General features: G+C 36.5%; 43 protein-coding genes (1 of these 43 cut by a window edge). 13 read left to right on the top strand and 30 right to left on the bottom strand.

Going from position 1 to position 43,281, the window contains the following annotated elements; genetic code table 11:
• The 5 genes from RWM19_RS05715 to RWM19_RS05695 all read right to left on the bottom strand — a co-directional run.
• A partial coding sequence (locus RWM19_RS05715; RefSeq protein WP_313984732.1) for an ABC transporter ATP-binding protein occupies nt 1–1,437 on the bottom strand: 1,437 nt, incomplete at its 3' end.
• A gap of 90 nt (nt 1,438–1,527) precedes the next feature.
• Nucleotides 1,528–2,508: a GHKL domain-containing protein gene (locus RWM19_RS05710; RefSeq protein ID WP_313984729.1), complete on the bottom strand. Its 981-nt coding sequence runs from the start codon at nt 2,506–2,508 to the stop codon at nt 1,528–1,530.
• On the bottom strand, nt 2,505–3,230 hold the full coding sequence (locus RWM19_RS05705) for a LytTR family DNA-binding domain-containing protein (protein WP_313984726.1): 726 nt from the start codon (nt 3,228–3,230) through the stop codon (nt 2,505–2,507). The genes RWM19_RS05710 and RWM19_RS05705 overlap by 4 nt, the downstream gene beginning before the upstream one ends.
• Nucleotides 3,231–3,303: 73 nt before the next feature.
• Entirely contained in the window at nt 3,304–3,933 is a 630-nt protein-coding gene (locus tag RWM19_RS05700; RefSeq protein WP_313984723.1) for a GNAT family N-acetyltransferase, read from the bottom strand.
• A 21-nt stretch (nt 3,934–3,954) separates the two neighbouring features.
• Nucleotides 3,955–4,662 carry a hypothetical protein gene (locus RWM19_RS05695; protein ID WP_313984720.1) on the bottom strand — a complete coding sequence of 236 codons (708 nt, stop codon included), beginning with the start codon at nt 4,660–4,662 and terminating at the stop codon, nt 3,955–3,957.
• Nucleotides 4,663–4,740: 78 nt separating this feature from the next.
• On the opposite strand from RWM19_RS05695, the gene RWM19_RS05690 reads away from it, so the two are divergent.
• Nucleotides 4,741–5,019, top strand: a complete 279-nt coding sequence (locus tag RWM19_RS05690; protein ID WP_313984717.1) for an acylphosphatase — start codon at nt 4,741–4,743, stop codon at nt 5,017–5,019.
• 169 nt (nt 5,020–5,188) lie between these two features.
• Entirely contained in the window at nt 5,189–7,858 is a 2,670-nt protein-coding gene (adhE, locus tag RWM19_RS05685) for a bifunctional acetaldehyde-CoA/alcohol dehydrogenase (protein ID WP_313984715.1), read from the top strand.
• A 30-nt stretch (nt 7,859–7,888) separates the two neighbouring features.
• Here the strand turns inward: adhE and RWM19_RS05680 are convergent, their stop codons facing one another.
• From RWM19_RS05680 to RWM19_RS05655, 6 genes are all read right to left on the bottom strand, one after another.
• A complete protein-coding gene (locus tag RWM19_RS05680) occupies nt 7,889–8,296 on the bottom strand; it encodes a hypothetical protein (protein ID WP_313984712.1) in 408 nt (135 codons plus the stop codon).
• Nucleotides 8,293–9,024 (bottom strand): RNA methyltransferase, encoded by a 732-nt coding sequence (locus tag RWM19_RS05675; protein WP_313984709.1) that lies wholly within the window; start codon nt 9,022–9,024, stop codon nt 8,293–8,295. The genes RWM19_RS05680 and RWM19_RS05675 overlap by 4 nt, the downstream gene beginning before the upstream one ends.
• 18 nt (nt 9,025–9,042) lie before the next feature.
• Nucleotides 9,043–9,795 carry a class I SAM-dependent methyltransferase gene (locus tag RWM19_RS05670; protein ID WP_313984706.1) on the bottom strand — a complete coding sequence of 251 codons (753 nt, stop codon included), beginning with the start codon at nt 9,793–9,795 and terminating at the stop codon, nt 9,043–9,045.
• 68 nt (nt 9,796–9,863) lie between these two features.
• Nucleotides 9,864–10,580 (bottom strand): RNA methyltransferase, encoded by a 717-nt coding sequence (locus RWM19_RS05665; RefSeq protein WP_313984703.1) that lies wholly within the window; start codon nt 10,578–10,580, stop codon nt 9,864–9,866.
• The gene (locus tag RWM19_RS05660; RefSeq protein ID WP_313984700.1) at nt 10,580–11,818 is read right to left on the bottom strand and encodes a U32 family peptidase; all 1,239 of its coding nucleotides are present in this window, start codon (nt 11,816–11,818) and stop codon (nt 10,580–10,582) included. The genes RWM19_RS05665 and RWM19_RS05660 overlap by 1 nt, the downstream gene beginning before the upstream one ends.
• Complete coding sequence (locus RWM19_RS05655; RefSeq protein ID WP_313984698.1) at nt 11,796–12,677, bottom strand: U32 family peptidase; 882 nt, start codon at nt 12,675–12,677, stop codon at nt 11,796–11,798. Before RWM19_RS05655 ends, RWM19_RS05660 begins: the two co-directional genes overlap by 23 nt.
• 200 nt (nt 12,678–12,877) lie before the next feature.
• Here RWM19_RS05655 and RWM19_RS05650 point away from each other — a divergent pair, with 200 nt between their 5' ends.
• From RWM19_RS05650 to RWM19_RS05635, 4 genes are all read left to right on the top strand, one after another.
• Complete coding sequence (locus RWM19_RS05650; RefSeq protein WP_313984695.1) at nt 12,878–13,456, top strand: folate family ECF transporter S component; 579 nt, start codon at nt 12,878–12,880, stop codon at nt 13,454–13,456.
• Nucleotides 13,457–13,525: 69 nt separating this feature from the next.
• The gene (locus RWM19_RS05645; protein WP_294022829.1) at nt 13,526–14,182 is read left to right on the top strand and encodes a YggS family pyridoxal phosphate-dependent enzyme; all 657 of its coding nucleotides are present in this window, start codon (nt 13,526–13,528) and stop codon (nt 14,180–14,182) included.
• Nucleotides 14,179–15,420 (top strand): aminotransferase class I/II-fold pyridoxal phosphate-dependent enzyme, encoded by a 1,242-nt coding sequence (locus RWM19_RS05640; protein ID WP_313984693.1) that lies wholly within the window; start codon nt 14,179–14,181, stop codon nt 15,418–15,420. The genes RWM19_RS05645 and RWM19_RS05640 overlap by 4 nt, the downstream gene beginning before the upstream one ends.
• Before the next feature lie 6 nt (nt 15,421–15,426).
• The gene (locus RWM19_RS05635) at nt 15,427–16,293 is read left to right on the top strand and encodes a zinc dependent phospholipase C family protein (protein WP_313984691.1); all 867 of its coding nucleotides are present in this window, start codon (nt 15,427–15,429) and stop codon (nt 16,291–16,293) included.
• A gap of 24 nt (nt 16,294–16,317) precedes the next feature.
• Here RWM19_RS05635 and RWM19_RS05630 read toward each other — a convergent pair whose 3' ends face one another.
• The 10 genes from RWM19_RS05630 to RWM19_RS05585 form a co-directional block, all read right to left on the bottom strand.
• A complete protein-coding gene (locus RWM19_RS05630) occupies nt 16,318–16,710 on the bottom strand; it encodes a hypothetical protein (protein WP_028077451.1) in 393 nt (130 codons plus the stop codon).
• Between the two features lie 119 nt (nt 16,711–16,829).
• Entirely contained in the window at nt 16,830–17,495 is a 666-nt protein-coding gene (locus tag RWM19_RS05625; protein ID WP_313984688.1) for a nitroreductase family protein, read from the bottom strand.
• A gap of 96 nt (nt 17,496–17,591) precedes the next feature.
• Complete coding sequence (locus RWM19_RS05620; RefSeq protein ID WP_313984685.1) at nt 17,592–18,533, bottom strand: Cna B-type domain-containing protein; 942 nt, start codon at nt 18,531–18,533, stop codon at nt 17,592–17,594.
• Between the two features lie 19 nt (nt 18,534–18,552).
• Nucleotides 18,553–19,398 carry a class C sortase gene (locus tag RWM19_RS05615; RefSeq protein WP_313984683.1) on the bottom strand — a complete coding sequence of 282 codons (846 nt, stop codon included), beginning with the start codon at nt 19,396–19,398 and terminating at the stop codon, nt 18,553–18,555.
• A 34-nt stretch (nt 19,399–19,432) separates the two neighbouring features.
• Nucleotides 19,433–21,019, bottom strand: coding sequence for an isopeptide-forming domain-containing fimbrial protein (locus RWM19_RS05610; RefSeq protein WP_313984680.1), 1,587 nt, complete (start codon nt 21,017–21,019; stop codon nt 19,433–19,435).
• Between the two features lie 46 nt (nt 21,020–21,065).
• Nucleotides 21,066–24,224 (bottom strand): SpaA isopeptide-forming pilin-related protein, encoded by a 3,159-nt coding sequence (locus tag RWM19_RS05605; protein WP_313984678.1) that lies wholly within the window; start codon nt 24,222–24,224, stop codon nt 21,066–21,068.
• A 424-nt stretch (nt 24,225–24,648) separates the two neighbouring features.
• Entirely contained in the window at nt 24,649–26,961 is a 2,313-nt protein-coding gene (locus tag RWM19_RS05600) for an InlB B-repeat-containing protein (RefSeq protein ID WP_313984674.1), read from the bottom strand.
• 154 nt (nt 26,962–27,115) lie between these two features.
• Nucleotides 27,116–27,676, bottom strand: a complete 561-nt coding sequence (locus RWM19_RS05595) for a 3'-5' exonuclease (RefSeq protein WP_313984672.1) — start codon at nt 27,674–27,676, stop codon at nt 27,116–27,118.
• A complete protein-coding gene (locus RWM19_RS05590) occupies nt 27,669–28,004 on the bottom strand; it encodes a metalloregulator ArsR/SmtB family transcription factor (RefSeq protein ID WP_294022839.1) in 336 nt (111 codons plus the stop codon). The genes RWM19_RS05595 and RWM19_RS05590 overlap by 8 nt, the downstream gene beginning before the upstream one ends.
• Before the next feature lie 6 nt (nt 28,005–28,010).
• On the bottom strand, nt 28,011–28,460 hold the full coding sequence (locus RWM19_RS05585; protein ID WP_294021783.1) for a hypothetical protein: 450 nt from the start codon (nt 28,458–28,460) through the stop codon (nt 28,011–28,013).
• A gap of 80 nt (nt 28,461–28,540) precedes the next feature.
• On the opposite strand from RWM19_RS05585, the gene tgt reads away from it, so the two are divergent.
• From tgt to RWM19_RS05570, 3 genes are read left to right on the top strand one after another with little or no spacing between them, the layout of a single operon-like run.
• Nucleotides 28,541–29,674, top strand: a complete 1,134-nt coding sequence (gene tgt, locus RWM19_RS05580) for a tRNA guanosine(34) transglycosylase Tgt (protein WP_313984667.1) — start codon at nt 28,541–28,543, stop codon at nt 29,672–29,674.
• 1 nt (nt 29,675) lies between these two features.
• Nucleotides 29,676–30,713, top strand: coding sequence for a tRNA preQ1(34) S-adenosylmethionine ribosyltransferase-isomerase QueA (gene queA / locus RWM19_RS05575; protein ID WP_313984665.1), 1,038 nt, complete (start codon nt 29,676–29,678; stop codon nt 30,711–30,713).
• Nucleotides 30,706–31,401, top strand: coding sequence for an epoxyqueuosine reductase QueH (locus RWM19_RS05570; RefSeq protein WP_313984662.1), 696 nt, complete (start codon nt 30,706–30,708; stop codon nt 31,399–31,401). The genes queA and RWM19_RS05570 overlap by 8 nt, the downstream gene beginning before the upstream one ends.
• 16 nt (nt 31,402–31,417) lie before the next feature.
• Here RWM19_RS05570 and RWM19_RS05565 read toward each other — a convergent pair whose 3' ends face one another.
• Both RWM19_RS05565 and RWM19_RS05560 read right to left on the bottom strand, forming a co-directional pair.
• Nucleotides 31,418–31,744, bottom strand: a complete 327-nt coding sequence (locus tag RWM19_RS05565) for a hypothetical protein (protein WP_294022097.1) — start codon at nt 31,742–31,744, stop codon at nt 31,418–31,420.
• 4 nt (nt 31,745–31,748) lie between these two features.
• Complete coding sequence (locus tag RWM19_RS05560) at nt 31,749–32,312, bottom strand: TetR/AcrR family transcriptional regulator (protein ID WP_294022842.1); 564 nt, start codon at nt 32,310–32,312, stop codon at nt 31,749–31,751.
• Between the two features lie 72 nt (nt 32,313–32,384).
• Between RWM19_RS05560 and RWM19_RS05555 the strand changes: the two genes are divergently transcribed.
• Entirely contained in the window at nt 32,385–33,164 is a 780-nt protein-coding gene (locus RWM19_RS05555; protein WP_313984659.1) for a putative RNA methyltransferase, read from the top strand.
• A 16-nt stretch (nt 33,165–33,180) separates the two neighbouring features.
• On the opposite strand, the gene RWM19_RS05550 is transcribed toward RWM19_RS05555, so the two are convergent.
• The gene (locus RWM19_RS05550; protein WP_294022844.1) at nt 33,181–33,549 is read right to left on the bottom strand and encodes a helix-turn-helix transcriptional regulator; all 369 of its coding nucleotides are present in this window, start codon (nt 33,547–33,549) and stop codon (nt 33,181–33,183) included.
• 290 nt (nt 33,550–33,839) lie between these two features.
• Between RWM19_RS05550 and htpG the strand changes: the two genes are divergently transcribed.
• On the top strand, nt 33,840–35,741 hold the full coding sequence (gene htpG, locus RWM19_RS05545; RefSeq protein ID WP_294022845.1) for a molecular chaperone HtpG: 1,902 nt from the start codon (nt 33,840–33,842) through the stop codon (nt 35,739–35,741).
• Nucleotides 35,742–35,784: 43 nt separating this feature from the next.
• Here htpG and RWM19_RS05540 read toward each other — a convergent pair whose 3' ends face one another.
• Genes RWM19_RS05540 through RWM19_RS05525 form a run of 4 tightly spaced genes read right to left on the bottom strand, consistent with a single transcriptional unit; the run spans nt 35,785 to nt 39,803 of the window.
• Complete coding sequence (locus tag RWM19_RS05540) at nt 35,785–36,699, bottom strand: DMT family transporter (RefSeq protein ID WP_294022846.1); 915 nt, start codon at nt 36,697–36,699, stop codon at nt 35,785–35,787.
• On the bottom strand, nt 36,696–38,096 hold the full coding sequence (locus RWM19_RS05535; protein WP_313984655.1) for a bifunctional UDP-sugar hydrolase/5'-nucleotidase: 1,401 nt from the start codon (nt 38,094–38,096) through the stop codon (nt 36,696–36,698). The genes RWM19_RS05540 and RWM19_RS05535 overlap by 4 nt, the downstream gene beginning before the upstream one ends.
• Nucleotide 38,097: 1 nt before the next feature.
• Nucleotides 38,098–39,273, bottom strand: coding sequence for a cation diffusion facilitator family transporter (locus RWM19_RS05530; protein WP_313984653.1), 1,176 nt, complete (start codon nt 39,271–39,273; stop codon nt 38,098–38,100).
• Between the two features lie 23 nt (nt 39,274–39,296).
• Entirely contained in the window at nt 39,297–39,803 is a 507-nt protein-coding gene (locus RWM19_RS05525; protein WP_294022849.1) for a hypothetical protein, read from the bottom strand.
• Nucleotides 39,804–39,884: 81 nt separating this feature from the next.
• Between RWM19_RS05525 and RWM19_RS05520 the strand changes: the two genes are divergently transcribed.
• Both RWM19_RS05520 and RWM19_RS05515 read left to right on the top strand, forming a co-directional pair.
• The gene (locus RWM19_RS05520) at nt 39,885–40,829 is read left to right on the top strand and encodes a WYL domain-containing protein (RefSeq protein WP_313984649.1); all 945 of its coding nucleotides are present in this window, start codon (nt 39,885–39,887) and stop codon (nt 40,827–40,829) included.
• 11 nt (nt 40,830–40,840) lie between these two features.
• Nucleotides 40,841–41,563 (top strand): NAD-dependent protein deacylase, encoded by a 723-nt coding sequence (locus tag RWM19_RS05515; protein ID WP_313984646.1) that lies wholly within the window; start codon nt 40,841–40,843, stop codon nt 41,561–41,563.
• A 10-nt stretch (nt 41,564–41,573) separates the two neighbouring features.
• Here RWM19_RS05515 and RWM19_RS05510 read toward each other — a convergent pair whose 3' ends face one another.
• A complete protein-coding gene (locus RWM19_RS05510; RefSeq protein WP_313984642.1) occupies nt 41,574–42,155 on the bottom strand; it encodes a manganese efflux pump in 582 nt (193 codons plus the stop codon).
• A gap of 189 nt (nt 42,156–42,344) precedes the next feature.
• On the bottom strand, nt 42,345–43,281 hold the 3' portion of the coding sequence (locus RWM19_RS05505) for an alpha-amylase (protein WP_294022852.1). It continues 533 nt past the right edge of the window; 937 of the gene's 1,470 nt are visible here — the last part of the coding sequence; its start codon lies beyond the right edge, outside the window; it ends in the stop codon at nt 42,345–42,347.

Raw genomic sequence — 43,281 nt, 5'->3', positions numbered from 1 at the left:
ATCTGTATTGATATAACTATGAATTCCCTTTGGCAATTGATTTACAATCGTATCTAACTTAGAAATACGTAGTGCTTCTTGAACTCTATTTTCGTCGTAATCTTCTTCATGCACACAAGAAATATTTTCACCAATTGTCATAGAGAATAAGTCAATTTCTTGGAATACAATACCAAGTTTTCCAAAGTAATCCTCTTTATTAATGTCTTTCAAATCGATACCATTGACTAAGATTCTTCCTGAAGTTGGTGTATACAATCCACTTAACAGTTTCACGATTGTCGTCTTGCCTGCACCATTTACACCCACAAGTGCTAGTTTTTCTCCTGCTGTAAAGTGTAAATTAAATTTCTTTAAGACATACTTTTTACTTTCCGGATATTGGAAAGATACATTCTCAAACACAATATCGAATGGTGTAATCACTTTCTTACCATCTTGATTAATCACATTTTTATCCTGTTCAAATTCATATGTTCTCTTTGTTAAATCTAGATTAGAATGTAATTTCGCAATCTCAGCAGTTAAAGCTGTGAATCGTTGACCATAACTAATGACAATACCGATATAAAGAACGAATGAGCTCATTTCAATCATGCCATGCATCATCAAATAAATTAGATATCCATAGGTAATCCCATCACGGATAAATCCTAAAATAACATCTGTTTGTGCTATCCATCCTTTGTATTTAGAAGCGGCGATTGTCTTCTGTACAAGAATATCGTTATTTTCTTGCATCTTTGCTTTTAAAAGATCTTGCATTTGGTAGAGACGGATATCCTTTCCCTTCGCACTCTTTTGCGAAAGGCTATTAAAATAACGAGACTTAGAATAATTCTCTGCCTTTTCTTCATCTTTCTTTAAATAAAATGCATAACATTTTTCATAGATTCCATAATGAAGAAAGGAAATACATAATAGCGCTAAAAGGATTGGCAAACCAATTTGACTGATAAAAACTGCATATAGTATCAAACTGAGTATTGCGGATAAAACAACTAAAGTATTATGGTAGACACCTTCCGCACCTTCCATATTCGAATTTAATGCACGAAATCCATTTTCTAGTTTTTCCTGAGCAGGCTTTGTTTCGTAGTAGGAATAGGTTAAATCCTGCACCTTTTTGAGCACTGGCAAGACAAATAATTTTTGCCTAGGAATAACATATTGCATACCATTTCTTGTCGCAAGATAAACATGCCACATGCTAAAGATTCCATACACCGCAAACAAGCCAAATATCTGTAATACTAGTGTTATCCAATCTTGGGTTGTAGTAATAAATTGAATGATTGCAGCCGGTAATAATACAGCGATAAATCCTTCTATTACCGTGATAACAATCTCTAACAACATCATTTTGATTACATGTGGGTCGCATTTCCATAATCGGTAGAGCATATCCTTATAAATATTCCATCTAGTAAGTTTCATAGTGATTACCTCCTTGCAGAAATACAATACTTCATATGACTGAAGCAAATAAAAAAATGCATGAATTGTTCAAATTCATGCACGAAATGCTTATAGTGGTAATACAATCTCCGTTGCAAATACACCTGGTTCATTTTGACGGTTTAGGTATCCATCATATTTCTTCACGACTTGATCAACTCTCTTTAGTCCATGTCCATGGTCACCTCGCTTCGTCGTGAAATAGTGATCAGTACGTTGCTTTACTGTCTCACTTGTAGCGTTTGTAATCGAGATATAGAGTTGTTTCTTTAGGATACCAATATATACTCGAATAAATCTTTCATCCGGATCGTTTATCTTACGACAAGATTCAATCGCATTATCTAATAGATTTCCTAAGATAACACACAAGTCTAAATCTGATACATGTAATTGTGGTGGAATTGACGCATCACAATGAATACGAATTTGCCCTTTTTCCGCAATTGCAAGTTTCGCGTTCAAGATTGAATCTAATTGTAAGTTACCAGAATGATAGAGTGTATCGATAGAGTCCAAATCCGTCTCAAGTTCATTGAGATAGTCTTTCATCTGCTCAACTTTATTCAAAGAAAGATATCCTTTTAAAGACTGTAGATGGTTATGATAGTCATGTCTCCATCCACGCATAGTCATGTAGATGTTTTCAATTTCATCCATCTGCTGTTTCATAAGTTTATTCTGATAGATGATTGTTTTATCTTCTTCACGCTTCATAATTCTTTGTAAGAGATATTCCAATAAAATAAAGATTAGTGCCGCAATACCACCTGCGATAAAACCATCATAATAAACACCAAGGAACAGAATTCCAAGATACAACAGAATGATGATAGTTGAAAAGATTCTTTCTTCTTTTAAGAAATGATAATGATTCCAAATAAAACATAAGAAAATCCATACAACTATCATATAAGAGAAACGATAAACACTATATCCTGTAAGTGCTAGTATCATAATTAATCCAATCACATGCATGAATGTTATATTTATCTTCTTGATAATAGTTTCATAAAGCGCTAATCCCACTAATATGATTACAGCCATCATAATACACCTCGATTGGCTGCGATAAATTCCTGCATACACATTTCATAATTACCACGTGCAATCGGGAACTGTATACCATCTTCGCCAATACAATCCTTCTTTGTTACACGTACAATATTTTTCATATTTACCGCAAAAGAGCGATGAATTTGTAATAATGGCATATGTAACATTTCGAGAACTTCACGAATACTCTGTTTGATGATAATTGTTGTTTCCTCGCTCATACCATCACTACGCAAATAAATCTTTGTCTCATGACCAAGTGCCTCAACACCAATGACATCACGATGATAAATTTTATATACTTCCTTCTTAGAAGAAATAATTGAAAATTCTTCTGATATATGTAATTGCTTGATTGCCTTATCTAATATCTTAAATAATTGATCTTTCTCATAAGGTTTTAAAAGATAGGCTAATGCGTCTACATCATATCCTTCAAAGACAAAGTCTTTGACACCACTGATAAAACATATCAAATGATTTAGACGTGCTTGTCTCATCTTACGGGCAAGTTCAATCCCTGTCATATTCTCCATTTGAATATCCAATAAAAGTAAATCTGCAACAAGACCATTCTGCAAATCCCACCAGAGATTATCACAATCTGTATATTTTAATATTTCAATTTCCAAATGATGTGCTTGTGCATATTCATGAATGTACTTACACAAGATATCCATTTGAAGCTGTTCGTCATCACATACAATATATTTCATGCAACTATCATACCTTTTTCATCATAGATGTCCAACTTATATTTTGTTGTTCACCGAATACTACTACATATTTCTATATATGTTTCCCTGATATATTTTGTGGATAAATCAATGTTTCAGGATGAGAAAACTCTAATGTTATATTTTTATGTGGATTAATCAAAAGATTCAAAATAATTGGTTCTTTTGTATGCTCAGAGGTAGTCATCATTAGTTTGCGATATGGTTGGAAGCCACATTTTTCTTGAACCCTCTTTGATTGTTGGTTAAATGAAAAATGCCCACAAAGCAGGAAATCATAGTTCAATTCATTAAATAAATACTTGATAACTATCTTTACTGCTTCTGGCATGATACCACTTCCCCAATAGTCTTTACTTAAAACAAAACCAAGTTCTCTTCCTTGATAGGTCGCAAACTCTGTCAAAGCTTCTTCTCTTCCATATTTTTTGATTTCAAGAGAGCCAATTACTTTTTGGTCTTCTTTGTGATAGATTGCAAATACTTGGTTACTCTCGATAAACATATCTAATATTTTTTGCGTTTCTTCTTTACTAGTATGATGTTTCCAACCAGCCATTTCACCGACACCTTCAACAGAAGCGTAAGCATAAAAATCATCTAAGTCCTCTTTTACAAATGGTCTTAAGATAAGTCGCTCTGTTTCTAGTTGTCTTCCATTAATATGAAAATCTGCGTTCATTAATAATTTCCCCTTTAGTAGTTATACATCATAACGATAACTATCATAGGCACGATAGATATCATCTAGATGTGTATGATTTAAAACAAATGAATCTCCTAGTAATGTAAACTCTCCATCGACGATTAATAGACCACTGTTTTTAGGGATTGCTACTACTGGATTTCCTACATCTTCAATTTCACGAATGATTGTAGATAAATGTTCTTCATCTTCGACGTAATTTATATCTACATCAAATTCTGTTAGTAGACCAAGTCCTTCTTGTAGTTCAAATGTATTATCTAGATTTGACTCGTGAAATGTATCAAATTGTACAAGAGCACCTGCATGATGTCCTATTAGGATACCATCAAAGTTGCATAACAAATCACGTAAGCCTAAATCTTCGATTCTCTGCATGATCCATTCACCGCAATCACCAGTGATCACAATTATATCCGCAGCTTCAATTTTCGCTTTTGCACTTGCGTAGTTATCCTTGTAATAATTAAACCAACTAATTTGTTTTTCACGGATACCGTAGTTATAGAAAGGACGTACCATCATTTCATACGCTGGTTTCCCTTTTGCAAAGAAGTCATCCCATGTCGCAAATTCATTAGACCAACCATCGTTATATGATAATGGCATCATCAGTACCTTCATATCTTTCTCGATGAGTTGTGATAATTCACCAAAGCCCCATGCTTGATCGAATGTAAATTGATTTAATAGTATATGTATCATGTTTATCACCTGCATTCATTATATGACTTGTATAGTAGAAAATCTATTTTGTATAATCTCTGTAAGGAGGAGGATGTTATGGTACGCTATCATATTTTTGTGGAAGGACGAGTTCAAGGTGTCGGTTTTCGCTACTTCGTTTCAATGCATGCACAATCTTATGGATTAACGGGAAGTGTGAAAAATCTAGATAATGGTTTGGTAGAAATCTATGTACAAGGAGAAAGTGATACCATTGACCAATTCCTTGCGACTATCATTAAAGGAGATGGTCGTTTCATCAAAGTTGATGATTACTCCTGTAAAGTTGTCCCTATCATCCCAGATGAAAGACGATTTTCCTGTCAGTATTATTAACATGCATACAATATTTTCCAAGGGCTAAAAATGCCCTTTTTTCTTTCAAAAATATTAATTTTTAAAATGTAAGCGATTACTTGTGATTTTTTTATCATTTACTATTGTCTTGATTATGTAAACGTGGTATTCTTGCTTACGTGAAATAATTCACATGGAGGAAAAGGACATGGCAGTCAAAAAGAAAGAAACTAAAGAAACAAAAGTAAATACAGCCCCTGTGGAAGTTCGTGTCAAAGAAGTAGACGATAAAGTTGCCCTTGCATTAAAGGCACTAAATGACTTTGCATCATTTGACCAAGAAAAAATCGACTATATCGTAGCAAAGTGTACAGTAGCAGCACTTGATCAACACGGTACATTAGCTAAGGCAGCAGTTGACGAAACAGGACGTGGTGTATTCGAAGATAAAGCAACAAAGAACTTATTTGCTTGTGAGTACATGGTGAATTACCTACGTGACCTAAAGACAGTCGGTATCATCAGTGAAGACCCTGTTACAGGTATTACAGAAGTAGCTGAACCAGTTGGTGTTGTTGCAGGTTTAACACCAGTAACAAACCCTACTTCAACCGCAATCTTCAAGAGTTTACTTGCATTAAAGACAAGAAATCCTATCATCTTTGCATTCCATCCAAATGCACAGAAGTGTTCATCTGAAGCAGCACGCATTGTATATGAAGCAGCTTTAAAGGCTGGTGCTCCTGAGAACTGCATCCAGTGGATTGAACATCCATCTATGGACGCAACAAGTGCACTTATGAATCATCCAGGTGTTTCTACAATTCTTGCAACTGGTGGTAACGCAATGGTTAAGGCAGCTTACAGCTGTGGTAAGCCTGCATTAGGTGTAGGTGCTGGTAACGCTCCTGCATATATTGAAACAACTGCAGATATCAAGCAAGCAGTTAACGATATCGCAATGTCCAAGGCATTCGATAACGGTATGATCTGTGCAAGTGAACAGACAGTTATCGTTGATGAGAATATCTACGAAGATGTTAAAGCAGAATTCAAACACTATAATGTACACTTCTGCTCACCAAAAGAAAAGAAATTACTTGAAACATACATGTTTGGATATACAGCTCACTCCAAAGGCGTAGAAAATGCAAAGTTAAACGGTGCAGTTGCTGGTAAGCCAGCTGCTTGGATTGCTGAACAAGCAGGTTTCAAAGTTGATCCTCAAACATCCATCTTAGTTGCTGAATTAGAAAAGCCAGGTGTTGAAGAACCACTATCACGTGAAAAATTATCACCAGTACTCGCAATGGAAAAAGCAAGTTCCGTTGAAGATGGATTTGATAAAGCAGAAGCTACTGTTATGTTAAACGGTGTTGGACATACAGCTGCGATTCATACACGTTCCGCAGAATTAGCAAAGAAGTTTGGTGAACGCATTAAAGCTTGTCGTTTAATTTGGAACTCCCCTACTACATTCGGTGGTATCGGTAATATCTATAACTCCTTTATTCCATCATTAACACTTGGTTGCGGATCTTATGGTCACAATTCAGTATCTGGTAACGTTAGTGCAATTAATCTGATTAACATCAAGAAGATAGGTAAAAGGAGAAATACAATGCAGTGGTTCAAGATTCCAAGCAAGATTTATATTGAACAAAATTCCATCACATACTTACGCGACATGCGTGAAATCAATCGTGCATTCATCGTTACAGACCGCACAATGGTTGATTTAGGTTATGTATCAAGAATTACTGAACAGTTAGCAGCCCGTAAGAATAAGGTACAAGTTCAATTGTTCTGCGACGTTGAACCAGATCCATCCTTACAGACAGTTAAGAAGGGTTGGGAATTAATGCAAGCCTTCAAACCAGATACAATCATTGCTTTAGGTGGTGGTTCCTCCATGGACGCTGCTAAGGGTATGTGGTTATTCTACGAACACCCAGAAGTTGACTTCGCTGACTTGAAGCAGAAGTTCATGGATATTCGTAAGCGTGCATTCCAGTATCCTGAATTAGGTAAGAAGTCTCACTTAGTATGTATCCCTACTACATCAGGTACAGGTTCTGAAGTATCACCATTCGCAGTTATTACAGATAAGGTTAACAAGCTCAAGTATCCATTAGCTGACTACTCATTAACACCTACAGTCGCAATCGTTGACCCAGCACTTGTAATGAGCTTACCTGCACAGGTTACAGCTGACTCCGGTATGGACGTATTAACACACGCATGTGAAGCATACGTATCCGTTATGGCTACTGACTACACAGACGCTCTTGCATTAAAGGCAGTACAGATGGTATTTGAATACTTACCAAGAGCTGTACACTATGGTGCTAAGGACGAAGAAGCTCGTGAGAAGATGCATAACGCTTCTACAATGGCTGGTATGGCATTCGCGAACGCTTACTTAGGTATGTGCCACTCTATGGCTCATAAGATTGGTGCTGAATTCCACACAGTACATGGACGTACTTGCGGTACATTATTACCATACGTAATCCGTTATAACGGCACAAAACCAGAAAAACCAGGTCTATGGCCTAAGTACCAATACTACAACGCTGATGAACGTTACGCTCAATTAGCACACGCTATCGGCCTCAAGTTCAACACAGTACAAGAAGGTGTTGAAAAGTTTGCCAAGGCAGTTCACGATTTAGGTATTGAAGTTGGTATGGCAATGAACTTCAAGTCACAAAATGTTGACAAGAAGGAATGGGAAGAAAGCTTAGAGAAGTTAGCTTACCTCTCATATGAAGACCAGTGTTCCCCAGCAAACCCACGTGTTCCAATGATCAAGGATATGATCGAATTAATGCGTGCAGCTTACGAAGGAACAGAAATTCATTACGAACAACACTAATGACAAAAGGCACATCGAGCGATGTGCCTTTTACTTTTTATTCTGTTGTAGCTTACTGGGTATTTGTTCACACCAGCCAATCCACTTCTCTTCATAGTCATGAGCAGAAATAACTCTGTCAACCAAATCATATGGAGAATGAATTCCCTTTTGAGTACATTGTTCTACACAATAACGATATAGATTCCAATCTAGTTCATCTTCATCGTAGACTAGTGGTACCGATTCTAAACCTGCAAGTATTGCCGAGACTGCCCTTGTATGTCCATCCGTTAAGATCGGAATACCATCTAATACCTTCACAGGTAAAGGTTCAAAGTTTGATAAATCATCTTTATGAAACCATGCTTGAATGTTCGATAGTTTCGCTTGCGAAATATAAAACTGGGATGGTTGTAAATCTTTTAAAGAATAATCTGGATTCTTCTTTTGACTCATTTGCCACTCCGATAATGATACATTATAATTCCACCTGCTACTGCTACATTTAAAGACTCAAAGCCTTCCATCTCAATACGTACACGATAGTCAGCTTGCACAATAATATCTTGATGAACACCTTGTCCTTCATTTCCCATCACAAATGCCATACATTCTGATACAGGTATTTCACTCATTGTCGTAGATTCCTGTAAAGAAGTCGCAATGACTTTTACACTATGACTTTGTAATGTAGGAATTAAAGTTACGAAGTCTTTGCGTATAACAGGGATATGAAACAAGGCACCTTGGGTAGAACGAATTGCTTTATCGTTATAAAGGTCACAAGTCTCAGTTGAACAATACACGCCATCAAAACCAAATGAAATTGCGGTACGGATAAGTGTGCCAAGATTCCCAGGGTCTTGAATGCCATCCAATAATAATAGACGATTTTGTTTTGTAATATCTAGCTTACGTTGACGGCAAACCGCAATGTAATGTACATTTGAAACATTCTCAGATAACTTTGCCATAATGGTAGGTGTTACTTCTACCACATGTTCAAAGTCAAATGGTGAAGTTGTATCCGTTACAATTGTTTCTACGGCATTGGCCGCTAAAGCTTCACCAATAAGATGTTCTCCTTCCACAAGAAATAAACCCGTTTCATCACGGTATTTTTTCTTATGTAATAGAGTCCAGTTTTTTATTTTTGTATTCTGTAATGAACTTATCTTTTCCATAGTCATATCATATCACATCTATTTCGTAGCGACGATTTCAAACAAAGGAGTTGAAGCGTAATTGATTTTCTCCTCTTGCGTCCATACTCTTTGGTATACTTCTGTATCAATCTGAATATCTTGAAAGCCAATCTTCTCTAATTCTACTTTGTCCCAAGAAGGTCTATCTATAAGCGTCATCGGTAACTGTTCTGCGATACGCTCCATCTGGTCAAAGTTTTCTCCGATATTATGGTCGTACAGATGTGCTCGCTTTACATTTTGGCGGTCTTCTTCATACGCATTGCGTAACTCTTCAGAGAATAAGTAGTGATACCAATTCGCATCGAAGATAATGAGTTTGCCTGATGGTTTTAATACACGATACCAATCTTGATAGGCAGCTGTTGGATTCTCTAAATTCCATGTTAGATTACGGTTGATAATCACATCAACGGAATTATCTTCAAACTCTAAATGTTCTGCTGGTTGTTTAAGAAAACGAATGGAAAGATGATACTTTCTCGCATTTTCTTGGGCTTGTTTTAACATCTCTTCGGTACAGTCGATGCCTGTCACCTGATAACCTGCTCGACTGAGAAGGATTGCCATAAACCCTGGACCAGTACCGATATCTAATATCTTTAGGTCTTTCTTCCTTGGAAAGTGGCTTGTTAGTTCACATAACCAGGAAACAGTAGATGTCCCTGCTAATTCTTCATTATTTTCGACGGAATAACTATCCGCACGCTTGGTCCAATATTGGATAATTTTTTCTTGTATTGTATGCATGTCTCTTAATCCCTTATTGTGTTTCATTCTATCATAGTTCAAATGAAAACCCGAATTTCTTCGGGTAATTATCGTCTTTGTCGATATACTTCAAAGGATAATACAGCAGCAGCGCTGGCTGCGTTTAACGCATTGCGAAAATCATTTGCGTATGGAATATAGATATTTTGTTCAATCTCATTTCGCACAGCAGATGATAGTCCCCTCATTTCACCACCGATGGCTATTAAACTAGGCTTTTGATAGTCCGCTTCTAGATATGTAATAGCGTCTTTACGCATTGCCGCATAGGTTTTAACACCTTGTTTTTTAATATCTTTAACAAGTTGTGGTAAGTTATCAGACATGACAATATTCATGTATTCAAAGGCACCTGCACTGGATTTGGCAATTGTGCTTTCCGCACTCGTCCAATCGTGTTTTGGTAGGATTAATCCATCACAACCTGCACTATATAAAGTGCGGATAATATATCCTAAATTAAATGGATCTTCTACTCCTTCTAGCAATACAAGAAATGGTGCTTTACCATGCATGCATTCGGATAGTTCTTGATAGACTCTAGGACCTGCTTGCGCAACCAATCCACCGTGTGTTCTCCCAGTTGCCATTGAGTTAATTTCTTCACGTTCTAACGGCATGCATGGAATTCCTTTTTCCTTTGCACGATGTAAGATAAAGTTTAAGTCCTTATCATTTTTATGTTTATCGTAGTATAGCTTTTCAACTTTACGATGATTTCCTAAAATGGCAGCTTTTACACTAACATTTCCTTCAAGTAACATTAGCGTGCCCTCCGCACTAGGTCATTTTCACCTATTTCAAATGGGATTGGAACTTGTACCACTACCATTGGACGTCTAGAACTTACAAGGTATTCTCCCTTTGGATCTTTAATCCACGCAACTTTGAAAGTACGCTTGTCTTTGCCAGGTGAAATCACTTCTAACATTTCACCAACATCAAAGGCATTACGTGTCTCTAAGTAGGCTACATTTGCATCTTGGTCGTATCCAGCAACCTTGGCTAAGAAGTCATGATTTACATCCGCATCGGAGTATGCATGGTAAATCAATGTATTTAATCCCGCTTTGCCAGGATAGAACGCTGTTGTTGTCTGGCGATTTTCAGCACGAGAGATTTCCTTTTTGTGATATGCCAATCTGTCTGGTGAAAGTGGTCCATCATTCTCTGCAATCTCATCAATCAGATGACGATATGCACTAACAACAGATGCGACATAGTACTCTGTCTTCATACGTCCTTCAATCTTTAAAGAACTAACACCTGCATCCATCAACTCATACATATAATCAGCTGCCAGTAAGTCTTTTGAACCCATGGAATATAAAACATCAGTATTTAATTCTTTATCATCTTGATAGACATGATATTGCCAACGACAACTTTGTGCACAACCTCCACGGTTGGCATCACGCAATGTCATACGATTGGATAATGTACATCTACCAGAGTAGTTTACACACATACCACCATGGATAAAGGCTTCCGTATCCACTGGGCACTCTTTTGTAATGGCATAGATATCTTCAATCGAACATTCACGAGCAAGTACTGCACGGTCTAGCCCTAACTGTTCGTGCAAGAATTTAGCTGTTTCGACATTCGTAATACTCATCTGTGTAGAACAGTGTATTTCTAACTTAGGTGCACATTCACGTGCTAATTTCATAATCGATGGTGAAGCCGCAATGATCGCTGTAACACCATACTCTTCTAACTTCATTAAGTATTCACGTAAACCCTCATAATCTTCTTCATGAGGAATGACGTTTGTTGTGACATGGATATGTGCGTTATGTTGACGGGCAAATTCACACGCCTCCTTGATATCTTCCATCGTAAAGTTGGAAGCTCTTGAGCGTAAAGAATAGGATTGTCCTCCAATATAGACAGCATCTGCACCATAGCGAATCGCCGTCTTACAACGATTCAGATCCCCTGCTGGGGCTAATAATTCAGGTTTCTTCATCATAATTTTATCTGATCGTCTTCTGTCCATAATATCCATCCGATACTGGTAATTCTGGATATTTGGATACAAATTCCTTTCTAACACTCTCGCCATCTTCCCCATCAAGCACACGACGATACATCCGTATCGCATCTAATAGTGCATCCTGTGGAATATAGTTTCCATACATTTCAAAACGCTGAATGCCTGCGTTTGAAAAAGGCTCTAACCACGCAAAAGACTCCTGTACAAAATCCGTGTAGATCATCATCCCTGCTTCATTTTCATATGCTGGCATCATACCATCACGTTTTTGTTCACGAAGGTATAGATGATGGTTATGATGTAAAGGTTCTTCGATATTTGCGACTTCTTGATATGCTGTTAGTAATGGTCGCTTAGAAATACTCATTAATAAGTATCCAAATACCTGAATACCACAATGACGTACACTTGAGGCAATCTTCAAGATTTCCTCTTCTGTTAAAAGTGGTGAAATATTCACCGAATACATTCCTGTCGATAGCCAGAACTTTGCGTCTTCTGCAGAAGTCACTAAAGTCTCTGGGCTATAGATGAGTTTATTTTCTAAGGACAACTCCTTGGCCACTTGATATAGACCAGGATCTGCAACAATGACACCATCTACTCCAATCTCAAGTAATTGTTTCAACTCTTGTTGTGCGTATTTGATTTCACTTTGTGGAAACAACCGATTCATCAGCACAAATAGCTGTATCTGCACCAAATGTGCTTGTGTTAATAGTTCTTCAATCTGCGCAATTGAAAAAGTGTGGAGCGAGCTAAATACTCCCCCTTCGAGCGCAACGATTACTTCATCTGCACCTGCTTCTTTAAGTAGCGCAATATCTTCTTTTCTTTCACATGTAACTGATATTTTCTTCATACCGCCCTATTATATCATGAATTCCATGCACACCATTTGACATTGCACATACTTATGCTATGTTATAGACGTAATTGGCGTTAAGTGCTGTTTGGGACGGGTCCTTACAGACGAAAAGCATAGCTTGCGGTCATTACAACTCCCATTATGTGAATGAAAACCTTTCTTCACAAATGGATGTGAAAGGAAGGTTTTTTTATATGTTTAAAAAAGAATTTTGGAACTCATCTGCTTCAAAACTAAAATCAGTAAAATATCTTGCGTTAATGGGTGTGTTTATCGCACTCAAGATTGTAGCTTCTAAACTATACTTCCCAGTATCCGAAAATTTAAAAGTAGGATTTGGCTTTGTGCTACTCGCAATTGAATCATCGATTCTTGGTCCAATTGCTGGTGCACTATCTGCAATTATCACTGATAACCTAGGTTTCTTCTTAGGTGGTGGCGGTGTCTATTTTGCTGGGTATACATTAACACCAGTGCTTGCGTGCCTAGTTTGGTCATGTTTCTTATACAAGCAAAAGATTACTGTCGTTAAGATTGTTATTGCAAAACTCATCAACTCATTATTTATAAATGTAGTAGTTGGATCTCTTTGGAGTTCTATGTTGTATGGTAAAGGCTATCTTTTCTACTTTACAAAGAGTTTCATTAAGAATTCGCTCTTGTTTCCTATTGAAGTCATTTTACTAGTCATTGTGTTCAATGCATTAGCACCTATCCTTAAGCGCTCTAAGCTCATTGATTCATCCAATACATTCCCAATTCCTTGGATCTAATTCTTGCCTGCTGTAACATCAGCAGGTTTTCTTTTTGTATGCAGAAAATCATTGGTGTATAATTGCAATATGATAGAAAAACATTACTGGAAGATTAAGCAAGCAGCCTTAGATATTGATTTATGTGTTGTTTCCAAGCATCACAGTATCGAAGAAATACAATCGTATTACGACGTAGGCGAAAGAATCTTTGCGGAAAATAGAACTGCCGAACTTGTTTCAAAGGCAGCAGTTCTACCAAAAGATATTGCTTGGCATTACATCGGTCATTTACAACGCAATAAAGTAAAAGAGATATTACCGATTGTTTCGTGTATTCAATCGCTCGATAATATCGCTCTTGCGAAAGTTATCGAAAAAGAAGCGACTAAATTAAATCGTACGGTTGATGTGCTGATTGAATTACATTTAGCTAATGAAGATAGCAATAAGAGCGGATTAGATCCCGCTGATGTGGAGACATTTACAAACTTCCTACTACAGGAGTGTCCACATATTTCGATACAGGGTTTAATGACGATGGGACCACACACAGAAGATACAGCACGTATCCACGAAGTCTTTGCGAAAGCACAAGATATCTTCAAACATCTTCAGGAAATATTTGGTAAACAATACTTTCATACTCTTTCTATGGGTATGAGTCATGACTATCCAATCGCAATTGAACATGGCAGTACGATGTTACGAATTGGAACATATTTATTTGAGGAGGATGAATTATGACATTTACAAAAAAGAGCGCAAATCTAACTCCAATTGCAGATGCAGTATTTACTGTCGTTGCGAAAGCAAAAGAAGATAAGCGTATCAATGGGGAAGAAAATGTAATTGACGCAACGATTGGTACACTTTGTGATAACGATGGAAATCTCGTTGCACTTAAGTCTGTATTTGATCACTATGATGAAATCGACCATCGTATCAAAGCTTCCTATGCCGCAAGTTTTGATGGAAACCCTAACTTCCGTAAAGATGTGTATGAATGGGTAACCCAAGGTACTAATCTAAAACTTGCACATAACGTTGTCGCAACCCCAGGTGGCTCAGGTGCAGTTAGCTCTACCTTTACTTCTGTATTAGATGAAGGAGAAACTGTCATCATCCCAAATATTGCTTGGGGTAGTTATCGCTTGATGGCTACAGAAAACAATCTAAAAATTGCCGAGTATGAACTCTTCAATGATGAAAATCACTTCAATATTGATTCCATTAAAGAAACTGTACATGAAGTAATGAAGACGCAAGAGCGCATTCTATTACTCATCAATGACCCTTGCGAAAATCCTACTGGATATACAATGAGTCATGAGGAATGGAAAGAAGTTATCGATTTTGTAAATGAAGTATCAAAAACACATCCTGTTGTTTTAATGGATGATATTGCATATATCGATTATGCTTATAATACTGATGCATCTCGTAAGTATATGGAAACTTGGAACAAACTAAGCGATAATGCGGTGGTTGTCGTATGCTTCTCCTGTTCTAAGACAATGACTTCCTATGGCTTACGTTGTGGAGCTACGGTGATTCTCGCTCAAAAAGAAGAATCGGTTGCGGAAATGAAGACAGTATTAGAGAAGAAAGCACGTGCTACTTGGTCTAATATTCCAAACGCCGCAATGGAAAACTTCAGTTGGGTCGTTAACGAAAATCGTAAAGAATTCCTCAAAGAGAAACAGCTCTATATCGACCTCATGAAAGAACGTTCTTTCATCTTCGTTACAGAAGCACACGAAGTTGGACTAGCACATTATCCATTCCGTGAAGGCTTCTTTGTAACATTAAAAATCTATGATAACGATCTATGCAAAAAAGTACATGAAGCATTCATAGAGAATCATATTTACACAGTGAAGGTAAACCACGGTATTCGCGTTGGTTTATGTTCCCTACCAAGCCATAAGATTTATGGCCTAGCAAAGAAAATGAAGGAGATTGAGGATACTATCCTCAAGTAGAAAACTATGCCAGCTGCTACGACACATGTTGAATTTGCGAAAGATGTACTTCGCACAATGGACGGAGAACATGCAAGCATGATAACAAATAAGGGAATGTTTTATCTCGGCTCTCAAGGCCCAGATATGTTATTCTTCTCAAGAGCTTCTCTTTTACCAGGATCCCTTAAAAAATATGGTGATTTAATGCACGATGAAAAGTGCGATAAATTCATCGAATACTTTGATAAGTATAGTGAAAATGATTCTAATCTTAGAAGTTACTTCTATGGTTTCTTATGCCACTACGCTTTGGATTCAACTGCACATCCATTAATCAATGCCGTCGCAAGAGATACCCATATTCAAACAGGTTTACACGAAGGTGCTGCACACGTTATCAGTGAAGCCAATATCGATGTATGGATGTTGCACCAACGTGGAAGAAGTGAACAATCCTATGATGTCTTCAAATATATGAAGATTGATAAAGTATCTAAGTCGAAACTCGGATTAATGTATGCAGGAATGTTCCAAAATGTATTCAATCTTAAGATTAAACCTAGTTTATGTGCAGAATCTGCTACTGAAATTGTTCGCTATACAAAGTTCTTATATCCAACAAAACTTAAGTACGACTTATTATGTGCACTAGAAAAGCAAATTAAAATACCACCCGTTTTATCCGGGATGGTATTGTATAACAAAAATGATTTTAAGGTATTAAATTTAGAACATAAATCTTATCCACTTCGTTACGACCTAAGTCGAGAGATTCATGCGTCATTTCCAGAATTATATGGTAAGGCAATTCAGTTTGCTAAACAGTTAATTGATACACGTAGCCCTGAAGACTTCCGTATCAACTTCAATGGTGAACCTTACCAAGAGTAAAGCCGATTCAACTGAACCGGCTTTTTAAATATCTGTTTCTGCCCAAGAAGGTAATTCATTACCCTTACGGATTAGTACTGTCTTTTGATAATTTGTTTGATTTAGGAAACGTAACACTTGGTCTACTTCTTCCTCTGTACAACCCACAAGTACCTTTACATCTAATTCCTTGATTAGAATGTCTGCCGCAACAACCAATGCACTAATCTCATAACGATTCCCACTACCTGCATAAAGCGATACACCATCTTTACCAAAGCTCTTTGTATCGTTGATATATCCATAATCAACTGGATAAATCAAGTTCTGAAAGCGTGGATGAACTTCACCTTTTTTTCTTGTAATCTGGTAACCACTGGATAAATAAAGCGTATCTAACTTCTGCCAGAAATAGGCATTATTTTCAAATTCAATCATCGTATACCCCTTTGTTTGTTTCATTATACTATTACCAAATATTTCTGTAAATATATCCTATTTTCTCTGAAAAAAATTTCATTAAAATTAGATTTTTGAAATATTTATTTCAAGTTTCTTTATTCCCAGATAGAGGAATCTTTTCCTGACGCCACTTCAAAGTGATACTTTGCAATACCGATGTCAGTATCTAGCGCAATACCTAAACCTTTTTTTACATACACTTTTTCATCTCTAATGCCAAATCGATAACTATGTTGGTTTAGAGCTGACGGTGCCATAGCCACCGCCTCTACACCTTTTATAAACCAATCTGGAAGTTCAGGGTATCCAATGGATAAATCTTTTACCTTCTTATATTTATGTTCTCTTCCTTGGTTTTCGCCATATCCAATAGCGATAACCATCAAAAACTTTTCACCAGGTTTTAAATCTACAACACTTTCAATCTTTTTATAGGTACCACCTACCCAACAAGTATTGAGACCTAACATCTGTGCTTTAAGTACAATCTTCTCTCCATAGTAGCCACAACGCTCATCGAATGTAGAATCTTCCTTTCCTACAAGAGCGATATAGTTTTTTACATTCGAGAATAGACCATAGTGAAATAAACCTTTGGCAAAAGCTTGCGGTTCATTCTCAATTAGTTGAATGTGTAGGTTTCCTTCTTGATTGCATTTATCAATATACTTACGTAATTCATCACGTACGTCTGTATCAATTGGTTTATCTAAATACGAACGTACAGAATGTCTTTGTTTGATAGCATTTAATAGTTCCATCTTCATTTCTCCTTTAAAAAGAAATGGCACAAACTATTTCAGATTGTGTCATTATCAACAAAATTATTATAACAGGATATGTATCAATACGATTCTTTATTTATTATTCACAGAGAAAATATTTTTAAAACAAACCAAAATAATTCCAACCGACACCAACAGTATTGTCAACCACTCATTCATCTTAAACGCATCATTGGTTTTAACTATTATTGAGGATTGTTTTATTGTATTTGTAATCGTAAATATCCATACTTCATTTGTTTTATCCGGATCAGATATAGAGGTTGTATAACTTGCGATTTCGTCTATCATTTGAATGTTGTATTGATCAGAAGCTTGTAAATTTAACCAAGTATATGACCAGTTGTTCAGAGAGTTGAGAATCTGTTCTCCTATGTAATCATTTCCTTTACGCAAAATTACACGAATGTTCGTTGGTCGTTTTCCAAGTTGATTATTATGATCGATCCATTCTGCGTTAACGGTAATTGCCGTTGCGGTTGCGGTATAGATCTGACACTTTGGAGAAGCATCAATTTGGCGATGATTGGTAGTACTACCATCAGATTCTGTTTTTGGCATCTGAACCAGAAAGGCTGTCATACTTGCACGATAATCTTGCGAAAGATTAGGTTCTCCCGTCTTACTAACAAGATAAATCGCATCCTCTAAATTTGAAAATGTCGTAATTCCATTCTGATTTGAAATCATAGTCTGAGATGGTATCTGAGTTTTCGCAACTGATTCAATTCTTTCGATATCCGCTTGTCTTAGTTCATAGACATCAATACCAAGATTTTGATATTCCGACATCAGTTGCCAACTTCCATCTGCTTTCTTCTCGGCAATCTTATATAGAGAAACTGCCATCCCTGTTAATTTTGTTCCATCACTTGTTCCGGTATATACTGTGATACTTCCATCGTTGATAGCGTGAGTCGGTAATGATGTACATACTATCAGGAAGATACTGAAAAACACATGATACAATACATGCCAAAAACATCTATGATTGTCCATTGTGCGTCTTAGCACATCATCACCACCTTCCTTACTATTTTTTCTTTTTCCGTTTCTTAAAAAACTTTATAAAAACCCCAACGAGTATTATCAAAATGACGATTGATATAACGAGTGGCCAGAATATTTCCGTTTGCCACCACAACAGTTTCACAGTTGAATCATGTTGTTGGCTAAAGTCATAATCTATACGATGACCACGAACCAACAACCGATGATCGTTAACACCAAATGGTGTACAGGTTAAAAGTGTGACAAAATCACTATCTTTTATTATTCGTAACTCTTCTACTTCATCAGGTAATACCGTTTTTATTTGATCTATTTGATATGCAAAATCCTTATTCAAAACATGTACGAAGAAAATATCGCCTTCTTTTACATCCTCTAGGTCTGTAAAGATACGTCTTGAAGCCATACCATTATGTCCAACAATAACTGCGTGTGTACCTTCTCCACCAACGGGTAACGAAGAATTTTCTAAGACACCAACACCCTTATCTAAAACAGTATTTGATGTGCCATAGTACATTGGTACATAAATTTTAGCAGAGGGCACTTCAACATATCCTAGCATCACTGCAGGTTGTAATAACTCAAAATCTTGATAATCCTGCTGCTGAACATAATTAATTCCATCACCAGAAAATGGATCGGCTGGATAGCTTAAAGGAAGCAATTTATTGTATTCCTTCGCAATTGAAATCAATCTTTCGATTGTTGATTCCTCTGTTTTTGCCATCTCCGTATTGTAGTCTGCAATATCTTTTACAGCAAATTGCTGATTAACATAGTTTGCGATACGTGGATAGGCCATCGTACATATACCAACAAGTATTATGAGAAGTCCAAGTAGACGTTGCTTATTGTTTTTCTTCATGAACTTCTCCTTTCGTTATTTTCAAACCGCTATATTATTTCTGTTCTCCCTTATTGCCTTTGCCCATAATGTATAAACCACCAACCACAAGCAATGCACCTGCAAGCATGATTAAGATTGCGGAGAAAGCACCTGCTTCAGGAATATTTAATCCCTTAGTATTTGCTACCTTTAGCACTAGTCCATATGTATTTGTTGTGGAAACTGTACTACCTTCTTCAATATCAGAACCTGTAGGTGCACTTTGCATCGCAATAGTTGCCTTACCTGTTGGTTGATTACCCGCAGTTTTTTCAGCCGTAACGATTACCTTTACTACACCAATATCACTATAACTTGCACTCTTTAGTACTGTTTCCTTCATGTAATATGTGCCTTCATCTAAACCGGCTAATTCATTTGACATATTACCTGTGCCGACTGTAAGTTTTGCATCAACACCATTAAGCTTAAGTACATCTGTACAGTTTTCATCTGTATAAAGTGTAAACTCAACACCAGTCATATCTGCTGTGCTGTTATATCTATCAACCTTATGAATCTTAAATTTATATGTAAATGTCTTGGTGGAATCCGATAATGTTGCTGTATCATTTGGTGTATTTGGATTCTGTGTAAATGTTAAAGTTGCTGTGTTTGTATTCCCTGTCGTATCGTTTGCAACAGCATCGGAATTAAGCTTTACAGAGTACGATACTTTTACATTTTGTCCTTGATTTTCGATAATCCAGTCATTGTTGAATTTTATAGAAAGTTTACGCGTATTTTCATCAAAAGCTACTGTGTATTTAGAAGCCGCAACAGCCACACCACCTACAGTTACAGTTACACCACTTGCAGGTTGTCCTGTTGTGAATTGATAATCTAATCCAGCAGAGAATATATCATCAATTTGGAATAATAATGCATTCGCAGCCAATCTTGTCTGCGCATTATATTCATACATCGGAATTGCAGATTCAACATTGTAGTTTACTGTACCACCAATAGCTACATCATTTGTTTTCACAGGAACATTGTTATCATTAATTGTTTTTCTTAGTGATGTACTACTATCTTTTAAAGTAATTGTCTTTGCTGTATCACCCATGTTAACAAGCATTGGACGAGATGCAATTCTTGTATGTTGATATCCATCGTTATCTGTCCATGTTTGACCATTACTTGTTGTCTCGACAACTACCCACATACCCTTTGAGAGTTCCGCTTGGTTATTCGCAAAAGTAATACCTGTAAGGTTCTTCGCAGCCGCATAGCGTTCTAATTGTACGGCTAATTTCGCAGCTTCTGTACTATTAGTCACATCTGTTTGAACACCTGTGATAATTGTTGCGGCAGAATTTAAGATTTCATTTCCATTGAACTTATAGGAACCATAAGTTGCATTGTTATTAAAGAAATCTGCAAAATCAGTCGTAATTGAACGATCATCAATCACCTTATAAGCAGTGAATGTTCCATTTGCTGCAGTGGCTGGTGTTCCCGTATTGTCACTTAAAGTTAAAGTTGCTGTTGATGCATGTACACGCAATGGTATAAGTGCTACGCAAAGCACCATGACGCTGAAAATTGTTAAAATTGTTGTGATTTTTCTTTTTACATTTGAGTAAGTGGTTGACATAATTTTATTCCTCCTTTTTTTATTTTTAATTGTTATATTGAGTGGTTCATTTATGGTTGTGACTTCTAATCGCAATCACACCACCTCCAATCAGCAGTAGTAACCCTACCATACGTAGGATTAATATATCTTTTGTGCCGCTTTCTGGCATATTAAGTCGCCATTGATGCGCTAATGTTAGACTATGTGAATCAGAGGTAACAATCTCCCATTCAGGTGGAGAATGCCATGTAATATTTCCCTGTGCATTAATTGTAAATGATGCTACACCCTCTGGTTTTAGGTAATGATCTGCAGCTTTTATTACTTTGAGATAGTATGTTTTATTAGCCGCTAGTCCATATATTTTAAGAGATCCATCCACATCCGAGGTGAACTCCGTCTTTTGTGTTGATGTTGTTTGGTTCTTATTTGAGTCGTATGCCCTTACAACCTGTTGGCAATCAGCGTCACTATACAATTGGAACGTTACACCTTTAACTTTTGTCGTTCGCTTACCGCTATCAACATTTAGAATTTGTAATGCATATTGGTCATTGTATAAAACTATCTGCGGCCCAACAATTTGTATTTCACCTTTCAACCAAGTAAAGTTACCATCTCCCGTTACTTTAAAGTCTAGAATGGAATCATTCGGCAAGATGTAGCCATCTTTTGTTTTGGTTTCATACAGTTTATAGTTTCCCGGTCGTAAATCCTTGAGATTCACTTTCCCATCACTTTCCGAAATGATAGTACCCAGTTTTACACCATCTTTTTGAAGTTCGAATTCGACTCCATTTAATGGTGAATTGTCTGCCCTATTTTTCTTGTATAGCACGACATCCAATGTAATAGGGGTGTTTTCAACTTTGATTGTACCACTCTTACCATTTACCCCTGCTAGTCCTCGAATTGTAAAATCTGAATCAACTTGGAATGTATACCAAATCGTATTTTGTTTATAATCCTTAGGTGCTTTTATTTCTTCAATTATGTATGTTCCAATTGGTAGGTTATCAAATGTTAACTCTCCATTCGAATTTGTTTGTAACGTCTTTTCATATCCACCACCAAATCGCTTAATTTTAAATTCTGCATCTTTTAGTTTGATTTGATTATCTTTAGAGTCAACCTTAAGGATAGAGATTTTTGTTCCCCCATTTTTCGTGTTGGTAATTGTCCGGCTATAACCTTCTTTAAAACTAACAACACCATTTGTGGCTACCGATAACTCTGAAACTGCATCAGTAGGCAAATCATATTGTGATGTGTTTGATACTGCTGTTTCAACGATGCGGAAGTCACCAGCAGGAAGTCCACCGAAGGAAAAGTAACCATTGTCAACGGATTGCGTTTGAATGATATTAACCCATGCATTTCCATTCCATTTCTGCAACATGAACCTAGCACCTGAAACTGGTTCTCCAGTTGAGCCTAGTTTTGTAAATTCCATCGCATTTTTATAAATTGGGTCATTTACAAGTTTAATACCAGAATCCGTCTTTAATATACGCATATTTACATCCGGATTAAGTGTAATAACATTCCCTGATGTATCCCAAATATCACCAATATCATTCTTTGGCAGTTCTGATGAGGAGTCATTATCCTGCGGTAGCGGGTATGGCGATGGGGTATAAATATTAAATAAGATACCACCAGGTTCAAACCCTAAATTACCATTACGATGAATGTATCTATTTTTAACAATTCTATTTGGAACTACCGTGTATATTTTCCAAAATTTCCGATTCTGATTACGAGGTTCAAAGATAAATGTTGACGGTGTAGAACCTAATAACAGTTTATTTCCATTCGCATCTCGCGTTAGATATTGTCCTGAATATACATTCTTCAACTCTACCGCGAGTTGTCCACTTGCTGTCGAATAACACTCAGTAACTTCCCAAAGTTGTTTTTTCAATTCCTCTGTATCCTGAGTAGGACCACCCACTTGAACAACATTTGTAACAGAATTATTTGCATTACCAACTGCCTTCGTATTGCTTCCTGTATTTCCATCTACAAGCTGTATATAAGAGCCTTTTTTAATAGCTGTTGTAGAAGAAGGTAATAAATTGAAATTGATTTGTGGTTTTGGACCTTTCGATATGACAACACGTATTGTTGAACCCTTTGGAGCTGTACCACTCGATGGGCTTTGGGAGATGATAGTTCCCTGAGGTTGTGAGGAGTATTCTTCCGTAGCGTCGATCATGAAGTTTCCATTCACTACATTCTTTGCATTTACCAAAGTCTTTCCTATTAGATTTGGGACCGCAAGATACTCTGCACTATCTATACGGAAGCGATATCCACCACTTGGCAACATATACGAAGATCCCGTTGTGATTTGTTTCAAATAATAAATACCAGGATTCAAATTATTCAGTAACATCTTTCCATTGGAATCAGTCGTTCTAGTTGCGATAACTGTAGTACGATCAGCATCTGCATATATTTCGAATTTTGCATTCGCAATTGGAGTTGCTGGGTTATTGGAAGATACCAACTGTAATTCTAATTTACTATGGTCAACGGCCGTAATTGCACGGTCAGATTCAACTACAACAGATTGGTTAGAAGCAGGTGCTTCCTTAATCGTTGTATCTTCTTCAATTATATCTTCCTCAATATTCTCAACAGTCGGCTCAATTGTGTACTGCATATGCATTGTGCTAATTGCTTGATAGCCACTTTCAGTCTTTTTTTCTAAAGATACTGATATATCTGCAGTTTTTTCACTTTCATTATTTTGTGGTGGGATGATGACAGGAATGGATACACTTGCTCGCCACTTTTCCCAATCAAACGTAGTTGGATCTACTATCTCTACGATTGTAAATACTAGCTTGTAATCCGGTTCAATATCACTACCTACGTTCTCGATAGTACCTTCTAGTTTCATAGTTTCATCTTCGATTGAGAATTTCTTATCTTCAATTTTTGTATTATCTTCTGTGATATATGAGAAAATCTCTGGTAAATCGAATGTAAAATAATCTCCAACTTTCCATTTTGCATTTTCATTCGATGAAACCTTTTTTAAATCGATACCTAGATAATAAATATTATCGAAATACAGCAGACTGTTTTCTGGATAGTTTTCTTCAATCTCTTCATTCTCTTTCAAATACAGCCTCGTAAAATCAATTTGGTCTGAAATATCGTCCACATCATTGGCATGCACAGCAAAAAATACTGAAAATACTGGCAGTAACATCGATACCACTAGTATCCACAATATCATTTTTAAGTGATTGCTTTTGCCCTTAAAAAAGAGACTATGCATTTTCAACAAAGTTTCTCCTATATCTACCGAAAAGTCGGGTATTTTCACAAATCATTCTAAAATTGGCCATTCTACGATAAATAACTTGCATGCATGTTATATAATACTTGGTTTCCAAATATGCAATTGCCATAATATAGCCTTTACTGTATCGTATCTTTGTTATATCAAGGAATAGGCATTTTAGCAAGAAATTTAGTTATGATTACACTTTGTTTATCGACTGTTTTTAACTTCCTATCGTAACTATCAAACCACAAAAAACAAGACTTTCTATGTATCAATGAAACACAAATATCATTTTTTAAGCACAAAAAGGACTAGTAATTTAGTTACTAGTCACTTGTTTGTATATTTATTGATATTTATGCCTCATAACAAATATATAAAGGTATCCCATCATCGATACAGAGAATACGCATAGATACCAAGAGATATTGAACGAATCGTCCGTCTTTGGTGTAGAGATACCCACCCAACGATAGACGTGTGTAGTATCCCCGTTAATAGCTGTACTTGTGGAAAGATATACATATCCATCAAATACCTCCGGGCCAAATGTTCCATAAACTCTTTCCTTAATTGGTGTACCATCTTCGGTTACCCAATTTGTTTTCACACGGTATGTATAAATGAATTCCAATAAATTCATCTGGTCAGATGAAAGTGTTAGATTCTTACTTTCATAATCCACTGCATAATCCGGGATAAGTTTGCCATATCTAAAGAGTACCGTAAATAAGTTATCATTCCCTGTATCTTCTTGTGCAAGAACCCTACCTTGATCATCGATATAACGAATTCTCCAACTTGTCGGTTTGCGTCCAACCCACTTTGCGTAGATTGTCATATCATACGCAATTGACTCATTGATATCAAAAGGTTGTGTAAATGCTGGATCTTTATACCAACCATCAAACCAATATCCATCCTTAGAAGGAATGTTTGGAATATCCTTATGTACACTAGACATCTTAGGAATTGTTACCAGTGCAGGTAGTACAGAAGTAGCACCATTACTTACAACCGTTACATTAACTCGTGGCTCTTCCCATCTAGCATATAAGAAACGATCACGATTAGACATTGTCGCATTATCTTTAAGCTTAGTACCCTCTTTGAACGTATCAGTTGTATACCAACCTGTAAATACATAGTGTGCTGGCACATTACTTGGTCTTACTGGGTTATTCAGGATATTTTGATAGTTAGATAATGGTTCTCCATAGTAGAGATTTAATACTGTGCCATCCGTATTTTCTAAGTGAAGATTATACTTATTTCGTGTTTTATATACGTGCATATATGTCTGACCATCACCATCATAGTCATTTACCACTTGATTGTTGTTGTATACAACGATGAGTGAACCACCAGTATATGCAGTTAAATCAGGGTTAGACGCATTAACATCTGTAGTGTAATCATCTACCCCATTAGTCCAATAATAATATGAATAGTTAAATGCGGCTGTATTAGGGAAATATACACTAAACTTGCTGTAGGAAAGTGTATCTACATCCCAAATACGATTATTTGGATTCCTTGACCATGTGCCATCTGGATTTTGTTCATGATAGATGATATGAATTTTCTTTTCACTTGGAGCTACTGCTAATTTTCTAGCATGGAACTCTAAATGATATGGATCAACATTAAAGAATTGTTGTTCTGTAAAGGTAGGTGGTGTCTTGTCATAGTGAGAGCTTGCATTATTTGGCGCAGACCATAGATAGGTTAGGTCAATGCTAAAAATACCGTCCGTCTTATGTCCATAGATTCCTTGGTATGACTCACGGCGCTCCTCTGTATTTGTAGTGAAGTTGTAATACACAAGTGTGATTGTCATCACTGGACGATCATAGTATACATTCACTACCGTTGAACCATCTGCTAAGACTAGCTTTGTCGCATTCTCTGCATCTGTCTTTACCTGATTGTATTTACGATAGGTCGTATCATATTGTGGACCGTTATAGATAACCGTACTATTTACATTCTGTGTCTTCGTCTCAGTATTAAATAAGGAGTAAGTCTTTTGCGCATCTGTAAAAGATACTTCATCCGTTGCGTTTTGATACCAATAATTAACAATATATGTCGATTGAAACGGAATATCATACTCTGCATAGACATGCATATCCTCTGCCGGTTGTACCCCAGCATTCCAGGTCTGTAAAGCACCTGTGCTATCCTGATACACCCAACGTAAAAATATCTTACCTGGAATCGTTGGCTGTGCAGGTTGTGTCTGTGTACTCTCGTATAAATATGTTAAATAGAAGTCCTGTGCAGAATCACCTGTATGAAAATAAGTCGTCAACTTCTTTCTTGCATAATAAACAGAAACTGTAATATCTCCATTTGGCGCAATCTGTACCTGTTCAGGAATCAGAGCTTGAAAGCCAGGATATGTTCGATTTGCGATTGCCTGTGTCATATCCCCTACATTGCCTGTAAGAGTTTCATATTCTGCCAAGGATTCGTCATCATAGTTGCCAGACAATGTTTGACGTACATGGCGAACTGTATAAGTTCTAGTAGTTGGTACTGGTTGTGTTGTTGGTGTTGATGAATCTGCGAATACCGCTGTAGAAATTGTGGTTACACAAATACTACATACCATTAGCAGAGCACAAAGAAAACTAATCACTCTGACTTTTTTCATTCCTTTTGTCCTCCCATTAATAATGGAGTTATTTTATCATGCAAAAAGGGAATTGTAATCATTTTTAATATTGTTTTTTACAATATTTTTTATTCGCTATTTAATTTTTAAATAAGATAAAAAACAACGAATATAGGTATATTCATTGTTCGTTTTATAACTGATATAATTTTGTTTGACAATGTTCTAGTAGTTGGTAAATATCATACTCTCCAACCAGATTCATAACTGCCATTACAATTTCCAAACATCCATTCGCATCGCTTAATGCATTATGATGATCTAATTCAATTCCAATATACTCACACACATCATTCAGACGATGATGTTCGAGATTTGAAAATACACGTTTACATAATTCCACCGTATCAAAGTACTCGATTAGCGGTATCTTTATGCCTGTATTTAAACAGGCTTGTTTTAAGCAGTTCATATCAAATCGAGCGTTGTGTGCCACAATCACCGCATCTTCAAAATATCCTGTTAATTCACGATAGATTTCTGAAAATATTGGCGCATCCTTAACATCACTAGCAGTGATGCCATGAATACGGATATTGTAAGGGGAAAAATAACTTACGTTTTCTTCCGGTTTAATTAAAGAGTAATAGTGATCAATGATGACCCCATCTTCCATAACCGCAATACCAACCGAACAAACACTTGCCATTTTGTTATTGGCAGTTTCAAAGTCAATCGCTACAATCTTAGTCATCTTCTTTAATATGCTCGTATGTCATCTGGTAAATCTTTTCAATATGTTCATCTGCCATGGAATAATAGACATTCTTACCAATCTTCTTTGTCTTCACTAGTTTTGTTTTCTTCAAAGAAGATAACTGATGGCTGATGGCACTTGTACTCATCTGTAATAATGCAGCTAAGTCACCCACACATAGTTCACTGACAAAGAGTGCGTTCATAATCTTGAGTCTAGTGCTATCACTAAACATGTCAAAGATTAAACTCATATCATCTACATCCGCTTCACAGATCATATTTGCTTTACATTTCTCAACTGCTTCAGGATTTACTAATTTCATCACATCCTACTTTCTATAATTCTTTTTTGCTTGTTTGCCTGGTGCTAAAGAATTTAACCACTTCTCAATGCGATATTTCGCATAGACTTCTTGTTTTTCTACACTGCCATCCACTAGTGAAATAACGAGTTGGTCATAACTTGGATTCCATTCATAGTGCCAAGATACCATATCTTCATAGTAGATAATGAAACATTCTGATTTATCGTGTCGATTATAGAGTACGATGTAATCCTGATGGATTTCATACAGTTTACAATCCGGTAACATCAATAATGAGAATAACGACACCATGATGACCATAACCCCAATCACCTGTAAATACGTACGAATCCATAAAAAACAAATACCAGCTATCATCGCAATCATTAAAAATGATGTTGGTTTTACATTTGAAACGTAAAATGGAACGTCATCTTTCGGTAAATTTCTAACACGTATCTCTTTCGATTTCATAAAAACATTATAACACGCAGATGTTTCTCAGCGAATTAAAGTAATATTTGGTATACTTTATAGCGGAAAAGAGGGAAATCATGAAACAACCAGTCACTTTTGAAATTACACATATCTGTAAACAATCCGGCGCCCGCACGGGTATTTTACACACGCCACATGGTGATGTTGAGACACCAATGTTTATGCCTGTCGGCACACAAGCAACCGTTAAATTCGTATCCCCAGAGGAATTAAAAGATTTAGGTTCTGGTGTGGTACTTGCCAATACTTATCATTTATGGCTAAGACCAGGCGAAGATATTGTTGACCAAGCTGGTGGAGTTCAGAAGTTTATGAACTATAAGGGTCCTATGTTAACAGATAGTGGAGGATTCCAAGTATTCTCCCTCGCAGATCAACGTAAAATTACAGAAGAAGGTGTTACGTTCAAGAACTCTCTCAACGGAGATACACTCTTCCTCTCCCCAGAAAAATCCATCCAGATTCAAAATAAGATTGGTGCCGATATCATTATGTCTTTTGACGAATGTATCCCTTACCCTGCAACACGTGAATATGTCGAAAAGAGTACAGAGAGAACATTACGTTGGGCACTCCGTGGTAAACAAGCACATAGCCGCCCTGAAGAACAGGCACTCTTTGGCATTGTCCAAGGTGGTGACTACGAAGATCTACGCAAATACTGTGCCGAAAAGCTAATTGAGATTGACTTCCCTGGATATGCAATCGGTGGTACATCCGTAGGCGAAGATAAGGAGACAATGTATCGTATGGTGAAGTGGGCATCGGATGCCTTACCTTTTGATAAGCCAAGATACCTGATGGGCGTAGGTGCAGTCAACGACTTATTAGAAGCAGTTAGCCGCAACGTCGATATGTGCGATTGCGTACTACCAACTCGTATCGCAAGACACGGAACACTGATGACGAGTGAAGGAAGAATCTCTATTCGTAAGGCTATCTACAAAAATGACTTCACTCCACTCGATCCAGAGTGCGATTGTTATACATGCCGTAACTATACCAAGGCATATCTCAACCACCTCCAACGTACTAACGAAGGATTTGGTACACGCCTCATGTCTATCCATAATTTACGTTTCTTAGTAAAGCTCATGGAAGACGCAAGAAAAGCCATCAAAGAAGACCGCTTTAATGACTTCAAAGAGGAAACTCTTGCGAAGATGAAATTTGACCACAGAGGATTTTAATATGAAATGGAAAACAAGTGATTTTGATTATAACTTACCTGAAGAACTGATTGCGCAAACCCCACTGCTTGATCGCACTTCTTCTCGTATGCTTGTCATTCATAATACAGAAAAGAAATATGAAGACAAGCACTTCTACGATATCGTAGATTACCTGCATGCAGGTGATGTTTTAGTACGCAATAACACACGTGTTATTCCTGCTAGATTATTTGGGACAAAAGAAGAAACAGGTGCTCATGTTGAGTTACTTCTACTAAGACAACTTCCAGATGATATTTGGGAGTGTCTAGTTGGTAATGCGAAGGTAGTGAAACTTGGCACTATTGTTTCCTTCCACGATGGACGTTTACGTGCGGAATGCATTGAAATAGGCGAAAAAGGTTTACGTAAGATGCGTATGATTTACGATGGTATCTTCAATGAAATCTTAGATGAATTAGGAAATGTACCATTACCACCATATATCAAAGAGAAGTTAAATGACCCAGAACGTTATCAGACAGTTTATGCCAAGGTAAGAGGTTCTGCTGCAGCCCCAACAGCCGGTTTACACTTTACAGATGAAATCTTTGCGAAGCTAAAAGAAAAAGGTGTTACAGTCGTTGATGTAACACTACATGTAGGTTTAGGTACATTTAGACCAATGGATACAGAAGACATCGAAGACCATGACATGCATAGTGAAGTTTACTATATGTCTAAGGAAGCCGCATATACCTTAAACACAGCGAAGGCAAATGGCCAACGTATCTTTGCGATTGGCACAACATCCGTACGTACACTTGAATCCGTATGGAATCGCTTTGGTAAGTTTGAGGAATGTTCTGGCGAGACAAAACTATTTATCTACCCGGGATACCAGTGGCATACGATCGATGGTATGTTAACAAACTTCCACCTACCAAAATCAACACTAATTATGATGATTGCGTCCTTTGTAGGATATGAATTTACACTAGAAGCTTATCGCCATGCAGTACAGGAAAAATACCGTTTCTTCTCCTTCGGCGATTGTATGTTAATCACCAATGAATGAAAAAGAAAAAGAAGCCTATATTGCCTATTTAAAGAATCGCAAATCTTCCACGAAGACAAACTATTATATAGAGTCCCTCAAGGAGATGAAAAACATCAAAGCTAGCACAAACAAAAAGCCAAAATTACTCTTACATGCATGTTGTATTGTATGCGCATGTTGGCCTTTGGAATTCCTTCATGAAGTTTTTGATGTAACGATTATGTATAATAACTCCAACATCTGGCCAGCATCAGAATACGACATGCGTTTATCTGATATGAAACGGTATCTGGACGAAAGGTGGCATGGAGAAATCAAACTGGTAATAGAGCCTTATAACTATGATGCCTTTGACCAAAAGCTTTTGGCAAAACGTAAAGATGACCCAGAGGGCTGGCTACGTTGTTTCTCATGTTATACAGAGAGAATGAACGCAGCCTTTGCCTATGCAGATAAAAATGGCTATGACTACTTCACAACAGTCATGACCTTCTCACGTCAAAAGGATTCTCAAAAGCTCAATGAAATTGGCCGTTCTCTTCAACAGAAATATTCTCACACAAAATATTTCTACTCTGATTTCAAAAAAGGAAATGGCCAACAACATTCCACAGAAATATCTGATGCGTATTGTCTATACCGACAAGATTATTGCGGTTGTAAGTATTCCTATGATTCCCGCAAAAAAGATAAGTGCGACTCCTAAGAATCGCACTTTTTTGTTACTTCTCTAATACGTCTAATTTTTCGTTTAAGAGTTCAATTAACTTTTCTTTTGTACGGATATTGTCCATCACTTCTGTATAAGTACCAGACTTCTTATTGATGACGATATCGTTATAATAGTTACGTCCTAATGTTTCATAGTACTTAGATAGTTCACGTGAGTGATGACCAATCTCTGCACGAATTTCAGCCTTCTGCTTTTCAACCTTAAGCTTAGAAGTAAGACCTTCTGTGCTTTCTGTTACAACCTTCGTAACATTTGTTACTAAATCGGAAATTGTTTTTCCTAAATCATCGAATCCATTCTTGTTATTTTCTGACATGTCCTTAGTCCTTTCCGGCCCTTTCAATGAGGTCCCAAATAATAAATGCAATTTCATCGTTAGTAGCTTCACCTTGATCAATTAATTCAACAATTCCACTAATCAAGATATTCGCATAATACTTCGTGTTATCTAATGTTAGCTCACCAAGTCGTACGCCTTCATCAAATAACTTTGTTAAATCTGTAATGGCTTTATTTTTCGCTTCCAAGGTAGATCTAACACTTAAGTTAGAAAGATCTGCACCATCTTCGCCATTAAGTTTTTCATGTAATACATGGAAAGACTTCACTGAGTTATGAACGAACTGTTTTAAACGTTCTGTATAATCCTCTTTATTCATGCTTTCCTGCATCATGGCATTAAATGCTTCGTTGTATTTATTACTGATTGCTTCAATTACATCATCTTTTGACTTGAAGTAATAGTAGAATAGTCCTTTTGCTACATCCATCTCTTTTACGATGGAACTGATTGTTGTCTCTACAATGCCATTTTCTTTAAATAGCTTTTCTGCCGCATCTATAAACTCATTCTTTCGTTCTTCGTTATCTTTATTTTCAGGCATCTTTTATTACCTCCTACATCTACTATATCACTGACTGACTTTCAGTCAAGTACTTTGTGCTATACTTTGTCTATGAAATTAATTTGTCCAATTTGTAAAACAAAATTTAATCGTATTGCGCGTGAGCTCGTATGTGAAAATAACCATCACTTTGATTTCGCAAAGCAGGGTTATATCAACCTATATCGTTCAAATAAGCCACTCCATGGTGATAATAACGAGATGGTAAAAGCACGTACCGCTTTTCTAGAGAAAGGTGTTTACGCCTTCTTGAAGGAATATCTCATTAATCTAAATACAAAGTTTCATCCAGAAGTATTTGTTGACCTAGGTTGTGGGGAAGGATATTACACTGATGGTTTTATTGCACAAGAAAAATATGGTTTTGACTTATCGAAATATGCCCTAAAACACGCTTCGAAAAATGACAAGTCGACACAGTATGTTGTATCCTCTATCTTTCACCTTCCAATCGAAGATGAATCCTGTGATGTAGCAGTCACCTGCTTTGCGCCTGCCGCAACCGAAGAATTACAACGTATCTTAAAACCAGGTGGTAAGTTTATTTTTGTTACCCCTGGGCCAAAACACTTATTTGAAATGAAAGCTGTTCTCTATGATACTCCATATGAAAATATCTTAGAGGATATCAATACAAACTTAACACTGATTCAAGATGAAATGATTGAAAATACCGCAACACTAGATCAAGAAACACTGAATCAATTATTTCAAATGACACCATATGCATATAAAACATCCATTGAGGACAAGCAACGTTTATTAAAGATTCCAACATTAGATCTTACTTGTCAGTTCCGTATTCGTGTTTATGAAAAGACATCTATGTAACGAAACATGGATGTCTTTATTGATAGTCTCCTTCATGATCACTTAACAAAGTTGTATATTCTGACTCTTCATCTTGGGTACGATACTTTGTTCCATTAAAACAAAGCTCACGTATCACCTTTCTCATCCAAGCAGGTCTTCTGCGATATGCCATAAACATCTGTGCTTCCGTCTGCGTTGGAAATACGTCTTTGATTGGCCCATATAAATTAACACCGGTCAGATAATCCATATCCACTTTAAAATACTCGGCGTATTTCATAATGATTTCGATGTCTGGACGAATTACACCATTTTCATACGCAGAAATTGATTGTGCTGAAACATTTAGAATATCTGCCATTTGTTTTTGTGTCATATGATGGTTGATGCGTAATTTTCTCATTTGGTATGTCATCAATCTCATAGAATCTTGTATTGTTTTTTTCATAACTTCAATATAGAAAATGAATACTGGTTTTCATACTGAACTACAGAAATTCTAGAGTATTATTTATATTCCATTATTAATAGAATGTCGCATTATAACTAGTATTATCTCCTATTGTCTTCACCATCCTATCTCAAGCTATTCCAATAAAACTGGAATCTTTATTTTTGATTTGAAATCATTCTCATTCAGTGATACACTATATTAGCAGTCATAGCACAAGAGTGCTAAGGAGGTATATTACTATGGCAAAGAAACAATTTAAAGCAGAATCTAAAAGATTGCTAGATATGATGATTCACTCGATTTATACCAATCGTGAAATCTTCTTACGTGAGTTAATCTCTAACGCTTCTGACGCTTTAGATAAACGTCATTATCTCTCTCTTACAGATTCTCGCTACGCAACAAATCCTGAGAATTTAAAAATTACACTAGAAATCAAAAAGGATACACGCCAACTGATTATCGAAGATACTGGTGTTGGTATGAGTGCAGAGGAACTAGAAAAAAACCTAGGTACAATCGCAAGAAGTGGCTCTGCTGAATTCCGTAAACAACTTGAAAATAACACAAATAACGTTGATATTATCGGTCAATTTGGAGTTGGTTTCTATAGTGCATTCATCGTCGCAAAGCATGTTCTCGTAGAGACAAAGTCTCCAGCAGAAGAAAAAGGTTATGCATGGTCAAGTTCTGGTGAAGATGGATACACGATTACAGAGATTGAAAAACCTGAAGCAGGCACAAAGATTACGATTGATCTTAAGGACAATACAGAGGAAGAGTCTTTCGATGAATTCCTAGAAGAATATAAAATTCGTGAGCTCGTAAAAAAGTATTCTGATTATGTTCGCTATCCTATTCAAATGGAAGTCACAAAGTCTATCCCTGATCCAACAGAAGAAGGAAAGACAATTGACACTAAGGAACTTGTAACACTGAACTCAATGGTTCCACTTTGGAAAAAGCCAAAGTCCGAAGTAACAGAAGAAGAATACAACTCTTTCTATAAGTCTAAGTTCAATGATTGGGAGAATCCACAGAAAGTAATTCACTATAACGTTGAAGGAACACTATCCTACACAGCGTTATTATTCATTCCTTCTAGAACACCATATAACTTCTATTATCAAGACTTTGAAGCAGGATTACAGTTATACTCTAAAGGTGTATTCATTCTTGATAAAGCAAAAGATCTCGTACCTGATTACTACCGTTTTGTACAGGGTATCATTGACAGTGATGACTTAAATCTTAATATCTCCCGTGAGATTCTCCAACAAGACCGTCAGGTTAAGCTACTTGCGAAATCTATCGAAAAGAAGATTCATTCCGCATTAGAAGATATGTTAAAGAATGATCGTGAAAACTATGAGAAGTTCTTTGATAACTTCGGTTTAAATTTAAAGTATGGTATCTACCAAGATTATGGTATTCATAAGGAACAGCTCCAAGACCTTATCTTATTTAGATCCTCTAAGGAAGGTAAGTATGTCACCCTGAAGGAATATACAGACCGTATGGTAGAAGGTCAAAACGCAATCTACTATGCTGTAGGTTCTTCCGTGGATGAAATTGAACGTTCCCCTATCATGCCTAAGTTAAAGAAGAAAGGCTATGAAGTTCTCTACTTCTTAGATGAGCGTGATGAGTTTGTTTCTGGTATTATGCAAAACTATGATGAAAAGAAGTTCATCTCCATCTCTCAAGCAAATCTAGACTTAGATAGCGAAGAAGAAAAGAAAGAAATTGAAGAAAAGACAGCTGAAAACAAGGATATGTTAACAGCGATGAAGGATGCTTTAGCAGATAAAGTTAAGGAAGTACGTATCTCATCCAGATTGATTGATGATCCTGTATGTATCGTTGCGGATGAAGGTGTATCCCTAGATATGGAACGCTATATGGCAAATGATCCAATGAATAAGGATAGAGCGATTACGGCCACAAAGATTCTGGAAATCAATCCTAACCACCCTATCTTCAATAAGCTACACGAAGTATCTACATCTTCCCCTGACAAACTTAAGGAATATACAGATGTACTCTATGATCAAGCTTTATTGATTGAAGGATTACCAATCAAAAATCCAGTTGAGTTTGCCAAGAAGATTACAAACCTCATCGTAGACGCAAAGAACTAAATCATAAAAAAAGGCGTAACATCGCCTTTTTTATGTCTAGAAATTATGTTTCTTTTGTGACATTTACCATGTCAGAACGATCAGGAAGTTGTGCAATCACAATCGCAATAAAGATGAGTACACAACCAATTAATTCTCTGGTATTTAATACTTGATTTAATATTAGATACCCTGCTAAAGCCGCAAATACAGACTCCAAGGATAATAACATTCCCGCAATCGTTGGGTTAGCTTCCTTCTGAGCAAAAATCTGTAGTGTATACGCAACACAAGAAGAAAAGATACCCGTATATAGTAATGGAATATAGGCTGCTAAGATTGCGCCTATTGTAGGCTTTTCAATCACAATCATTGGAATCACTGTCGCAAATCCGCCAATTAATAGTTGTCCACAAGACAAGCGAACTGGGTCAACACGCGTACTAAAATGACCAATGATGATAATGTGTATCGCAAATAAGAACGCAGCTAGAATCAAGAATATTTCGCCAATTCCTATCGCAAGATTACCTGCCATACTTAAAAGGTATAACCCAAATAAAGCCATTGCGATACCGATCCAGACTTTTAAAGGAATCTTTTTACCAAATAATAGTGTGATGATTGGCACGAACAATACATATAGTGTTGTTAGAAAACCAGCTTTCGCAACTGGTACCGTCAACATTGCAATCTGTTGTACGATACTACCAATGGATAAGGCAAGACCACATAAGACAGAGCCTAATAATAACTTCTTTTTTTCTTCCTTCGTCTTAGGACGAATAACATGGGTACGTTTCTTGTCTAGAATCGGAATGATTGCTAGAAGTGAAAAACCCGCAATCAAAAAACGGATTGTCGAAAACGTCCATGGGCCAATATAGTTCATTCCTACATTCTGTGCTACAAATGCACAGCCCCAGATAATCGATGCTAATATCAGTAATAAATTACTTCTTGAAAAGAATTTTCTCATATCTTACCTCGATAGAAACGACTTATTTTCGCAGATTCAATAAACTGTACATCATCCAATTTCATCTCTAAAAGATCTCTAAAAAACTCTTTCGCAAAGCTTGTCTTTTTTAGCGATTCCCCTAGCATCTCATAGCCATATCCTCTCTGTAGAAAATCACTCGTTAGAACACAATATTCCTTTTCTTCATCAAGTGGTTTTCCATCAATTGTAATTGTTTGTAAATCACAATCCACTTGCACATTTTGGCTTACCGCTAATGTACCAAGTTCTTTTCCACGAAATCCTGCCCAACGATTTGGAGTCATATGGATATATTCTTCTTTTTGTGAGGCAAATATCGCATCCTTGATTTGTTTTCCAGACCATACTAAAGTCGTTGGATTTAATGGGGATGGAGAAACCTCCAAAAGATTTAACTTCGTAACTTCCTTTGCAATCCCTTTTGAAAGAATTCCATGATTGATCAAAGCCAAATCCGAAGGATATGTTTTCCACATCATATCCGCAAGCACATTCATTGCCATGCATTCATGTTCAATCGAAAACTCTAAATCTTGTGGTAAGACATAAAGAACTTTACTGAGTTCTGCGATTGCTATTTCAGTTTGTTGTGCCATCACAGATTCAATCTGAGGATCTTTTTCTTTCTCCACCACAATATTTTCTCCACTTGCAGACACAACATGATAATCATCATCTACTTCTAACGTTAATTTACCAAGATACTTTGCCCAACAACCACTTTGATGAATCCAAGTACCATTGATATGCTCCGCCTCATCCATTTCCGTATGAGAATGTCCACCAATAATGCAATCTAATCCATTCACTGTTTCCGCAATTTCACGGTCTTTCTTAATACCTCCATGGGATAATAAGATTGAAATATCATAGTTGCCCTTCTCTTGTTCAAGAATCTTTTGTACAAGTGATGTTGGTTCAAGCAATTTCATACCACACATATCTGTAAATGCAGTACTCTCAGGACTTTCTCCCCAGTAGGGTGAAATACCAATGATTAAAACACGTACACCACTACGCGTAAGAGTGATAAATGGTAAAACACCAGAGATAGGTTCTTTGTTTAAGCGGAAAAGATTTGCGGATAGTAAGGGAAAGTTTTGATTTGTCATTTCCTCTAAATACTCCATACCCGCAAAGAATTCATTGTTTCCAATTGCCATTGCATCATAACCAGCACTCTTTAATAATTCAATACCACCCACTCCATGGGTACCATTAATCATTACTGACTTCTGGTCGCAAAAATCTCCTGCATCAAGCAGGAAATCTTTTTCAAAATTTATATGTTTACGAATATAATGCACAATTGCAGAGAAATCCTCAAACTGACTATGTACATCGTTTGTATGCCAAATCGTTATCTTCTTCATATCAGCCCCCTGTATACGGATGATCGAATGTAATAACAGTATAAATCTTATTCGGATACTTTTCAAAGTGACGGTCAATCTCTACTTTGATTTGTTCATCCTCTAAATGAAAGCCATAAGGAATCACCAAATCAAAAACTAGATTGGTATGTTCATTACCTAATACAGTTCTAAAATCATGAACTGTAATTCCTGGATCAATCTGTAAAAGAATACGTTTTAAGTCTTCAAAATATGCATTTGTAATAGGATTATCATATTCAATAGGATCCATATGCAAAGTCATCATCACATGTAGTGTATCTCCAACTTCACGTTCTGCTTGGTCGATAATATCGTGAATCTTTACAACATTCATCTTCGCATCAACTTCTGCATGTGCACTACCAATCTTAACACCCGGTCCATAATCATGAATAATTAAATCATGAAGACCACGAATCTCTTTATGTTTTAAAATAATTTCACGAATTTGTTTTACCAACTCTTTATCTGCTGGTTTTCCAATGAGACGGTCAATGATTTCTTTAATCAATTCATATCCTGATTTTAATATTAAGCACGCAATCATCAGTGTCGCCACACCATCAAATGGAAATGTTGTTTTGAGTTGGCTTAACAACATCGCTACAATTGTAATTAGTGTAGACCATGCGTCATTACGTGCATCCTGTGCCGTCGCAATCATCGCAAGATTATCAATTCTCTTTCCAATCGTATGATTGAGATAACTAATCCACAACTTAACACCAATGGATAATACCAGTATTAACATGAGTACTGGTCGAAATAGAATCTCATTTGGTTCCATAATCTGCTGGATGCCCTGTTTGATTAGTTCAAAACCTACGGTAAAGATAACCACCGCAATCACAAAACTAACCACATACTCTACTCGACCATGCCCAAAAGGATGTTCTTTATCCGCTGGCTTACTTGCAATACGATATCCTAACACCGTCACAAGACATGTCATCACATCAGATAGGTTGTTAAAGCCATCTGACATGATAGAAACAGAACTTGTCATAAAACCAATTGCTAATTTTACGATGAATAATAATAGGTTTGCGATAATCCCGATAATACTCGTCACCTTTCCATACGCAAAGCGTACGGTTTCATTTTGAATATCCTCCGGATTTTTAATATATTTTTTTATCAGATAGTTTATCATAAGTACTTTCCTTAGTACCTATTTTAACGTAACGTAGCCTTCTTATCCAAGGTATTTGCATATTCTTTTGTAAAGAATAATGCGATTCCATAAGAACATAGTATAGGCATAAATACAATTGTGATAAATACCATTGTATAGCCAAGCTGTAAGGAACTTAATGGTAATACGACCGCAATCCCAATAAACACAAACATTAAAGATAAAATATGCCCTAATAATTCTGAAACTGTGTGGAAATGATACTTTACCCAATTTACCGCAAAGATTACAGAAGCGTATGCGGATACCTCTACCATTGGTAATGTTATTTGTAAACCAACCATACGGATCACTCCGCTTAGCACAATACCCATAACGAACATTTGTATTACGTTATCCTTCATCTTTTCATATCCAATAAACTCACAAGTTAAGAATGCGGATACAATACTGCATGCTAGTGAAGGTAGTGTATACCCATTGATTGCATAGGCAATTGCCAGAAATAATACCGAACGATTTACGAAATATAGTTGTTTGTTTGTCATACTCATCACCTTTTCTACATGGATTATCTTAGCAGTTAGGTATATAATTGATGTGCATATAAATGCACATCAATTAAGAATATGAAAAATACAAACGCACTCCCATCACAAATTTTAGAGATACTACGTCAGTATCCAGATCAAGAACATCTCATTTCAATGCCTGAACTACAGGCTATCTTAGAGTCAGAAGGTTTTCCTTCGAATCGCCGTACTATATATCGAGCAATTGAGATACTGCGAGAATACAACTATGATATTCGCTATGAATTTCATAAATTTTATTCTGGCTATTATCTCGTACCGTACTTTGATGAAGCAGAGCACTTTATCCTATCAGACTATTTAAGTCAAATCACATCTTTATCTAACAAAGAAGTTACCACATTACAAAATAAAATACAGACACTTTCCAGCCCATATCACAGTCTTAAACGTAAGTCTAATTCACATACAAGTAATCAAGATATTTTATCCAATATAAAATTGATTTTACATGCGATCAAGCATTCCTATCAGATTTCCTTCTACTACTTCGACTATACAATTTCCAAGGAAAAGAAATATCGCAAGAATAAAAAGCGTTATATTTCAACACCTTATGCAGTCACTTCCTACGAAGGAAAATACTATTGTGTACTCTATAGTGAGAAGTATCAATCCTTTACAAACTATCGTATTGATAAGATGGAAACTGTTCGTCTGATTGAACAACCAGTAGAGACAATCGCATTCAACTTAGATAATCACCTACAAACATCTATGAAGATGTATGCAGGGAAAGCAGAAACAATTACCATCAAATGTACAACTGATATAGCAAGTATCATCCAAGATGAATTTGGCAGTCATATGATTATTTCAGAAGTAAAAGACAACTCTTTTACAGTAAGCTTAAAAACAGCGATTACTCCAACCCTTTTAAGTTGGCTATTGTTATTCTATAATCGCGTGACAGTACTCCAACCAGCAGAGTTAAAAGAAAAATTATTAACAATCGCAAATACAGTAATCGATACCTATTAGAAAGGAACCCTATGAACGAAAAGATACAAGAACTTCAACAAATCATCGACAATTCAAATCATATCGTATTCTTTACTGGTGCAGGCGTATCCACCGCAAGTGGTATTCCTGATTTCCGTAGCACAGATGGACTCTACAATCAAAAGTATCAATTTCCACCAGAAGAAATCTTAAGTCACCATTTCTTCAAACAACACACAGAAGAATTCTTCCGCTTTTATCGCGATAAAATGCTATATCCAGATGTTAAGCCCTCTTTTGTACATCAGTATATCGCTACTTTAGAAAAGCGCAATAAAAAGGTTACCATCATCACACAAAACATTGATGGTTTACATCAATTAGCAGGTTCAACAAATGTATTAGAATTACATGGCAGTGTTTTACGTAACACATGCATGCAATGTCATACAAAATATTCGCTAAATGATATTTTAACAATGGATACTGTACCACACTGCCCAAAGTGTAATGGTATTATCAAACCAGATGTAGTCTTGTATGAAGAAGGATTAGATGAAACAATCCTAAATCAATCATTACATGCATTACAAACTGCGGATACCTGTATCGTATTAGGTACATCTCTTGTTGTATATCCAGCCGCAGGACTACTGCGTTATTTTGGCGGTGATAAACTCATCCTAATTAATCGTGACCAAACAAGTTATGACTCTACCGCAGATTTAACAATACATGATGACTTTATCAATATTTTTCCTAGTCTAAAATAAAAAGGTTATCCTACAATAACCCAATCCCAGTCACAAAGATTTCAATCCCAATGAGGATCAGAATCACCCCACCTAAAATGGATGATTTATTCGCAAAGGCCATACCAAACTTCTTACCTAGTACGACACCTACATAACAAATGATAAATGTTACAACTGCAATGATAACTGAAGTAATCAATGCGGAGGATAATGTATAGTCTGCAATCGTAAATCCAACAGATAAAGCATCAATCGAAGTCGCGATACCTTGAATCAGAAGTTTACGAGTACTAGCTTCATATTCAGCTTCATCCTCTTCCTCTTCTTCAAAACCATCCTTGATCATTCCACCACCGATATAGAGTAGTAAGATTAAGGCAATCCACGGTACAACATCCATAAAGATTGTAAAAGCAGAAGAAACCGTATGTACCGCAAACCATCCAATCATTGGCATTAAAAATTGAAAACCCGCAAAAACAATGGCAATCTGAATCATTCTAGATATTGCCATTTTCTTTTCGTTCATACCATTTGCCATTGATACAGAGAAAGCATCCATCGCAAGACCAACACCCAATAAAGCGGCTTGTATTAATAGTTTTATCATATCCATTCACTCCTATTGAATATGGTAAGGAACATGTTAATAAAAAAAGACCATGTATTACCAAAAAGGTAATCATGAGTCTCGCTAATTAAAACAAGCCAGGTTTTTACCAGTATGTTGACTTGCTGCACGGGCATGTGCCAGCTACTCCCTCAAATTACATCTATATTTTCGCCGAACACATTTCTGTTAGTCAAGGCTTACTTTAACTTCCAAAGTCTTTTCCAGCCATACACTAACACTTCCATCAGTACAGGAGAATTCTCCACAACCATCTTCATCAATCATAACTGTATTAATACAGTTTCCTAAAATATCTCTGAATTCCTTTCCTGAATGATTTGTACCGATATACATTCTCTTAGAACCACCACATCGATTACTTAGCACAACAGCCAAACCACTTCCACTAAATTCATCACTACCACTTCTTGTCCAACCAATTATATCTGGATTATCGAAATAGTCATGTTGTTCGCCATAAGCATAAAGTTCTCTAATCTTCATTAATGTAGGAAGCTCAGCTACCGCAGGAACATTCTTAGCAGGAATTCCGTATAAATCCCCATAGAATACACATGGCAAACCATCAATACGCAATAAAATTAACGCATACGCTAGTGGCTTGAACCATGATAAGACAAAGGATTCCAATGATTGTCCTGGCTCAGTATCATGATTATCCACGAACGTTACCGCATGCCATGGATCATTTTCTACAAGTGTTCCTTGAAACAACTGACGCATATCAAAGTTCCCATTTGTATCGGATGCGTTTAATAACTGATAGTGTAATGGCACATCAAATAAAGACATACAATCCGATGCATCCGCAAGATACTCCTGTAGCTTACCAAGATCACCATTCCAATACTCACCTACCGCAAAGAAATTTTCTCCTTTGTATGCACGCATGTCAGATAACCAATTCTTAAAGAATTGGTTATCAATATGTTTAACCGCATCTAAACGCATACCATTAATACCGGTAGTATCTAAATACCATTTACCCCAACGATTAAATTCTTGTAGTACTTCTTGATTTTTAAAATCAATATCACAACCCATTAAGTAGTCAAAGTTACCATGTTCACTATCTACATTTGAATCCCAGTTCTTTCCTTCA

Origin of the sequence: uncultured Solobacterium sp., assembly GCF_963517755.1 — a bacterium.
In the GTDB taxonomy this organism is placed as follows: Bacteria; Bacillota_I; Bacilli_A; order Erysipelotrichales; family Erysipelotrichaceae; genus Bulleidia.
Note: the sequence above shows the minus strand (reverse complement) of the source record. Positions and strands in the feature narration are given on the sequence as shown.

Excerpts from the sequence above, each read along its gene's own strand:
- RWM19_RS05640 (WP_313984693.1), top strand. The coding sequence starts at position 14,179 with ATGACATTTACAAAAAAGAGCGCAAATCTAACTCCAATTGCAGATGCA.
- RWM19_RS05690 (WP_313984717.1), top strand. The coding sequence starts at position 4,741 with ATGGTACGCTATCATATTTTTGTGGAAGGACGAGTTCAAGGTGTCGGT.
- RWM19_RS05650 (WP_313984695.1), top strand. The coding sequence starts at position 12,878 with ATGTTTAAAAAAGAATTTTGGAACTCATCTGCTTCAAAACTAAAATCA.
- RWM19_RS05565 (WP_294022097.1), bottom strand. The coding sequence starts at position 31,744 with ATGTCAGAAAATAACAAGAATGGATTCGATGATTTAGGAAAAACAATT.
- RWM19_RS05560 (WP_294022842.1), bottom strand. The coding sequence starts at position 32,312 with ATGCCTGAAAATAAAGATAACGAAGAACGAAAGAATGAGTTTATAGAT.
- tgt (WP_313984667.1), top strand. The coding sequence starts at position 28,541 with ATGAAACAACCAGTCACTTTTGAAATTACACATATCTGTAAACAATCC.
- RWM19_RS05570 (WP_313984662.1), top strand. The coding sequence starts at position 30,706 with ATGAATGAAAAAGAAAAAGAAGCCTATATTGCCTATTTAAAGAATCGC.
- RWM19_RS05710 (WP_313984729.1), bottom strand. The coding sequence starts at position 2,508 with ATGATGGCTGTAATCATATTAGTGGGATTAGCGCTTTATGAAACTATT.
- RWM19_RS05675 (WP_313984709.1), bottom strand. The coding sequence starts at position 9,024 with ATGGAAAAGATAAGTTCATTACAGAATACAAAAATAAAAAACTGGACT.
- RWM19_RS05555 (WP_313984659.1), top strand. The coding sequence starts at position 32,385 with ATGAAATTAATTTGTCCAATTTGTAAAACAAAATTTAATCGTATTGCG.
- RWM19_RS05615 (WP_313984683.1), bottom strand. The coding sequence starts at position 19,398 with ATGAAGAAAAACAATAAGCAACGTCTACTTGGACTTCTCATAATACTT.
- RWM19_RS05600 (WP_313984674.1), bottom strand. The coding sequence starts at position 26,961 with ATGAAAAAAGTCAGAGTGATTAGTTTTCTTTGTGCTCTGCTAATGGTA.
- RWM19_RS05550 (WP_294022844.1), bottom strand. The coding sequence starts at position 33,549 with ATGAGAAAATTACGCATCAACCATCATATGACACAAAAACAAATGGCA.
- RWM19_RS05635 (WP_313984691.1), top strand. The coding sequence starts at position 15,427 with ATGCCAGCTGCTACGACACATGTTGAATTTGCGAAAGATGTACTTCGC.
- RWM19_RS05665 (WP_313984703.1), bottom strand. The coding sequence starts at position 10,580 with ATGTTACTTGAAGGAAATGTTAGTGTAAAAGCTGCCATTTTAGGAAAT.
- RWM19_RS05520 (WP_313984649.1), top strand. The coding sequence starts at position 39,885 with ATGAAAAATACAAACGCACTCCCATCACAAATTTTAGAGATACTACGT.
- RWM19_RS05590 (WP_294022839.1), bottom strand. The coding sequence starts at position 28,004 with ATGAAATTAGTAAATCCTGAAGCAGTTGAGAAATGTAAAGCAAATATG.
- RWM19_RS05605 (WP_313984678.1), bottom strand. The coding sequence starts at position 24,224 with ATGTTACTGCCAGTATTTTCAGTATTTTTTGCTGTGCATGCCAATGAT.
- RWM19_RS05540 (WP_294022846.1), bottom strand. The coding sequence starts at position 36,699 with ATGAGAAAATTCTTTTCAAGAAGTAATTTATTACTGATATTAGCATCG.
- RWM19_RS05625 (WP_313984688.1), bottom strand. The coding sequence starts at position 17,495 with ATGGAACTATTAAATGCTATCAAACAAAGACATTCTGTACGTTCGTAT.
- RWM19_RS05585 (WP_294021783.1), bottom strand. The coding sequence starts at position 28,460 with ATGAAATCGAAAGAGATACGTGTTAGAAATTTACCGAAAGATGACGTT.
- RWM19_RS05695 (WP_313984720.1), bottom strand. The coding sequence starts at position 4,662 with ATGATACATATACTATTAAATCAATTTACATTCGATCAAGCATGGGGC.
- RWM19_RS05510 (WP_313984642.1), bottom strand. The coding sequence starts at position 42,155 with ATGATAAAACTATTAATACAAGCCGCTTTATTGGGTGTTGGTCTTGCG.
- RWM19_RS05680 (WP_313984712.1), bottom strand. The coding sequence starts at position 8,296 with ATGAGTCAAAAGAAGAATCCAGATTATTCTTTAAAAGATTTACAACCA.
- queA (WP_313984665.1), top strand. The coding sequence starts at position 29,676 with ATGAAATGGAAAACAAGTGATTTTGATTATAACTTACCTGAAGAACTG.
- RWM19_RS05705 (WP_313984726.1), bottom strand. The coding sequence starts at position 3,230 with ATGAAATATATTGTATGTGATGACGAACAGCTTCAAATGGATATCTTG.
- RWM19_RS05655 (WP_313984698.1), bottom strand. The coding sequence starts at position 12,677 with ATGAAGAAAATATCAGTTACATGTGAAAGAAAAGAAGATATTGCGCTA.
- RWM19_RS05670 (WP_313984706.1), bottom strand. The coding sequence starts at position 9,795 with ATGCATACAATACAAGAAAAAATTATCCAATATTGGACCAAGCGTGCG.
- RWM19_RS05525 (WP_294022849.1), bottom strand. The coding sequence starts at position 39,803 with ATGACAAACAAACAACTATATTTCGTAAATCGTTCGGTATTATTTCTG.
- RWM19_RS05595 (WP_313984672.1), bottom strand. The coding sequence starts at position 27,676 with ATGACTAAGATTGTAGCGATTGACTTTGAAACTGCCAATAACAAAATG.
- adhE (WP_313984715.1), top strand. The coding sequence starts at position 5,189 with ATGGCAGTCAAAAAGAAAGAAACTAAAGAAACAAAAGTAAATACAGCC.
- RWM19_RS05535 (WP_313984655.1), bottom strand. The coding sequence starts at position 38,096 with ATGAAGAAGATAACGATTTGGCATACAAACGATGTACATAGTCAGTTT.
- RWM19_RS05645 (WP_294022829.1), top strand. The coding sequence starts at position 13,526 with ATGATAGAAAAACATTACTGGAAGATTAAGCAAGCAGCCTTAGATATT.
- RWM19_RS05530 (WP_313984653.1), bottom strand. The coding sequence starts at position 39,273 with ATGATAAACTATCTGATAAAAAAATATATTAAAAATCCGGAGGATATT.
- RWM19_RS05660 (WP_313984700.1), bottom strand. The coding sequence starts at position 11,818 with ATGGACAGAAGACGATCAGATAAAATTATGATGAAGAAACCTGAATTA.
- RWM19_RS05630 (WP_028077451.1), bottom strand. The coding sequence starts at position 16,710 with ATGATTGAATTTGAAAATAATGCCTATTTCTGGCAGAAGTTAGATACG.
- htpG (WP_294022845.1), top strand. The coding sequence starts at position 33,840 with ATGGCAAAGAAACAATTTAAAGCAGAATCTAAAAGATTGCTAGATATG.
- RWM19_RS05515 (WP_313984646.1), top strand. The coding sequence starts at position 40,841 with ATGAACGAAAAGATACAAGAACTTCAACAAATCATCGACAATTCAAAT.
- RWM19_RS05700 (WP_313984723.1), bottom strand. The coding sequence starts at position 3,933 with ATGAACGCAGATTTTCATATTAATGGAAGACAACTAGAAACAGAGCGA.
- RWM19_RS05610 (WP_313984680.1), bottom strand. The coding sequence starts at position 21,019 with ATGTCAACCACTTACTCAAATGTAAAAAGAAAAATCACAACAATTTTA.